This window comes from Pseudomonas sp. GM48 (assembly GCF_000282335.1).
In the GTDB taxonomy this organism is placed as follows: Bacteria; Pseudomonadota; Gammaproteobacteria; order Pseudomonadales; family Pseudomonadaceae; genus Aquipseudomonas.
On record NZ_AKJM01000121.1, the window covers coordinates 1 to 56,929 of the forward strand.

The following is a 56,929-nucleotide window of genomic DNA, read 5'->3' on the forward strand; positions in this document are numbered from 1 at the left end:
CGAACGCAGCCTCGCGGGCTCGGCAGCTGCTACAGATCGCATTACCGTTTAACTGACTGGCATTAGGCCTAATGGCTCCTCATTCCCTTCGAAAATAGTGGCTCCGCTGACCGCGGCCGACGGCTAGGGTGTAAAGACCTCAGCTCTCAGGATTCGCCATGCACCCGTACTTTTCCCTGCAAGGTCGCACCGCCCTGGTGACCGGCGGCACCCGTGGTATCGGCAAAATGATCGCCAAGGCCTACGTCGAGGCGGGTGCCACCGTGTACATCTGCGCCCGCGACGCCGAGGCCTGCCAGCAAACCGCCGACGAACTCGGAGCACTTGGACGCTGCCACGCGATGGCGGCCGATCTCGCCACCGAAGAGGGCGTCCTGCAACTGACCACGCGCCTCGGCGAGCAGATCTCCCATCTGGACATTCTGGTAAACAATGCCGGTACCACCTGGGGCGCGCCGCTGGAGAGCTACCCGATCAAGGGTTGGGAAAAAGTCATGCAGCTCAACGTGACGTCGGTGTTCAACTGTATCCAGCAGTTCCTGCCGCTGCTGCGCAAGGCCGGTTCGGCGCAGAATCCGGCGCGGATCATCAACATTGGTTCGGTGGCCGGGATTTCATCCTTCGGTGAACAGGCGTATGCCTACGGGCCGAGCAAGGCGGCACTGCATCAACTGTCGAGGATTCTGGCGCGCGAACTGGTAAGCCAGCACATCAACGTCAATGTGATCGCCCCCGGGCGCTTTCCGAGCAAAATGACACGGCACATTGGCAATGATGAGCAGGCACTGGCCGAGGATACGGCGCTGATCCCAATGAAGCGCTGGGGTCGCGAGGAAGAGATGGCGGCGCTGGCGATCAGCCTGGCGAGTACCGCTGGAGCTTACATGACCGGGAATATCATTCCGCTGGATGGCGGGTTCAGTCTCTGAAATCGGCGGCGCGGCCTTCGCGAGCAAGCCCGCTCCCACAGGGTTCTGGAGCGCACACAAAATTTTTGTCCATCACAAAACCTGTGGGAGCGTGGCTTGCCCGCGATGACGGACTGACAGGCGCCACCGGGCTAGAGGTCGCGTGGGTTATCATGCCTGCCTTCATTCCGCCTCGACCGTAAACCATGACCTACAGCGTTTCCCCCATCGGCTTCGTGCGCTCCTGCTTCAAGGAGAAGTTCGCCATTCCGCGCCAACCGCAACTCGCCCCGGCCGCCCGCGGCGTGCTGGAACTGGTGGCGCCGTTCGATCAAGGGGATGCCGTGCAAGGTCTGGAGCAGGTCAGCCACGTGTGGCTGCTGTTCCTGTTCCACCAGGCTCTGGAGGAAAAGCCGCGCCTGAAGGTCCGCCCTCCTCGTCTCGGCGGCAATAAATCCATGGGCGTGTTTGCCACCCGCGCCACCCACCGCCCCAATGGCATTGGGCAATCAGTGGTGAAACTGGACAGGGTCGAAGCCAACCGCCTGTGGATCTCGGGCATCGATCTGCTGGATGGCACGCCGATTCTCGATATCAAACCCTACGTGCCCTACGCCGACATCATCGATACCGCCGCCAACAGCATCGCCAGCGCCGCGCCGCTGCTGATTCCCGTGCAGTGGACGGATGCAGCGCTGCAACAGGCTCACGAGCATGCCCAGCGCCTTGAAGAGCCCTTGGTTGAGTTGATCGAGCAATGCCTGGCACAGGATCCACGCCCGGCCTACCAAACGCCGGCACCTGAGCGGGAATACGGTGCGCAGTTCTGGGATCTGGATGTGCGTTGGCATTACCCGACACCGGAGCTGATCCGCGTCCTGGAAGTCATTCCCGCGAAAACCTGAACGCCGAAAATGCAAAAAGCCCGCGCTGCCTTCACAGGCAACGCGGGCTTTGGCTTTATGTGGGAGCGGGCTTGCTCGCGAAAGCGATTTACAACTCAACGATGATGTTGAATGCCAATCCGTCTTCGCGAGCAAGCCCGCTCCCACAGGGTTCCGCTTACTTCTCGACGAATGCACGCTCGATCAGGTAATCACCCGGCTCGCGCATCCGCGGCGAAACCTTCAGGCCGAAGCTATTCAGCACTTCGCTGGTTTCGTCGAGCATGCTCGGACTGCCGCACAGCATGGCGCGATCGTCCTGCGGGTTGATCGGTGGCAGACCGATGTCGCTGAACAGCTTGCCGCTGCGCATCAGGTCGGTCAGGCGACCTTCGTTCTCGAACGGCTCGCGGGTCACGGTCGGGTAGTAGATCAACTTGTCACGCAGCGCTTCGCCGAAGAATTCGTTCTGCGGCAGGTGCTCGGTGATGAACTCGCGGTAAGCGACTTCGTTGACGTAACGTACGCCGTGGCACAGGATCACTTTTTCGAAACGCTCGTAGGTTTCCGGGTCCTGGATGACGCTCATGAATGGCGCCAGACCGGTACCGGTGCTCAGCAGGTACAAATGTTTGCCAGGCTTCAAGTCATCCAGTACCAGCGTGCCGGTAGGCTTCTTGCTGATGATGATCTCGTCGCCTTCCTTCAGATGCTGCAACTGCGAAGTCAGCGGACCATCAGGCACCTTGATGCTGAAGAACTCGAGATGCTCTTCCCAGTTCGGGCTGGCAATCGAGTAAGCGCGCATAAGCGGGCGGCCGTTGGGCTGTTGCAGGCCGATCATCACGAACTGACCGTTCTCGAAGCGCAGGCCCGGGTCGCGGGTGCACTTGAAGCTGAACAGAGTGTCGTTCCAGTGGTGAACACTGAGGACACGCTCGTGGTTCATGTTGCTCATGTACGTGGGACTCCTGGAGATTTGTCTGCGCGTGTTCGGTGTGCTCTGCAAGAAAGCCAGCTCTGCGCAATTGCATCGCATTCTAAAGGCAGAGACAATATCTGTTAAATGGATTATTAAGATAAGGGTTATCGGTTATATCGATATGCGATTTACTCTCCGTCAACTTCAAGTATTCGTCGCCGTCGCCCAGCAGGAAAGCGTGTCCCGTGCTGCGGGCCTGCTCAACCTCTCGCAATCGGCGGCGAGCACCTCGATCACCGAGCTGGAGCGCCAGTGCAGCTGCCAGTTGTTCGACCGTGCCGGCAAACGGTTGAGCCTGAACGCCCTCGGCAAACAACTGTTGCCGCAAGCCGTCGCGCTGCTGGACCAGGCCAAGGAAATCGAAGACCTGCTCAATGGCAAGTCCGGTTTCGGCTCGCTGGCCGTGGGCGCGACCCTGACCATCGGCAATTACCTGGCCACCCTGCTTATCGGCAGCTTCATGCAGCGCCATCCGGAAAGCCAGGTGAAGCTGCACGTGCAGAACACTGCCAATATCGTGCAACAAGTGGCCCACTATGAAATTGATCTGGGTCTGATCGAAGGTGACTGCAGTCACCCGGACATCGAAGTACAAAGCTGGGTCGAGGACGAATTGGTGGTGTTTTGCGCCCCCCAGCATCCGCTGGCCAAGCGCGGCACGGCCTCCATGGACGAGTTGAGCCACGAAGCCTGGATCTTGCGCGAACAGGGATCCGGCACGCGGTTGACCTTCGATCAAGCCATGCGCCATCACCGCACTTCTTTAAATATCCGCCTGGAGCTTGAGCACACCGAAGCGATCAAACGCGCAGTGGAGTCAGGTTTGGGGATTGGCTGTATTTCCAGGCTGGCATTGCGCGACGCATTCCGCCGCGGCAGCCTGGTGCCTGTCGAGACGCCGGATCTGGATCTGGCGCGACAGTTTTACTTCATCTGGCATAAACAGAAATATCAGACATCGGCGATGCGCGAGTTTCTCGATCTGTGCCGCGCCTTCACCGCCGGGGTTCAGCGCAGCGACGAGATCGTGCTGCCGACGATCGCTTAGAGCAGAATCACCGCCCACACCAGGGCAATCATGCTCAATGCCACGAGCTGGGCGGCACTGCCCATGTCCTTGGCATTCTTTGACAGCGGGTGCCGTTCAAGGGAAATGCGGTCGATGGCCGCTTCCACGGCCGAGTTGAGCAACTCGACAATTAGCGCCAACAGGCAGACCGCGATCAACAACGCCCGTTCGACCCGGCTGACATTCAGGAAGAACGACAAAGGAATCAGGATGACGTTGAGCAATACCAGTTGCCGAAAGGCTGCTTCTCCGGTGAAGGCTGCGCGCAGGCCGTCCAGCGAATAACCGGAAGCATTGAGAATTCGTTTCAGGCCGGTCTGGCCTTTGAAAGGTGACATAGAGTGGGCAACTGACAAAAAAGAAGTGGGAAAGCTAGTTCAACCAAAGTCAAAAAAGCGTGAAGTTGCCAGCCATTAATGGCTGGAAATTGACTCAAGTTGTTGCAAGAGCAGCGCAGCCTGGGTCCGGGTCCGCACATTCAGTTTACGGAAAATCGCGGTCACGTGCGCCTTGATAGTCGCCTCGGAAACACTCAACTCGTAGGCGATCTGCTTGTTCAGCAAACCTTCGCAGACCATGGTCAGCACCCGGAATTGCTGCGGCGTCAGACTGGCGAGGCCTTCGCTGGCCGCCTTGGCCTCCGCTGAGACGCTGACCGCTTCGAACGCCTGCGGTGGCCAGAACACATCACCATCAAGGACCGCCCGCACGGCTTTCTGGATCACGCTCAAGTCGCTGGATTTGGGAATGAAGCCACTGGCGCCGAATTCACGAGACTTGACCATGATGGTCGACTCTTCCTGGGCCGAGACCATGACCACCGGAATCTGCGGGTACTGACCGCGTAGCAGGACCAGCCCGGAAAAACCATAGGCCCCCGGCATGTTCAGGTCCAACAGTACCAAATCCCAATCGGACTTTTCCGTCAGGCGCACTTCCAGTTCGGCGATGCTCGCCACTTCCACCAGGCGCACATCCGGGCCAAGGCCGAGGGTCAGCGCTTGATGCAAGGCACTACGAAAAAGTGGGTGGTCATCGGCAATCAGGATTTCGTATGTGGCCATTTTTCAAATGATCCTGTTTTTCATGGAGCGCCCGATGCATTCGGACCTCGCCAAAGCAACTCAAGGCACAGCCACGGAGCTGCACTGACAAGGCACGCTCAACGCAAAACCGCGTTGCAAACTCTGGCTGCACCCTGATCGGCGCCAAGCATGCCCAGCGAAGCCAGGGTGGTCAAGCAGCATGGCCAGGACACTTTATTGCAGCATGCGCAACAATCAGTCCATCAACGGACTTGCCGACTGAACATAGGGCATTAACTCGGCATGCGCCGGGGTCGAAACGTTCATTTCCAGCTGATGTTTGGCATCGAGGTAATGCTGGCTGAACACATCGAAATAGGCGTCCAGCGCCGATGCAGCGGCCACATCGCCTGCAAGATCGAGGCACAGCGCGGCAACCTCCGCCGTACACAGATGTTCGCTGCGGGTTGATCGGCGCAAGCGGTAACGGGAGAGCTTCTCGGGCAACAGACTGAGGATCGGCAGTCGGTCGAAATAGGGGCTCTTGCGAAAGATCTTCCGCGCTTCGGTCCAGGTCGCATCCAACAGAATGAACAACGGGCGCCTGGTGCCATCGACGTCCACGCTGTTTGTCACACGCTCAGGCTCGACGTACTCACCTGGAAACACCAGGTACGGCTGCCATTGCGGGTCGGACAACAGCGCCAGCAACTGCGGATCGACCTCGGTACGGGACCAGATGAAGGCATGATTGTCAGGCACCACATCGGCGATCAGCCAACCGGTGTTGCTCGGCTTGAAGACTTCCTTGTTGGTCATGATCAGGCACACGCCAGAGCGGGTTTCGACCTGCGGACGCCATGCGCACAGGCAGTGGCTCTCGATCACGCGGCAATCACGGCAACGCGGGGCGCGCCAGCCACGGGCCTGAATCGGCTTGATGCCCTCCTCCTCACGCTGGTCGCGCAGGCGGGCTACAGCATTCAATGCAAATTGCGCGCAGGCACGGCTCATCGCGGGCAACGCCGACAAAAAACGGAAATCGACACGAAAAACACTCGACAGGGTAAAAAGTGCCAGCAGTTTACCAGACCGCCCGGCGCAAGCCTGTACCGTCCAGCCCGCCTCCCCTATAATTCGCCGCCACTGAACGCACAGTCACGTGACGGGTCCAACCCCCATCACTGAACCAGGAGAGTTTCATGCTGCGCCTTATCGTTCCTACCGCGGCCATTTTGCTGGCGTCGTCCTTCAACGCCCAGGCTGCGTCCTTGAAAGACACGGAACTGAACAAAATGCTGCAAAACGTTGCCACCCAGAGCAGCGTCGGCACTCCACGAGCGATCAACGAAGACATACTCGATCAAGGCTACACCGTTGAAGGCAAACAGTTGATCAACCATCTGAGCGTGCAGAGCAGCCACGCCGACAAGATGCGTGCAGACCCGAAAGCCGTGTACTTTCAGTTGGGAGCGTCTGTCTGCAGAAACGAAGGCTTTCGCAAGCTGATGGCCAAGGGCGCGATCATGCGCTACGACTTCACCGAGGTGAAGACCAACCGCCCGGTCGGCTCCGCAAGCTTCCAGGAATCGGATTGCCTGCAACCGGCCAAGAAGAAAAAGTAATCACCGGGAATTGGCGCGCCGCTGTTCATCTTCGGCGCGCAATTCTGCCAACAGCGCCTGCAAGTAATGTGAACGGCGTTCGCCGCCGCGTAAACGCCGGCAGCACTCCTCTTCGAGACTCAAGTGATTGGTCTCGGCTGATGTCTTCAGCAATCGATACAGTTGCGTATCGATCTCCAGAACGACTCTGGCCATGGTTCCCGCCTCCCTGCACCCCACTCATTATTGAGTGATAAATCCTTGAACCCGTTTGTACTGTGCGCCCTGCCGTTGACGCAAAGTTGTCGTGTGACGCCTGTAACTTAGTAAATCAGAGTGCCGCACATACGACGTACGTTCAGACGAGCGGTGAAAGCACCTTGCAAATCGTCAATAAGCGGTTGCCAGGAAAGACTTTGTGGCGCAATGATCAAGTCAGCGCAAATCACTGTGAAGGTCTAGATTTCAGGGTATCAACGTTTACTTTTTCAGGGCTGGAAAGGGGCTGCCCGTCGCTTGTCGTGTTGTGCGAACGTTTCTTTCATCCAAGGGAAAAACAGAGCCTGTTTGGATGATCCGATGCCTTTCGGATCAAGTAGATCGCCCAGGCACGGGCCTGGGCAGACAGCGACACATGATGTGTCGTGGCACCGACGCAAGTTCTCGGGCCGAGGGTTCTGTGCAGAAGGAGAAGTTGAATGCCTTACCAACCGAATGACCTCCTGAGCCGTCATTTTGAAGAGAGCGGCCATGACCTCATCAGCAAGGTCGAAGAACAACTCAAGCTGATTTCACCCAACAGCCCGAACATCCCGATCTACCGCGACATGATCCTGACCGTGCTGCGCATGGCCCAGGAAGACCACAATCGCTGGAATGCCAAAATCACCCTGCAAGCCTTGCGTGAGCTGGAGCAGGCTTTCCGCGTGCTCGAACAATTCAAGGGGCGACGTAAAGTCACGGTGTTCGGCTCGGCCCGCACCCCCATGGAACATCCGCTCTACAGCATGGCCCGGGAGCTCGGCGCCGCGCTGGCGCGCTCGGATATGATGGTCATTACCGGCGCCGGTGGCGGCATCATGGCCGCGGCTCATGAAGGAGCAGGCCTGACGCACAGCCTGGGGTTCAATATCACCCTGCCCTTCGAACAGCATGCCAACCCCACGGTCGACGGCACGACCAACCTGCTGCCGTTCCATTTTTTCTTCACCCGCAAGCTGTTCTTCGTCAAGGAAGCCGACGCCCTGGTGCTGTGCCCGGGCGGCTTCGGTACGCTGGATGAAGCGCTGGAAGTGCTGACGCTAATCCAGACCGGCAAGAGCCCATTGGTGCCAGTGGTGCTACTGGATGCACCGGGCGGCAAATTCTGGCAAGGCGCGCTGGACTTCATTCATCAGCAACTGGAGGAAAACGGTTACATCCTGCCCACTGACATGAAGCTGGTGAGACTGGTCTACAGCGTCGAAGAAGCGGTGGAGCACATTAACCAGTTCTACAGCAACTTCCACTCCAGTCGCTGGCTCAAGCATCAGTTCCTGATTCGCATGAATCACACACTCAACGACCGGGCACTCGAGCATATGCAGGAGGCTTTCGCCGACCTGTGTCTGAGCGATCATTTCCATCAGCACGCTCACACTGGCGAGGCACATGACGAAGCCGAATTCAGCCACCTGGTGCGGCTGGTCTTCAACTTCAACGCCCGCAACCATGGCCGCCTACGCGAACTTGTGGACTACATCAACCTGCCGGAAAACTGGACACCATCAAAACCCCAGGTACAGCAGCGTACGCGGGAGTCGTCAAAGGTTACGTGAGGCATAAAAAAACGGCCCGCTAGAAATAGCGGGCCGTTTCAGTTCAGTCGTCCATCCCTCGACCGCTGAACAGGCGGTTGATCATTTCCATGGAGTATCCCCGATACGCCAGGAACCGGCCTTGTTTGGCTCGCTCCCGGGCATCCGCCGGCAATTGCCCGGAGAACTTGCGCCGCCAGGTGTCGGCCAGTTGCTCCTGCCAGTCGATACCGCTCTCGCGCAGGGCGAGTTCAATATCGGTGCGCTGCAGGCCGCGCTGGCTCAACTCTTCACGAATGCGTAAAGGGCCATAACCGGAACGGGCACGGTAGGAAATAAAACTTTCGAGGTAACGGGTTTCGGACAACAACCCCTCTTCCGTCAACCGGTCGAGTGCTGTTTCGATCATTTCAGGGAGGGCGCCGCGCTGACGCAGTTTACGCGTCAGCTCGACTCGACCGTGCTCGCGTCGTGCGAGCAGGTCCATTGCGGTTCGCCGCACCGCGACGAGTGTATCGAGTACGGCGGTCATCGCTTCGATCAGATATCAGCGTCAACCAGGTCGTCTTCGGTCTCTTTGACCGCAGAAGCTTTGGCGTCTGCTACGGATGCCGGGGACAGGAGCTTGTCACGCAGTTGCTTCTCCAGCTTTGCCGCGACTTCCGGGTTGTCCGCCAGGAACTTGGCCGAGTTGGCCTTGCCCTGACCGATCTTGGTGCCTTCATAGGCATACCAGGCACCGGACTTCTCAACGAAACCGTGCAGAACACCCAGGTCGATCATCTCACCGTTGAGGTAGATGCCCTTGCCGTAAAGAATCTGGAACTCGGCCTGACGGAACGGCGAAGCCACCTTGTTCTTCACAACCTTGACGCGGGTTTCGCTACCGACGACTTCATCACCTTCCTTCACCGCGCCAGTACGACGGATGTCCAGACGAACCGATGCGTAGAACTTCAGTGCGTTACCACCGGTGGTGGTTTCCGGGCTGCCGAACATCACGCCGATCTTCATGCGGATCTGGTTGATGAAGATCACCAGGCAGTTGGCGTTCTTGATGTTACCGGTGATTTTACGCAGCGCCTGGGACATCAGGCGGGCTTGCAGGCCCACGTGCATGTCACCCATTTCGCCTTCGATTTCAGCCTTTGGCACCAGGGCGGCTACGGAGTCGACGATGATCACGTCAACCGCGTTGGAACGCACCAGCATGTCGGTGATTTCCAGGGCCTGCTCGCCGGTGTCCGGCTGGGAAACCAGCAGGTCGTCGACGTTGACGCCCAGCTTGCCGGCGTACTCAGGATCGAGGGCGTGCTCGGCGTCGACGAATGCGCAGGTCGCGCCGGCTTTTTGAGCCTGGGCGATCACGGACAAGGTCAGCGTGGTTTTACCGGAAGATTCAGGACCGTAGATTTCAACAATACGGCCTTTTGGCAGGCCGCCGATGCCGAGAGCGATGTCCAGACCCAGAGAGCCAGTGGAAATGGCCGGGATCGCCTGACGGTCCTGATCGCCCATACGCATTACGGCACCCTTGCCGAATTGACGTTCGATCTGACCCAGGGCCGCAGCCAAGGCTTTCTTCTTGTTGTCGTCCATTAAAGTCCTCACGTAATCAATAAGGCCTGACGGCCAACACCTGTATAAGTAGCCAGTATTATTCCACAGCGTTTCCGGATCGCCTACCCCTGATTTGAGATTTCTGCCGCGGCATACCGCAGCAGCCCCTCTAGCGCGGCCTTCACCGTTTGTCGGCGGACCTCGTCGCGGTCACCAGCGAAGTGTTGCAACTCGCTGAACACTCGCTCGCCCACGCCCCAGGCCAGCCAAACCGTCCCCACTGGCTTGCTCGGCGAACCACCGTCCGGCCCGGCTACACCACTGACCGCCACGGAAAAATACGCGCGACTTTTCTCTTGCGCCCCCTTGGCCATCGCTTCGACCACCTCGCGACTGACCGCCCCCACCGTGGTGAACAACTCCACAGGAACATCCAGTTGCAGGTTCTTCTGCAGATTGGAATAGGTGACGTAACCGGCCTCGAACCACGCCGAGCTGCCCGGAATACGGGTGATCGCCTCGGCGATCCCGCCTCCGGTGCAGGACTCGGCCGTGGAAACGTGGGCATTGAGAATCTGCAATTGCCTGCCAAGGTCAGCGGCGAGCTGGGTAATTACTTTCACGGTCATCTCCTGATGGGGCGGGATGGGTTAACCGTACACCAGCAGACTGCACTTGCAAGCGACAGGACCGATCAAAATGTAAAGAACCAGAGGCTCTGGAAAAGGCCTGCCAGGGGATTCAATCTTCCACGTCACCGGATGGACCTTGACCGACACCCATGCGCCTGGCCGCCCAACGTTCATACAACCCTAAAGCTACGTCTGTCCCGGCCATCGCCGTTAAACAGCCCCCCGCACAAGCGGCCCAAATGGAAACATTGGCGGCGTGCAGCAGCATGATGACCGAGGCGCCGCAGATCATGCTGGAGCCAGACCGCAAGCTCAGGCGCCGGATAAGGGACCAGCCACGAACGCCCTCCTTATCGGCACGCCACATTTCACCGGTAACGCCACCGAGTATTGGCAGGATGATGACCAGCCAAAGAGGCATGTCCAGCAACGCATATTGCTCAGCGGTCATTTCACGCCTCCTTGAGTGAACGGTCACACCGTGTTCTTGAATAGACAGGCAACAAGATTATGCATTGATGCATATTAAGTCAATGCGTTAACGCATACACAAAGACAGCTCGATGCTTTCGACACACGAAAAAAAAACCCGCTCGGGAAGCGGGTTTTGAATGAACACCGGGGTGTTAGCGGGCGTACATGCCCCACCAGAAGACATGTCCGAGGATAACTATCGGCTCCTCCTGGATCTCCTGAAAGGTGTAGTCCTCGTCCGGATGTTCGTCGCGGTTGAAGCTGCGCAGGCGAATCCCGGTTGGCAGGCGATACAGCTGCTTCACCCGCAATTGGCCGTTGTGATTGATTGCATAAAGGTCGCCGTCAACGATATCGCCAATACCGCACTTGCCGGCATTGACCCCGACCGTGGCGCCGTCGCGCAGTACCGGCAACATACTGTTGCCCCGCACTGTCACGCATTTGGCCTGGTCGAACTGCACGCCGTTATGTCGCAGGCTACGCTTGCCGAAGCGCAGGCTAGAGCGCTCGCTTTCCTCGATGACGAATCTTCCCGATCCTGCGGCCAATTCAACCTCGCGAAGAAAGGGGACCGACACCTCGTCGTCATCGACAGGGGTATCGTCGTCCCACAGGCTTATATCCTTGAGTTCCGAATGCACGGGAGCGCGCCCGGCATTAGCGGCAGGCGCGACGTCCGCGCGGCCACGCAACTGGTCGGTGCTCACGGAGAAATACTCGGCGATCTTCGAAATATGCTTATCCGAAGGATCGACGATTTTCCCGCTGAGAATGCGCGAGAGCGTGGATTGAGGCACGCCGGTGCGACGGTGAAGCTCCGTAGGGGAGATCCCGTGCTGATCGAGCAATGCTCTTAAGACAGTAGATACGTTGCGTTTTTGCATAATGCGCATAGTGCTTGTTCTTTTCGAAGAAGACAAATGCATAACTGCATAATCGATGCATAACATGATTTTTGCATCGTAAAAGATGTCACCCGGCCGTGGTGCCTGCGTCGGATAGACCGCCCATGGTAACCTTGCGCCCATCGCGGAAAAGCCCGGCTGTTGCCCCGCTTTTGCCCCACCTCTTTCAACGAGCTTCCTGACAATCCGATGAATAAAGCCGTCTCCGACCTGTCCTCCCACACCCCGATGATGCAGCAGTACTGGCGCCTGAAAAACCAGCACCCGGACCAGTTGATGTTCTACCGCATGGGCGACTTCTACGAGATCTTCTATGAGGACGCGAAGAAGGCCGCCAAGTTGCTGGACATCACCCTGACGGCCCGCGGGCAGTCGGCTGGCCAGGCGATTCCGATGTGCGGGATTCCTTACCATGCCGCCGAAGGTTACCTGGCAAAACTGGTGAAGCTTGGCGAGTCGGTGGTGATCTGCGAGCAGGTCGGCGACCCGGCCACCAGCAAAGGGCCGGTGGAGCGGCAGGTCGTGCGCATCATCACGCCGGGGACGGTGAGTGACGAAGCGCTGCTCGATGAGCGCCGCGACAACCTGATCGCCGCCGTCCTGGGCGATGAGCGCCTGTTCGGCCTGGCGGTGCTGGACATCACCAGTGGCAACTTCAGCGTGCTGGAAATCAAGAGTTGGGAAAACCTGCTGGCGGAACTGGAGCGGGTCAACCCCGTGGAGCTGCTGATCCCGGATGACTGGCCCAAGGACTTGCCGGCGGAAAAACGCCGCGGTGTGCGTCGCCGTGCGCCGTGGGATTTCGAGCGCGATTCGGCGCTCAAAAGCCTGTGCCAGCAATTCTCGACCCAGGACCTCAAAGGCTTTGGCTGCGAAAACCTGACCCTGGCCATCGGCGCCGCCGGTTGCCTGCTGGCCTACGCCAAGGAAACCCAGCGCACCGCCCTGCCCCATTTGCGCAGCTTGCGCCATGAACGCCTGGACGACACCGTGGTGCTCGATGGCGCCAGCCGTCGCAACCTGGAGCTCGACACCAACCTGGCCGGCGGCCGCGACAACACTCTGCAATCGGTGGTGGACCGTTGCCAGACCGCCATGGGCAGCCGCCTGCTGACCCGCTGGCTGAATCGCCCGTTACGCGACTTGACGGTGCTGTTGGCGCGTCAAACCTCGATCACTTGCCTGCTCGACGGTTACCGCTTCGAAAGACTGCAACCGCAGCTCAAGGAAATCGGTGACATCGAGCGGATTCTTGCGCGGATCGGCCTGCGCAATGCCCGCCCACGCGACCTCGCCCGTTTGCGTGACGCCCTCGGCGCACTGCCCGAGCTGCAAGTGGCAATGACGGAGCTCGAAGCCCCGCACCTCCAGCAACTTGCCAGCATCACCAGTACCTACCCGGAACTGGCGGCCCTCCTGGAAAAAGCCATCATCGACAACCCGCCCGCGGTCATTCGTGACGGCGGTGTGCTGAAAACCGGCTACGACAGCGAACTCGACGAACTGCAATCACTCAGCGAAAACGCCGGGCAATTCCTGATCGACCTCGAAGCACGGGAAAAGGCCCGCACCGGTCTGTCCCACCTGAAGGTCGGCTACAACCGCATCCACGGTTACTTCATCGAGCTGCCAAGCAAGCAAGCGGAGTCGGCACCGGCCGACTATATTCGCCGCCAGACGCTCAAAGGCGCCGAGCGTTTCATTACGCCGGAACTCAAGGCGTTCGAAGACAAGGCATTGTCGGCCAAGAGCCGTGCCCTGGCCCGCGAGAAAATGCTTTACGAAGCGCTGCTCGAAGACCTGATCGCCCAGTTGCCACCGTTGCAAGACACCGCCGGCGCCCTGGCCGAACTGGACGTCTTGAGCAACCTGGCCGAGCGTGCACTGAACCTTGACCTGAACTGCCCGCGCTTCGTCAGCGAACCGTGCATGCGCATCAGCCAGGGCCGCCACCCGGTGGTCGAACAAGTGCTGACCACGCCGTTCGTGGCCAACGACCTGAGCCTGGACGACAACACGCGCATGCTGGTGATCACCGGCCCGAACATGGGCGGTAAATCCACCTACATGCGCCAGACCGCTTTGATTGTGCTCCTGGCGCACATCGGCAGCTTCGTGCCAGCGGCCAGTTGCGAATTGTCGCTGGTCGATCGCATCTTCACCCGGATCGGCTCCAGCGATGACCTGGCCGGCGGGCGCTCGACCTTCATGGTGGAAATGAGCGAAACCGCGAACATTCTGCACAACGCCACCGAGCGCAGCCTGGTACTGATGGATGAAGTCGGGCGCGGCACCAGCACCTTCGACGGCCTGTCCCTGGCATGGGCGGCGGCCGAACGCCTGGCACATCTGCGTGCCTACACGCTGTTCGCCACCCACTACTTTGAACTGACCGTCCTGCCGGAAGCCCAGCCGCTGGTAGCCAACGTGCACCTCAATGCCACCGAGCACAATGAACGTATCGTGTTCCTGCACCACGTGTTGCCTGGGCCGGCCAGCCAGAGTTACGGCCTGGCCGTTGCACAACTGGCGGGCGTACCGAGCGAAGTCATCACGCGTGCTCGCGAGCATTTGAGCCGCCTGGAAGACACTGCCTTGCCCCATGAGTCGCCAGCACCTGCCAAAGGTAAACCGGCTGCTCCACAGCAAAGCGACATGTTTGCCAGTCTGCCGCACCCGGTGCTGGATGACCTGGCCAAGCTCGACCTGGACGACATGACGCCACGCCGTGCTCTCGAAATGCTCTATACACTAAAGACACGGATCTAACGCAGCGGCTTGCAAGCTGTTAGAATCTCGCGCGGTTTGGGATGCTGCTGGCTAATAGCCTGGCCAGCAGACTATCGCTCCCGAACCTGGCGACCCCTACGAGAAGGGGCGCAGCAAGCCGCGCCTGAGGAGAAAATTAGAAATGACCTTCGTCGTCACCGACAACTGCATCAAGTGCAAGTACACCGACTGCGTAGAAGTCTGTCCGGTGGACTGCTTTTACGAAGGCCCGAATTTCCTGGTGATTCACCCGGATGAGTGCATCGACTGCGCGCTGTGCGAGCCTGAATGCCCTGCTGTGGCTATCTTCTCTGAAGATGAGGTTCCGGCCGGCATGGAAAACTTCATCGAGCTGAACGCAGAGCTGGCCGATATCTGGCCAAACATCACCGAACGCAAGGATCCGCTGCCAGATTCCGCCGAGTGGGATGGCAAGAAAGACAAGATCGAACACCTCGAACGCTGATTACCCCCGCGTTCCCTAAAAAGGCCCCACAAGGGCCTTTTTGCTTTTCTGCAGGCAAAAAAAGGGGGCGGTTTGACCCGCCCACACTTTTTCCCTATTCCCTATATTCCTTTTCATCGTCCTGATGAATCGCGTCCCGCGATATCCATTTCCCTCATCCTTGAAGGATGTGTCTGTCCGTCGACACAACCTGAATACTAGAGTTTTCCTCTCCGGGATCAATCGCCCATTGGCGCGAAATCTAACTGTCACACATCATCAATAATAAAAAATAGTCTTATAAATCATAAATATAGGTTCATGCAGCGTTCAACATAGACGACTGCCAGGGTGTAAAAATAACGAACACTTACGTAAGAGTCAGCCGAGGCTTACAGCACGAAACCAAAATCCCGAGCTAACGCGAAATGGACCTGCCAGCCCCCCCCCTTGTGGGAGCGGGCTTGCTCGCGAAGAGGCCATCACATTCAGCATCAATGTTGCCGGTTAGACCGCCTTCGCGAGCAAGCCCGCTCCCACACTGGATCGGAGTACATCCTTTGAATTGCAACAAAAAAAAACCCCGAGCCAGTCGGGGTTTCTTATGCCATCGCAGTGAGTGCCTTATTGGAACAGTGACTCGCTCGACAGACCATTTTTTTCGAGGATCTCGCGCAGCCGCTTCAAGCCTTCCACCTGAATCTGTCTGACCCGCTCCCGGGTCAGGCCGATTTCCAGGCCTACGTCTTCAAGGGTGCTGCTTTCATGACCGCGCAGGCCGAAGCGGCGTACAACCACTTCGCGTTGCTTGTCGGTCAATTCCGAGAGCCATTGATCGATGCTCTGGGACAGGTCGTCGTCCTGCAACAGCTCGCACGGATCGGTTGGGCGGTCGTCAGTCAGGGTATCCAGCAGGGTTTTATCCGAATCCGGACCCAGCGAGACGTCGACCGAAGAAACCCGTTCGTTAAGGCCGAGCATACGCTTGACCTCTCCTACCGGTTTTTCCAGCAGGTTGGCGATTTCTTCGGGAGAGGGTTCATGGTCGAGTTTTTGCGTCAGCTCCCGCGCGGCCCGCAGGTACACATTCAGCTCCTTGACCACATGGATCGGCAACCGGATGGTCCGGGTCTGATTCATGATTGCGCGTTCGATGGTCTGACGAATCCACCAGGTCGCGTAGGTCGAAAAGCGGAAACCGCGTTCCGGATCGAACTTCTCCACCGCCCGGATCAAGCCGAGGTTGCCCTCTTCGATCAGGTCCAGCAGCGACAGCCCGCGATTGACGTAGCGTCGGGCGATTTTCACCACCAGCCGCAGGTTGCTTTCAATCATGCGCTTGCGCCCGGCCGGATCGCCACTTTGCGACAGGCGCGCAAAATGAACTTCTTCTTCGGGTGAAAGGAGGGGAGAGAAACCAATTTCATTGAGATACAGCTGCGTGGCATCAAGTGCCCGCGTGTAGTCAATGTACTTGTGCTGTTTCAACGATGCGGAGTGTTTGGATTTGGCACGAACGGAAGGTGGAGCCGCCCCTTCATCATTCGACATCGAATCCGTATCGATGCTGCTCTCCATCAGGAGAACCTCATCGTCGATGTCAAACTCCGGCACTTCTTTACTGAGAGCCATTGTTATAGTCCTTTGGTGAGTTCGACCTCAAGCTCAAGCGGCGCCTTTATCCCTGGCAACGCTGGAGCCTGTCCCCTCTACGCGACGGAACAGGCTGGTAAGCGATCAACGACGTGGCAGGAATTGCAGCGGATCTACAGGTTTACCTTGGCGGCGAATCTCAAAATGCAGTTTCACCCGGTCTGTACCCGTTGACCCCATTTCGGCAATTGACTGTCCAACCTTGACCTGCTGCCCCTCCCGAACCAACAGCCTGCGGTTATGTCCGTAGGCACTTACGTAGGTTTCGCTGTGTTTGATGATTACCAATTCGCCGTAGCCCCTTAAGCCACTCCCGGCATATACCACCGTCCCATCAGACGCAGCTAAAACAGGCTGTCCCAAATCTCCGGCGATATCAATTCCTTTATTCAAACTACCGTTTGAAGAGAATTTCCCGATCAGAATGCCATTAGATGGCCATCCCCAGCCGGTCGGGGCTGGCCCGGGAGGGGGCAAGGGAGCGGGTGCCGGCTTGTTGGCGACGGACGGTACAACCGTCGTTGTGCTAGTGGTCGAACCGTTTACCGGACGACGGATGACCGTTGTTTTACTCGACGACGAAGGTGTTGAACTGGATGAACTGACCACCGCCGTCGACGTTGAATCGGTACGACCATCAAAGCGAATCGTCTGACCCGGATGGATGGTGTAAGGCGCGGCAATGTTGTTACGTGCCGCCAGCGCCTTGTAGTCCCAGCCGTAACGGAAGGCGATGGAGAACAGGGTGTCCTTGGGACGAACGACGTATTGTCCCGTGGTCACGGCCGGACGCTGGGCCGCAGCATTGTTGCGGTCCAGGACACGTACATCGCTGGATTTGTTGCTGGAACAACCGACCAGCAAGGTGCTCAAGACAAGGCCAGTCACCAGGCGCTGAAAGCTCGTTTTACTCATACGCTGCGCAATGACTGTGAGACTCACCCGCCGCTCCCTCTGTGGTGGCTGAAATGTGAAATACCGGAGTCCGGCATGAACTGTCGCAAGTATAACGGGCCGTGCACGCTTTACCTTTAATGCGGCGAATCGGTGTCGCGCACACGTTTGCTGTCTGACGATGAATCCCGATCAACTGAACGATGCCGCTGTAAGACAAAGGCAATCGAAGAGAATTCAGCGTGCCAAAACAAATGCTCAGGCCAGTGGCCCATTGAGCAATGGCACGAAGCGCACAGCCCCCAGAACATGCCTGGAAAAACCCTGTTCCTCGCGGATGATCAGCATCAATTGCTGGACTTCGCCGGCCCCGACCGGGATCACCATTCGCCCTCCCGGTGCCAACTGATCAAGCAATGCCTGGGGCACATCGGTCGCCCCTGCAGTGACGATAATCCCGTTGTACGGCGCCAGTGCCGGCCAGCCCTCCCAGCCATCGCCCCAGCGGAACACCACGTTGCGCAGGTTCAGTTCGACCAGGCGTTCCTTTGCCCGATCCTGCAGAACCTTGATGCGCTCGACCGAGAACACGCGCTCGACCAGTTGCGACAGGACCGCCGTCTGATAGCCCGACCCGGTGCCGATCTCCAGCACCTTGTCGAGGGGACCGGCCTCCAGCAGCAGCTCGCTCATGCGCGCCACCATATAAGGCTGGGAGATGGTCTGGTTGTTACCGATCGGCAGCGCCGTGTCTTCATAGGCACGGTGCGCCAGTGCTTCGTCGACGAACAGGTGACGCGGGGTCCGGCGAATGACCTCCAGCACCCTGGCGTTGGAGATGCCTTCTTCATACAAACGCTGGATAAGCCGCTCCCGGGTTCGCTGGGAGGTCATGCCGATGCCACGACGCAGCATATCGTCTTGTTCGCGACTCATTAGCGCAACCCCTCCAGCCAACCGTCCAGACTTCTGAAGGCATCATTGAACGTGCGATCCAGTTGCAGCGGCGTGATCGAAACATAACCCTGCATCACCGCATGGAAATCGGTCCCCGGGCCACCGTCTTCGGCATCCCCGGCCGCCGCGATCCAGTAACCGGACTTGCCCCGCGGATCCACCACTTTCATCGGTGCCGCGGCACGCGCGCGATGGCCCAGACGAGTCAACTGGATACCGCGGATACGGTCCAGCGGCAAATTGGGAATGTTCACGTTCAGTACCGTACGCGGTGGCAGATTCAGGTCAGCATGGGCTTCAACCAGTTTGCGCGCGAAATAGGCAGCTGTGGGAAGGTTCTCTACCTGGCGTGAGACCAGCGAGAAGGCAAACGAAGGGTGTTTCAGGAAACGCCCCTCAAGGGCCGCCGCCACCGTACCGGAATACAGCACATCGTCCCCCAGGTTTGCACCCAGGTTGATACCGGAAACCACCATATCCGCTTCGCGCTCCAGCAGGCCGTTGAGGCCCAGGTGCACGCAATCGGTTGGCGTGCCATTGAGGCTGATAAAGCCGTTGGCCAGGGTTTGCGGGTGCAACGGACGATCGAGCGTCAGCGAACTGCTGGCGCCGCTTTTGTCCTGGTCCGGGGCGATAACCACGCATTCGGTGTAATCCGCCAGCGCAGCATAAAGCGCGGCGAGACCGGGTGCGGTTACCCCATCGTCGTTAGAAATCAGAATACGCATGGGCTGTCCGTCTGCCCCACCGGCACCAGATCAACAAGCTCGCGCACCAATACGGTGGCGAAGCATCCGGCCGGCAGGACGAATTCCAGTTGCAGAATGTCAGGCTCGGGATAATGCCACGTCAACCCGCCAATGGGCAGCCGCAGGATGCGACGTTCGTGGCTCATACCGGCGTTGATCAACCAATCACGCAAATCCGCTTCGCGTGCGGCGATGGCCTGCTCCAGTTCATGGACAGCGCCCGTGGCCGGCGAGTCACCTTCGCCCCACTGCGGACCGGTCGGGTGCAGATCGAGAATCGCCAGGCGCGGGTCGCTGCACTCGGCCTCACCTGCCGGGAAAAAGCTGCGGCTGTCGGTGAACGCCAGCAGATCGCCTACCTGGGCGCGTTGCCAGGTGCCATCGGCGACACGCGCGGCCAACACCTGATTGAACAGAAAACTGCGCGCCGTGGAGAGCAGCCGTGAGCGCACGTTGCGCTGCTCCGGCAAGGCCTTGCGCGCGGCCCAGGCGCGAGCATCGACCACATTGCCGCCGTCATGGCCGAAACGCTGAGCGCCAAAATAATTGGGGATGCCTTGTTTGGCGATCAGTTGCAAACGCTCTTCAAGCGCAGACTTGTCGCCGGCGAATTGCGTCAGGCGCAACGTAAAACCGTTTGCCGAATGCGCACCGCGTTGCAGTTTGCGCTTGTGGCGGGCGGTCTTGAGGATCTTCAGCGTATCGTTTTCCGCGGCTGACAGATCAGGGTCGGCCTTGCCCGGCAATTGCACGCTGAACCACTGGCGAGTCAGCGCCTGACGGTCCTTGAGTCCGGCATAACTGACGGTGCGCAATGGCACGCCCGCAGCCTTGGCAATCCGCCTCGCAGCTTCTTCCGTATTCAGGCCGCGCTTTTCCACCCAGATCCACAGGTGTTCGCCTTCGCCACTGAGGGGAATGTCGAGGACTTCGTCGACCTGGAAATCTTCCGCGATCGCTTTCAGTACCGCCGTGCCGAGGGCCTCACCGTAAGCCCGCGGGCCGAGCAATTGCAGTTCGTTCATGCGCGCAACAACAAGGCAACGGAATGCACGGCAATGCCTTCTTCGCGACCGACAAAGCCGAGCTTTTCGGTGGTGGTAGCTTTCACGTTCACTTGATCCAACTCTACTTGAAGATCCGCAGCAATCAGCGCACGCATCGATTCGATATGCGGGGCCATTTTCGGCGCCTGGGCGACGATGGTGTTATCGACATTGCCGACTTTCCAGCCTTTGGCATGGACCAGTGCGACGACGTGACGCAATAGCGCACGGCTGTCGGCGCCCTTGAATTGCGGGTCGGTATCCGGGAAATGCTTGCCGATGTCGCCCAGCGCCGCAGCGCCGAGCAAGGCATCGCTCAAGGCGTGCAGGAGGACGTCACCGTCAGAGTGCGCGAGCAACCCGAAGCTGTGTGCAATGCGCACGCCGCCCAGAGTGATGAAATCGCCTTCAGCGAAACGGTGCACATCATAGCCGTGGCCAATACGCATAAAAAAACGCCCCGATTTTTGTCAGGGCGTGATTCTACCTGCATTAGCCAACCAGAGCATGCGCGTGATGCCGCAAGTGCTCATCGATGAAACTGGCGATGAAGAAATAGCTGTGGTCATAGCCCGGCTGCAGGCGCAACGTCAGCGGGTGACCGGCCAGTTTGGCCGCCTGTTGCAAGGCTTCCGGCTTGAGCTGGTTAGCGAGGAAATCATCGCGATCGCCTTGGTCGACCAGCAGCGGCAGCTTTTCATCAGCCTCGGCAATCAATGCACAGGCATCCCATTCGCGCCATTTCGAACGGTCTTCTCCCAGGTAGCGGGAAAAGGCTTTCTGCCCCCACGGGCAATCCATCGGATTGTTGATTGGCGAGAACGCCGACACCGACAGATAACGCCCCGGATTGCGCAAAGCGCAGACCAGCGCGCCGTGGCCACCCATGGAATGGCCGCTGATGCCGCGTCTGTCCGACGCAGGGAAATGGGCTTCGACCAATGCCGGCAATTCCTGCACGACATAGTCATGCATCCGATAGTGTCGCGACCACGGTTCCTGAGTGGCATTCAGGTAAAAACCGGCGCCGAGGCCGAAGTCCCAGGCGCCATCCGGATCGCCCGGCACGTCGGGACCGCGAGGACTGGTGTCCGGCGCGACGATGATCAGCCCCAACTCGGCAGCCATGCGCATGGCGCCGGCCTTCTGCATGAAGTTCTCGTCGGTGCAGGTCAGGCCGGACAACCAGTACAACACCGGCAGCTTGCCGCCCTGCTCCGCCTGTGGCGGCAGGTAGACGGCGAACACCATGTCGCAACCTAGCACTTCCGAGCGATGGCGATAGCGTTTGTGCCAACCACCGAAGCTTTTCTGGCAAGAGATGTTTTCCAGGCTCATGTCAGACCTCAGAAATGAATGACGGAACGGATGCTTTTTCCTTCATGCATCAGGTCAAACGCCTTGTTGATATCTTCCAGGCCCATGGTGTGGGTGATGAAGGTATCCAGCGGAATCTCGCCAGTCTCGGCCATTTCCACATAGCTCGGCAACTCGGTGCGGCCACGCACGCCACCGAACGCCGAACCGCGCCAGACGCGGCCGGTGACCAGCTGGAACGGACGGGTGGAGATTTCCTGACCAGCACCGGCAACACCGATGATCACCGACTCACCCCAACCCTTGTGGCAGCACTCCAGCGCGGCACGCATCAGTTGCACGTTGCCGATGCACTCAAAGGAAAAATCGACGCCGCCATCGGTCATGTCGACGATGACTTCCTGGATCGGGCGATCGAAGTCTTTCGGGTTCACGCAGTCGGTTGCACCCAGTTGCTTGGCGATCTCGAATTTCGCCGGGTTGATGTCGATGGCGATGATCCGCGCAGCCTTGGCTTTCACGGCGCCGATGACAGCGGACAAACCAATGCCGCCGAGGCCGAAAATGGCTACGGTGTCACCCGGTTTCACCTTGGCGGTATTGAGTACCGCTCCGATGCCGGTGGTGACGCCGCAGCCCAGCAGGCAGACTTTTTCCAGTGGCGCTTGCTTGGCGATTTTCGCCACGGAGATTTCCGGAAGCACGGTGTACTCGGAAAACGTGGAAGTACCCATGTAGTGGAAAATCGGCTGACCCTTGTAGGAAAAACGCGTGGTGCCGTCCGGCATCAGACCTTTGCCCTGGGTCGCGCGAATTGCCTGGCAGAGGTTGGTTTTGCCTGACAGACAGAATTTGCACTGGCGGCATTCCGGGGTGTACAGCGGGATCACATGATCGCCCACCGCGACGGACGTCACGCCCTCGCCGATGGCTTCCACGATCGCACCACCTTCATGGCCGAGGATCGACGGAAAGATGCCTTCCGGATCTGCGCCGGACAGTGTGTAGGCATCGGTATGGCAAACACCGGAGGCCACCACACGCAGCAACACTTCACCCGCCTTCGGCATGGCGACATCGACTTCAACGATTTCAAGAGGCTTCTTGGCCTCAAAGGCAACGGCAGCGCGCGACTTGATCATGGTGAATCTCCAGTGAATAAAAACGAGACAGGGAGTGTAATACATGGCTCAACGATGAATAATCGAGGCAAATGCAAAATATTATTGCTGTACAGGGATAATCATTCATGTCCGAAAATCGCTGGGAAGGGATCGACGAGTTTGTCGCCGTTGCCGAGTGCAACCAGTTCACCGCGGCTGCGGAACGCTTGGGGGTTTCTTCCTCCCATATCAGTCGACAAATCGTACGCCTCGAAGAGCGCCTGCAAACCCGTTTGCTCTATCGCAGCACCCGCCGGGTCACGCTGACCGAAGCCGGGCAAACCTTCCTGCAACATTGTCAGCGCTTGCAGGATGGGCGGGAAGAAGCATTGCGAGCGGTCGGCGACCTGACCAGCGAACCCAAAGGCATGCTGCGCATGACCTGCGCCGTGGCATATGGCGAGCGCTTCATCGTGCCGCTGGTGACGCGTTTCATGGGGCTGTATCCGCAATTGCGCATCGATATCGAATTGACCAACCGGCAACTCGACCTGGTACACGACGGCCTCGATCTGGCGATCCGCCTCGGGCGTCTGCAGGACTCACGACTGGTCGCCACCCGCCTCGCACCGCGGCGTATGTTTCTCTGCGCATCACCTGCTTACCTTGAGCGCTACGGTCGGCCGCACAGTCTTTCGGAACTCAGTCGTCACAACTGCCTGATCGGCAGCTCGGACCTCTGGCAACTGGAGCAGAACGGGCGGGAATTTTCGCAAAGGGTGCAGGGAAACTGGCGCTGCAACAGTGGGCAAGCGGTGCTGGATGCCGCGCTACAAGGCGTAGGGTTGTGTCAGTTGCCGGACTATTACGTGCTGGAACATTTGAAGAGCGGCGCGTTGATTTCGTTGCTGGAGGCGCATCAACCGCCGAATACGGCAGTTTGGGCGCTGTATCCACAGCAACGGCATTTGTCGCCGAAAGTGCGCAAGCTGGTGGATTACTTGAAGGAGGGGTTGGCTGAAAGGCCGGAGTATCGGGGTTAGAACCACCAGTGTTTCCCAGTGACAGATTGGCTGACTGAAACGGCGCTTTCGCGAGCAAGCCCGCTCCCACAGGGGAACAGTCTTGCTCACAAAAACACCGGTCTAATGTGGGAGCGGGCTTGCTCGCGAAAGGCGCGACGCGGTCTCAAAGTTGATTGCCGCACAACTTAGTGACGATTGGCCCAACGCTGCCTCAACCATTCAAGGTCTTCGGGACGCGTAACCTTGAGGTTATCGGACCGCCCTTCGATCAGCCGCGGTGCCGAACCGGCCCACTCCATGGCCGAGGCTTCATCAGTAATTACAGCGTCGGCCACCAGACTGTCCGCCAGTGCGCGATGCAACGCCCCAAGGCGGAACATCTGCGGCGTGTAGGCTTGCCAGATCACACTGCGATCCACGGTTTCAACCACACGACCCTGCTTGTCGGCCCGCTTGAGCGTGTCCCGTGCCGGCACCGCCAGCAGCCCGCCCACCGGATCGTCAGCCAGCTCGGCCAGCAGCTTGTCCAGATCGTCGCGACTAAGGTTCGGCCTCGCGGCATCGTGGACCAATACCCAATCCTCATCATCGGCACCCTGCGCGTGCAAATGCAGCAAGGCATTGAGTACCGACCCGGAGCGCTCGGCGCCGCCCTCGACCCGGACAATACGCGGATCAGCAGCACACGCCAGGTTCGGCCAATAAGGATCGTCAACAGCAACACTGACCACCAGGCCCTTCAGGCCAGGATGATCAAGGAAACAGCCAAGGCTGTGTTCGAGAATAGTGCGCCCGCCCAGTTGCAAGTATTGCTTGGGACGGTCCGCGGCCATACGGGCACCGACGCCCGCGGCAGGAATCACGGCCCAGAAGGCCGGTAACGTCTGGTTCATTGCGCCAACTGGTAAAGGGTTTCACCGTCCTTGACCATGCCCAGCTCGTGGCGAGCCCGCTCTTCAACGGTCTCCATGCCCTTTTTCAACTCACTGACTTCGGCGTCCATTACCCGGTTGCGCTCCAGCAATGCCTGGTTCTCAGCTTGCTGATCCGCAATCTGCTGCGTCAACTCGGCCACTTGCGCCAGACTGCCATTTCCCACCCACAGGCGGTACTGCAGGCCAGCCAGCAACAAAAGCAGAATGAGGAACAACCAATTGGGACTGCGCATCGAATATCAGGTATCCAGTGAAAAAAGACAGCCATGCCAAACGTGAAGCTTCTGATAGCACGAAGCCTGGAAGAACCAGGCTTGTGCTTATAAGGCATCAGATTAGTGGCAAAAACGTCGCTGTAGCGATTTTTCCGACACAATCCGGTGTCTTTTTTACCACGTACTTACTCAGCCGCGGAATTCGCTGCGACCGTTGTACTTGGCTTTGCCATTCAACTGCTCTTCGATACGCAGCAGTTGGTTGTACTTGGAAACGCGGTCGGAACGGCACAGGGAGCCGGTCTTGATCTGGCCAGCCGAGGTGCCCACGGCCAGGTCGGCAATGGTCGAATCTTCGGTTTCGCCGGAGCGGTGCGAGATTACGGCAGTGTAACCGGCAGCCTTGGCCATCTGGATGGCCTCCAGGGTTTCGGTCAGGGTGCCGATCTGGTTGAACTTGATCAGAATCGAGTTGGCGATCTTTTTGTCGATGCCTTCTTTCAGGATCTTGGTGTTGGTTACGAACAGGTCGTCGCCTACCAGTTGGGTCTTCTCGCCGATCTTGTCGGTGAGGATTTTCCAGCCAGCCCAGTCGGACTCGTCCAGGCCATCTTCGATGGAGATGATCGGGTAACGCTCGGTCAGGCCTTTGAGGTAGTCAGCGAAACCTTCGGCGGTGAACACCTGGCCTTCGCCGGACAGGTTGTACTTGCCGTCTTCGTAGAATTCGCTCGCCGCGCAGTCCAGGGCCAGGGTCACGTCAGTGCCCAGCTTGTAACCGGCGTTGGCCACGGCTTCGGAGATCACTTTCAAAGCGTCTTCGTTGGAAGCCAGGTTCGGCGCGAAACCACCTTCGTCACCGACGGCAGTGCTCAGGCCACGGGCCTTCAGCACGGCTTTGAGGTGGTGGAAAATCTCGGTGCCCATGCGCAGACCTTCCGAGAAAGACTTGGCGCCAACCGGCTGAACCATGAATTCCTGGATGTCGACGTTGTTATCGGCGTGCTCGCCGCCGTTGATGATGTTCATCATCGGAACCGGCATCGAGTAGACACCCGGGGTGCCGTTCAGGTTGGCGATGTGAGCGTACAGCGGCAGGTCCTGGTCCTGTGCTGCGGCCTTGGCTGCAGCCAGGGAAACGGCGAGGATCGCGTTGGCGCCCAGGGAACCTTTGTTTTCAGTACCGTCGAGCTTGATCATTGCCAGATCGAGCGCTTTCTGGTCGCTTGGGTCCATGCCTTTCAACAGGTCTTTGATCGGACCGTTGATGTTGGCTACGGCCTTCAGAACGCCCTTGCCCAGGTAACGGCTCTTGTCGCCATCACGCAGCTCGAGCGCTTCACGCGAGCCAGTGGAAGCACCGGACGGCGCGCAGGCACTGCCGATGATGCCGTTGTCCAGAAGCACGTCCGCTTCCACGGTGGGATTGCCACGGGAGTCGAGAACTTCACGACCTTTGATGTCGACGATTTTAGCCATTGTTGTAAACACTCCAAAGTTGACGAAAACGACGCAGCTGTAGGAAATCTTTGATCGTCGGCAAGCGAGATGCAGCGGGCAGTCTTGCAGACGACAAGGCTCAGGCCCGAGGGTCTGAGCGTTAAATCGTGCGGTACTTTACCGGAGAATTGAGGATTACGCGGTTTCTACCGTCGGAAAACTCTTCACCAGTTCGTCCAAAGCTTTGAGCTGGGCCAGGAATGGCTCCAGTTTGTCCAGACGCAAGGCGCAAGGACCGTCACATTTTGCGTTGTCCGGATCCGGGTGGGCTTCCAGGAACAGGCCGGCCAGCGACTGGCTCATGCCGGCCTTCGCCAGGTCGGTGACCTGTGCGCGACGACCGCCAGCGGAATCGGAACGACCGCCAGGCATTTGCAGCGCGTGGGTCACGTCGAAGAACACCGGGTACTCGAACTGCTTCATGATGCCGAAGCCGAGCATGTCGACGACCAGGTTGTTGTAGCCGAAACTCGAACCACGCTCGCAGAGGATCAACTGATCGTTACCCGCTTCCACGCACTTGTTCAGGATGTGCTTCATTTCCTGAGGGGCGAGGAACTGGGCTTTCTTGATGTTGATCACTGCGCCCGTTTTGGCCATCGCGACCACGAGGTCGGTCTGGCGCGACAGGAAGGCCGGCAACTGGATGATGTCGCAGACTTCAGCGACAACCGCAGCCTGGTCAGGCTCGTGGACGTCGGTGATGACCGGTACGCCGAAGGCTTGCTTGATGTCCTGGAAGATGCGCATGCCTTCTTCCAGGCCAGGACCACGATAGGAGGTCACAGAAGACCGGTTGGCCTTGTCGAAACTGGCCTTGAACACATAAGGGATACCGAGCTTTTCGGTGACCTTCACATACTCTTCGCAAACCTGCATGGCCATGTCACGGCTTTCCAGCACGTTCATGCCGCCGAACAGCACCATGGGTTTGTCGTTGGCAATCTCGATGTCGCCGACGCGGATGATCTTCTGTGCCATCGGGGTTACGCCTTCTTCTGGTGTTGAGCCAACGCTGCCTTGACGAAACCGCTGAACAGCGGGTGACCGTCACGCGGCGTCGAGGTGAACTCAGGGTGGAACTGGCAAGCGACGAACCATGGGTGATCCGGAGCTTCAACCACTTCAACCAGTGCGCCATCACCGGAACGACCGGAGATTTTCAAACCGGCCTCCATGATTTGCGGCAGCAGGTTGTTGTTCACTTCGTAGCGATGACGATGACGCTCGACAATCACGTCCTTGCCGTAGCAACCGTGAACCAGGGAACCCGGCTCCAGCAGGCAATCCTGCGCGCCCAGACGCATGGTGCCGCCCAGATCGGAGGTTTCGGTACGGATTTCGACCGCGCCGGTGGCATCTTCCCACTCGGTGATCAGACCCACGACCGGGTGACCGCTTGCACGATCGAACTCGGTGGAGTTGGCGTCTTTCCAGCCCATGACATTACGAGCGAACTCGATAACGGCCACTTGCATGCCCAGGCAGATACCCAGGTACGGAACCTTGTTTTCGCGAGCGTATTGCACGGCAGTGATCTTGCCTTCAACGCCACGCAGACCGAAGCCGCCAGGCACCAGGATCGCGTCGACGCCTTCCAGCAGCGCGGTGCCCTGGTTCTCGATGTCTTCGGAATCGATGTAGCGCAGGTTGACCTTGGTACGGTTGCTGATACCGGCGTGACTCATCGCTTCGATCAGCGACTTGTAGGCGTCCAGCAGCTCCATGTACTTGCCGACCATGGCGATGGTGACTTCGTGCTCAGGGTTGAGCTTAGCGTCGACCACGGCTTCCCACTCGGACAGATCCGCACCGCCGCATTGCAGGCCGAAACGCTCGACGACGAAATCGTCGAGGCCCTGGGAATGCAGGATGCCCGGGATCTTGTAGATGGTATCGGCGTCTTCCAGCGCGATCACCGCACGTTCTTCAACGTTGGTGAACTGCGCGATCTTGCGACGCGACGACACATCGATCGGGTGGTCGGAGCGGCAGACCAGCACATCTGGTTGCAGGCCGATGGAACGCAGTTCCTTGACCGAGTGCTGGGTTGGCTTGGTTTTGGTTTCGCCGGCAGTGGCGATGTACGGCACCAGTGTCAGGTGCATCAGCATCGCGCGCTTGGCGCCGACTTCGAAACGCAGTTGGCGGATCGCCTCGAGGAACGGTTGCGACTCGATGTCACCCACGGTGCCGCCGATCTCGACCATGGCCACGTCAGCGTCGCCAGCACCCTTGATGATGCGGCGCTTGATTTCGTCGGTGATGTGCGGGATCACCTGGATGGTTGCCCCCAGGTAGTCACCACGGCGCTCTTTGCGCAGGACGTGTTCGTAGACACGGCCGGTGGTGAAGTTGTTGTTCTGGGTCATGGTCGTGCGGATGAACCGCTCGTAGTGGCCCAGGTCCAGGTCGGTCTCGGCGCCGTCGTGGGTGACGAACACTTCACCGTGCTGGAACGGGCTCATGGTGCCCGGGTCGACGTTGATGTACGGGTCCAGCTTCAGCATGGTGACCTTAAGTCCCCGCGCCTCCAGGATGGCCGCCAATGATGCCGATGCAATGCCTTTCCCCAATGAAGAAACAACACCGCCCGTGACGAATATGTAGCGCGTCATGAAAAACCCTAGAAGTCTGCGTTAAAGCGGTCCGAGCCGCCGGGGAAAGCGAAGGAAGGCCGAAGCCCCCGATCACCTGCATTAATCACAGTGCACCTTTCAAAAAAACCGCCGCGTTGGGACAGACCGGGAAATGAATCACCGGTTCGTTGCTCGCTACACATTTTTTGGAATCGCCCAGCAAAGACTGCTTGGTAATCGGCAACTCCTGCAATTCAGGCGAATCCACAGAAGTTGTATCAAGAAGGGAGCGTAGTCTACCGGAAAGCCCCTTTCAGCTCAAACCTTGATCTTCGTTCAGTGGCTGCCAATGCAAATGCCAGTTGCCGCTCGTACTACCGTCGAGTCCTTTAAGGTTCGCCACTGCCAGCAATTGGTCGCCTTTGTAGAGCAGCGGCAATCTGCCGCGTACGAAGGACGGTACACCACTTTCATTGAGCAAACGTTTCAAGTCCCGATGGCCGCGGCCCGGCAAAGCCATGACCTCTCCCCCCTCACGATAGCGGATATGCAGCGGGCCATCGGGGATTTGCCCGGTGAGCGAAAGCACGCCGTTGTCCGGGATAACCAGTGGTGAAGCCGGGTTCTGCCATGCCCCGGCGACGGGCAAAGGTTGCAACCAACGGCCGGACAGCCACCAGATCCGCCCGCCCGCCCGGTGCAGTTCGCCATCGGCCAGCCGCCATACCGGGCAGGCATCGCCGGTGGCGTCGCGCAAATCCGCCCAACCCGACCAATGGTCAGTGTCGGGCAGACGGGTCAGCGGTTCGAGCCAATGACTCAAGGCATTGCGCTGCCGGGCATCAGACAGTTGCGCAAGCGGCGCCAGTTCAAGGGAGCGCAATCCCAGCCAGTCGAACTCACTGACAGAACTGGCCTCACGTAAATCCATTTCGGCCAGCTCTTCGAGCAACCCCTGCGCTTCAGCCAAATGCGCCGCGCTGCGAGCCATGGTCGCCACCGCTTGTGGCCAGCGCTGAACCAGCACGGGCAAGACTTGATGGCGCAGGTAATTGCGCGAGTACTGCCGATCCTGGTTCGAGGGATCTTCGATCCAGCTCAAACCATGCGCACTGGCATAGACCTCGAGCTCAGCCCGCGTGACATCAAGCAGTGGCCGCAGCAGATGCCCCTTGCCCAACGAGCGCTGACGCGGCATCCCGGACAATCCACGCACGCCCGCTCCGCGCAACAACCGAAACAGCAGGGTTTCCGCCTGATCGTCGCGGTGCTGGGCCGTCAGCAGCACGTCACCGGACCCAGTCACTTCGGCGAACGTGTGATAACGCGCGTCCCGCGCCGCACGCTCCAGACTGGCACCGGGCTGCACCTGCACCCGAACGATCTGCAACGGGACGCCCAGCGCAGCGCACACAGAACGACAATGTTCCGGCCACGCATCGGCCACAGCTTGAAGGCCGTGATGAACATGGATGGCACTCAGCGCCGGCAGGGATTCGGTTTTTGCGAGGTGTGCGAGCAGATGCAGCAGGACGGTGGAGTCCAGGCCGCCGGAGAAGGCGATGCGCCAGGTCGCAGCATTGCGCCACGGTTTCAGATTCAGCAAAAGCCTGGAAGGCAAGTCAATCGCGGGCCGATCCATATCTTTCCCTTTGCACAAATCAAATGTGGGAGCGGGCTTGCTCGCGAAGGCGGCTGAACATTCAACACATCAGTTGACTGTTATACCGCTTTCGCGAGCAAGCCCGCTCCCACATTCAAGCCGAGGTCAGATCAGAGACCGTAGCTCATCAGACGCTCATAACGACGGGCCAGCAGCGCGTCGTTATCGAACTTCTTCAGCATCGCCAGTTGCGAGCTCAGCTCGGCGCGGATCGATGCAGCTGCAGCAGCCGGATCACGGTGCGCGCCACCCAATGGCTCGCCAATCACCTTGTCCACGATGCCCAGGCCTTTGAGGCGCTCGGCGGTGATGCCCATCGCTTCTGCGGCATCCGGTGCTTTCTCGGCGGTTTTCCACAGAATCGAAGCGCAACCTTCCGGCGAGATCACCGCGTAGGTCGAGTACTGCAGCATGTTCAACTGGTCGCAGACACCGATCGCCAGTGCACCACCGGAACCACCCTCACCGATTACAGTGGCGATGATTGGGGTTTTCAGGCGGGCCATGACACGCAGGTTCCAGGCAATCGCTTCGCTCTGGTTACGCTCTTCGGCGTCGATGCCAGGGTAAGCGCCCGGGGTGTCGATGAAGGTCAGGATCGGCATTTTGAAACGTTCGGCCATTTCCATCAGGCGGCATGCCTTGCGGTAGCCTTCCGGACGCGGCATGCCGAAGTTGCGGCGAACCTTCTCGCGCACTTCACGGCCCTTCTGGTGACCGATGATCATCACCGGCTGGTCGTCCAGACGGGCAATACCGCCAACGATCGCAGCGTCGTCGGAGAAGTGACGGTCACCGTGCAGTTCGTCGAACTCGGTGAAGATGTGTTCGATGTAGTCCAGGGTATACGGACGTTTCGGGTGACGTGCCAGACGTGCGATCTGCCAGCTGGTCAGCTTGCCGAAAATGTCTTCGGTCAGCGTTTTGCTCTTGTCCTGCAGGCGGGAGATCTCATCGCCGATATTCAGCGAATTGTCATTACCGACCAAGCGCAACTCTTCGATCTTGGCTTGCAGGTCGGCGATCGGCTGTTCGAAATCTAGAAAATTCGGGTTCATAGGCGTCCGTCTTGGGTCGACGTCCAAGGGATCTTGGGCCGGCCGGTTGTCTATTCGCGCCCTACCTTAAGGGAGAGGCGCGTTGAGGTCGAGATTAAAAATTCAGGTTGCGGGCAGGCGTTCTGATATCACCTGCCGGTCAACGGTATTGGAGGAAGACGTTGTCTCGCCCGAACTGGTCACGCAGGGCTTGAATCAAGGCATCCGCCGGATCGATTCGCCAGCCTTCGCCGAACTGCAACAGGGCCTTTGCATCAGGGCTGGTGTAGTCCATGGTGATCGGGCACGCACCGCGGTGACGCTTCAACAGCTCACCCAGCCAGCGTAGCTGATCGCCCTTGAGGTCCTTGGCATGCAACTTCAGGCGCAGGCTTTCGGCCAGGTTGGTGCGCGCATCTTCCATGCTCATCACCCGCTTGACCCGCAACTTCAGGCCACCGGAGAAGTCGTCATTGCTGACCTCGCCTTCGACCACCACCATCGCGTCGGTCTGCAACAACGACTGCGCAGCATGGAACGCCTCGGAAAACAGCGAGGCTTCGATCCGTCCAGAGCGGTCGTCGAGGGTAATGAACCCCATCTTGTCGCCCTTTTTGTTCTTCATCACCCGCAAGGCGATGATCATGCCCGCGACGGTCTGGGTATCTCGCGCCGGTTTCAGATCAATGATGCGCTGGCGAGCGAAACGACGGATTTCACCCTCGTATTCGTCAATCGGATGACCGGTCAGGTACAGGCCGAGGGTATCTTTTTCCCCTTTCAGGCGCTCCTTGAGGGTCAGCTCCTTGGCCTTGCGGTGATTGGCGTAGACGTCGGCGTCTTCTTCGACAAACAGACCGCCAAACAGGTCGGAGTGACCACTGTCCTGGGTGCGCGCGGTTTGTTCGGCCGCCTTGATCGCTTCTTCCATGGCCGTCAGCAGCACCGCGCGATTGCGGTCGATGTTGGCCTGGTAGGCTTTCTGTTCATCGTGGAAGTACGGCCCGAGGCGATCCAGGGCACCGCTGCGGATCAAACCGTCGAGGGTGCGCTTGTTGATGCGCTTGAGGTCGACCCGGGCGCAGAAATCGAACAGATCCTTGAACGGACCGGCCAGACGCGCCTCGGTGATTGCTTCGACCGGCCCCTCACCCACGCCCTTGATGGCCCCCAGGCCGTAGATGATCCGGCCTTCGTCGTTCACCGTGAACTTGAATTCGGAGGTGTTTACGTCCGGCGCGTCGAGACGCAGCTTCATGGTCCGCACTTCTTCGATCAAGGTCACGACCTTGTCGGTGTTGTGCATATCCGCCGAGAGTACCGCGGCCATGAACGGCGCCGGGTAGTGCGCCTTCAGCCACGCGGTCTGGTACGACACCAGGCCATAGGCGGCGGAGTGGGATTTGTTGAAGCCGTAACCGGCGAACTTTTCCACCAGGTCGAAGATGTTACCGGCGAGGTCGGCATCGATATTGTTGGTGGCGCAACCCTCAATGAAACCGCCACGCTGCTTGGCCATTTCTTCGGGTTTTTTCTTACCCATGGCTCGACGCAGCATGTCCGCGCCACCGAGGGTGTAACCGGCCATGACCTGGGCAATCTGCATCACCTGTTCCTGGTACAGGATGATGCCGTAAGTCGGTGCCAATACGGGTTTGAGGCCTTCGTACTGGTAGTCCGAGTGCGGATAGGCCAGCTCGGCGCGACCGTGCTTGCGGTTGATGAAGTCGTCCACCATGCCCGATTGCAGCGGGCCCGGACGGAACAGTGCCACCAGTGCGATCAAGTCTTCCAGGCAGTCGGGCTTGAGCTTTTTGATCAGCTCTTTCATGCCCCGGGATTCAAGCTGGAACACTGCCGTGGTTTCGGCTTTTTGCAGCAGGGTATAGGTCGGTTTGTCATCCAGCGGGATGAACGCGATATCCAGCGGTGGTTCGTTGACCTTGGCACGGTCGCGGTTGATGGTTTTCAGCGCCCAGTCGATGATCGTCAGGGTCCGCAGGCCGAGGAAGTCGAACTTCACCAGACCGGCCGCTTCGACGTCGTCCTTGTCGAACTGGGTTACCAGACCATCACCGGCCTCGTCGCAGTAAATCGGCGAAAAGTCGGTCAGCTTGGTCGGCGCGATAACCACACCACCGGCGTGCTTGCCGACGTTACGCACAACACCTTCGAGCTTGCGGGCCATCTCCCAGATTTCCGCGGCTTCTTCATCGACCTTGATGAAGTCACGGAGGATTTCTTCCTGCTCGTAGGCCTTCTCCAGGGTCATGCCCACTTCGAACGGAATCATCTTCGACAGACGATCCGCCAGGCCATAGGACTTGCCCTGCACCCGCGCCACGTCACGGACCACAGCCTTGGCGGCCATGGAACCGAAAGTGATGATCTGGCTTACCGCGTTGCGGCCGTATTTCTCGGCCACGTAGTCGATCACCCGGTCACGACCGTCCATGCAGAAGTCGACGTCGAAGTCGGGCATCGATACCCGTTCCGGGTTAAGGAAACGTTCGAACAGCAGGTCGTATTCCAGCGGATCAAGGTCGGTGATCTTCTGCACATAGGCCACCAGCGACCCGGCACCCGACCCACGGCCAGGGCCCACCGGTACGCCGTTGTTCTTGGCCCACTGGATAAAGTCCATCACGATCAGGAAGTAACCGGGGAAGCCCATCTGGATGATGATATCCAGCTCGAAGTTCAGCCGGTCGACATAGACCTGACGCTTGGCCTCGTAGTCTTCGGTGGTGTCCTTGGGCAGCAGAACAGCAAGGCGCTCTTCCAGGCCATCGAAGGAGACTTTGCGGAAGTACTCGTCGATGGTCATGCCATCGGGGATCGGGAAGTTGGGCAGGAAGTGCGTACCCAGCTTCACTTCGATGTTGCAGCGCTTGGCGATCTCGACGGTGTTTTCCAGCGCTTCGGGAATGTCGCTGAACAGCTCGGCCATTTCCTCGGCGCTTTTGAGGTACTGCTGATCGCTGTAATTCTTCGAACGCCGCGGATCGTCGAGGGCACGGCCCTCACCGATGCAAACGCGGGTTTCGTGGGCGGCGAAGTCTTCCTGCTTGATGAAGCGCACATCGTTGGTCGCCACCAGCGGCGCACCGAGTTTCTCGGCCAGGGCCACGGCGCCGTGCAGTTGTTCTTCATCGTTGGGGCGGTTGGTACGCTGGATCTCCAGATAGAAACGATCCGGAAACACTTCCATCCATTCGCGGGCCAGGGTTTCCGCTTCCGCCGGGTTGCCGCTAAGCATGGCCTGGCCGATCTCGCCTTCTTTGGCCGCCGACAACATGATCAAGCCTGCGTTGGCTTCGGCCACCCATTCACGCTCGATGATGATCGCGCCATTGCGCTGACCCTCGATAAAGCCGCGGGAAATCAGTTCGGTGAGGTTGCGATAGCCTTCAGCATTCATCACCAACAGGCTGATCCGGCTCAGCGGGTTGTCCGGATCCTTGTTCGACAGCCACAGGTCGGCGCCGCAGATCGGTTTGATCCCGGCACCCATGGCGTTTTTATAGAATTTGACCAGGGAACACATGTTGTTCTGGTCGGTGACCGCTACGGCAGGCATGTTCATGCCGACCAGGGTCTTGACCAGCGGTTTGATCCGCACCAGACCGTCGACCAGGGAGTATTCAGTGTGCAGGCGTAGGTGAACGAATGAAGCCGGCATAGTGATCCTGTCTGAGAACGTAAAGACAACAAGGCCCGGATTGTACCGGGCCTTGGTAAAAAAAATCAGCCTTGCGACTAACTCTCGATGAGACTTTCCCGCGCCTCGTAAGCCAGACGCACCGGGGCAAACGAACGCCGATGAATTGGGGTCGGCCCAAGCCGTGCCAGCGCTTCCAGATGAACGGGTGTCGGGTAGCCTTTATGCCCGCCAATGCCGTAACCCGGGTAGATCAATTCGAACGCAGCCATTTCGCGATCGCGGCTGACCTTGGCCAGAATCGATGCGGCGGCGATGGCTGGAACCTTGCTATCGCCCTTGACCACAGCTTCGGAGCGCATCGGCAGTTTCGGGCAACGGTTACCGTCAATCATCGCCAGTTTCGGCTGGATGTGCAGCCCGGCGACCGCACGCTGCATGGCCAACATGGTGGCGTGCAGGATATTCAGTTCGTCGATTTCTTCGACTTCGGCGCGAGCGATGCACCAGCTCAGGGCTTTTTCGCAGATTTCGTCGTAGAGCTTTTCGCGACGGGCTTCGGTGAGTTTCTTCGAGTCGTTCAGGCCGAGGATCGGGCGGTTCGGATCAAGGATCACCGCCGCTGTCACCACCGCGCCACAGAGCGGGCCGCGACCGACTTCATCGACGCCGGCAACCAACTCTTCGACTTCAGCGACCAAGGTGAAATCCAGCCCCATCTGCATGTTCGTTTTACTCATTTGACTTGGCCGATCAGGTTCAGCACTGCGTCCGCAGCCTGGTTGGAGGCATCCAGACGCAGGGTCCGGTGAATCTCGTCAAAGCCACGGGTCTGCTCTTCCCCGCCTTCGATCAACGGTGACAATGTCTGGGCCAGCGCTTCGACCGTGGCATCGTCCTGCAACAACTCGGGCACCAACAGACGCTGGGCCAACAAGTTCGGCAACGAAATGTAGGGGCTTTTCACCATGCGCTTGAGAATCCAGAACGTCAGCGGTGCCAGACGGTAGGCAACCACCATCGGCCGCTTGTACAGCAACGCTTCAAGCGTTGCGGTGCCGGAGGCAATCAACACCGCATCGCACGCTGCCAGGGCCAGATGCGACTGTCCATCGAGCAGGGTCAATGGCAGATCGCGACCAGCCAACAGTTCTTCAAGCTGTGCGCGACGTTGCGCACTGGCGCAAGGCATGACAAACCGCACACCCGGGCGTAACGCCCGCAGGCGCTGGGCAGTATCGAGAAACAACGCACCGAGCCGGCCAACTTCACCGCCACGGCTGCCAGGCATCAACGCTACCAGCGGCCCGTCAGGCAAACCGAGTTCGGCCCGCGCAGCAGCGCGATCGGCTTCGAGTGGAATGGCATCGGCCAGGGTATGACCGACGAACCGCACCGGCACACCTTTTTCTTCATAAAATCTGGCTTCGAACGGGAACAGCGTGAGCATCAGGTCGCAGCCTTCGCGAATCTTCAGCACGCGTTTCTGCCGCCAGGCCCAGACCGACGGGCTGACGTAATGCACGGTCTTGATACCGGCCTGACGCAGTTTGAGTTCGATATTGAGGTTGAAGTCCGGCGCATCGATACCGATGAAGACATCAGGCTTGGCGGCGATCAGGTCAGCGACCAGTTTTTTGCGCCGCGCCAGCAACTCGCGCAGGCGGCCCAGGACTTCCACCAGCCCCATGACGGACAGACGCTCCATCGGGAAATACGAGGTCAGGCCTTCAGCCTGCATCAATGGACCGCCAACACCTATGAATTCGACGGCCGGGTGACGAGCCTTGAGCGCGCGCATGAGACCCGCGCCCAGAATGTCACCGGAAGCCTCTCCCGCTACCAGCGCAATACGCAGATTGGCCATGATTAGCGGGTGATGCCGCGAGTCGAAGACTGGATGGAGTCACGGAACACCGCCACTTCCGGATACTGAGCCGACGGCTCGGCCAGTTCGGCGAGCGCCTGCTCCACAGTCAGGCCCTGGCGGTAAACCACCTTGTAGGCACGACGCAGCGCGTGGATCGCATCTTCGCTGAAGCCCCGACGGCGCATGCCCTCGAAGTTCATGCTGCGGGCTTCGGCGGGGTTACCGAACACCGTGACATACGCAGGAACATCCTTGCCGATTGCCGTACCCATGCCTGAAAAACTGTGGGCGCCAATGTGGCAATACTGGTGAACCAGGGTAAAACCGGAGAGGATCGCCCAGTCTTCCACATGCACATGGCCCGCCAGTGCGGTGTTGTTCACCAGGATGCAGTGGTTGCCGATAACGCTGTCGTGGCCGATGTGGGCATAAGCCATGATCAGATTGTGATCGCCCAGGGTCGTTTCCGAACGGTCCTGGATGGTGCCACGGTGAATCGTCACGCCTTCACGGATGACGTTGTGATCACCGATCACCAGGCGGGTTTCTTCGCCTTTGTACTTCAGGTCAGGTGTGTCTTCACCCACCGAGGAAAACTGGTAGATGCGATTGTGCTTACCGATTCGGGTCGGGCCCTTGAGAATCACGTGCGGCCCGATGACTGTCCCCTCGCCGATTTCCACACCTGCGCCGACGATCGACCACGGGCCGACCTCGACGCCGTCAGCCAGAATGGCTGTCGGATCGATGATTGCACGAGGGTCAATCAAACTCATAGTTTGCGTTCCGCACAGATGATCTCAGCCGAGCAGACAGGCTTGCCATCGACCGAAGCCTGGCACTCGAACTTCCAGATCTGACGCTTGCAGCTGATGAATTTGGCTTCAAGGATCAGTTGATCGCCCGGCAATACCGGCTGGCGGAAGCGCAGTTTGTCGGAACCGACGAAGTAATAGAGGGTGCCGTCAGCCGGTTTCACGTCGAGCATTTTGAAACCAAGGATCCCGGCAGCCTGAGCCATTGCCTCGATGATCAATACGCCTGGCATGATTGGATGCGCAGGGAAGTGACCATTGAAGAACGGTTCGTTGATGCTGACATTCTTGTAGGCGCGAATGCGCTTGCCTTCAACATCCAGCTCCACTACCCGGTCCACCAGCAGGAACGGGTAACGGTGAGGCAGGTATTCGCGAATCTCGTTGATGTCCATCATTTCGGGGGGAAGCCTATGTAAAGATTGGGAGCGCGCGACTGATACACGCTCCGCTAGCAAATCAAGGAGGCAGTCTAGCGGCTGTGCACACTTGATATGGAAATGGTATCAGCCATCTGATGAAGCATTACTGTCAGGGGTCACTTCCCCTGCCTGCTTTTCCAGCTGTCGCAGACGTCGCGCGATGTCATCGAGCTGACGGATGCGAGCCGCGCTTTTGCGCCATTCGGCTGCTGGCTGCATTGCCGTACCGGAAGAATAGGAACCCTTTTCGGTAATCGAGTGGGTCACCATGGTCATCCCGGTGATGAAAACGTTGTCGCAAATTTCGATATGTCCCACCAGCCCTACACCGCCGGCGAGCATGCAATGCTTGCCGATTTTGGTGCTGCCGGAGATCCCGACACAGGCGGCCATGGCGGTGTGATCACCGACCTGAACGTTGTGGGCGATCTGGATCTGGTTGTCGAGCTTCACACCATTACCGAGAACGGTATCGGCCAATGCGCCGCGGTCAATAGCGGTATTCACGCCAATCTCCACATCGTCACCGACCAACACACCACCGATCTGGGCAATTTTCTGCCAGACACCTTTCTCATTGGCAAAACCGAAACCTTCGCCGCCGAGCACGGCACCTGACTGAATGACCACACGCTTGCCGATGCGCACGTCGTGGTACAGCGTGACCCGCGGGGCCAGCCAACCGCCTTCGCCGATTTCGCAACGGGCACCGATGAAGCAATGCGCACCGATGGTCACACCGGCAGCAATACGTGCCGCGCTTTCGATCACCGCAAAAGCACCAATACTCGCAGCCGGGTCAACCACCGCGTCCTCGGCCACAACGGCTGTCGGGTGAATACCGGCAGCCGCTTTCGGCTTTGGATCGAACAGGTGGGAAACACGCGCGTAGGCCAGATACGGATCAGGCACCACCAGCGCATTACCGGCAAAACCTTCGGCATCAGCAGCCTTCAGCAACAGGGCTGCAGCCTGACTGCCTGCCAGGTACTTACGGTATTGGGGGTTTGCGAGAAAGCTCAACTGAGCTGGGCCAGCCTCCTGCAAGGTGGCTAGCCCAGTAATTGCTTTCTCGGGATCGCCACGTAGCGTGGCGCCGAGGAACTCGGCCAACTGGCCGAGCTTAATGGTCACGGTCATGGATTACTTCAGCTGATTCATGCGCTCGATAACCTGGCGAGTGATGTCGTACTGAGGCTTGACATCAATCACTGCGCCACGCTCGAAGACCAGGTCAAAAGCACCTTTCTTGATGACTTCTTCCACAGCGCTGTCCAGTTTCGGCTTGAGCTGCTTCAGCATTTCGCGGTCGGCAACGGCTTTGGCTTCGTTCAGCTCCTTGGACTGGAACTGGAAGTCACGTGCCTTTTGCTTGAATTCAAGCTCCAGACGCTCGCGCTCGCCCTGCTGCATTTTGTCGCCACCGGCCATCAGACGGTCCTGAATGCCCTTGGCGCTGCTTTCCAGCGTCTTGAGCTTGGTCAGCTGAGGACCGAACTTCTTCTCGGCATCCACGGCGTATTTCTTGGCCGCGTCGGACTCCAGCAAAGCCATCTGATAGTTCAGAACAGCAATTTTCATGTCGGCAAATGCCGGACCAGCGACCAGTACGCTGGCCAGGAGAACCAATTGAGTCAACTTACGCACGATGCACTCCTACAAAATTCATTGTCGTTATCTTGGGTCAGACGCTTAGAACGTCTGGCCGAGGGAAAATTGGAACACTTGAGTCTCAGCGTTATCCGGTTTCTTGACTGGCATGGCCAACGCGAAACTCAGAGGACCCAGTGCGGTGACCCAGGTCACACCCACACCGACAGAACTGGCCATGTTGCTCAAGCTGATATCGTCGCACTTGGTGTTGGACTTCGTGCCATCGGCGTTTGTGGTGTCCGAGCACGAAGAATTGAACACGTTACCCACATCCCAGAATACCGAAGTACGCAGGGAACGCTGGTCCTTGACGAACGGCAGAGGGAACAATACTTCAGCACCACCCTGAATCAGGACGTTACCACCAAACGGCAGTGGATCCTGGTCCGGGTCGAATTGAGTGCCAGGGTTCTTGCCGGTACTTGGCGTACTGCGAGGACCCAGAGTGCTGTCCTTGAAGCCACGTACCGAGTTGAAACCACCAGCATAGTAGTTTTCATAGAAAGGCAAGCCGTCGGTCGAACCGTAACCATCGCCATAACCCAGCTCGGTGTGCAGGCGCATGGTGTAGTTCTCGGACAATGGCTGGAACAGCTGGCCACGGTAGTCGAGCTTGAAGAACGACAGGTCGCTGCCTGGAATCGTGGATTCCAGCACCAGGCTCTGGGAATGACCACGGGTGGCGAGTACGCCCTTGTTCAGGGTGGACTCGGACCAGCCGGCCGAAGCCTTGAAGTTCAGGTACTGATCGCCTTCCTTGTTAACGAAGTCGAAAATCTCGTCAACGGTGTAAATGCCGGTCTTGATCTTGTCCTGTTGCGCGTTCAGGCCGAAGGTCAGACGCGATGTTTCGCTGATCGGGTAACCGACGCTCACGCCTGCACCCAGGCTGTCGACGGCATAGCTCGCTACATCGACGTCGAGGTCATTGTAGTCGGTGGTGCGGTAGAAGGCGTTGTAACCCAGGCTCACGCCATCAGCAGTCCAGTAGGGGTCGACAAAACCGAAGTTGTAACGCGTCTGGTACTGACTTTTGGTCAAACCGATACTGACCTTGTTACCGGTACCCAGGAAGTTGTTCTGGGTGATCGAACCACCGAGGATCAGGCCAGCACTCTGGGCGAAACCGACGCTGGCGGTAATCGAACCGGAGGCTTGTTCTTCAACGCTGTAGTTGACGTCCACCTGGTCATCGACACCCGGCACGGCCGGGGTCTCAACGTTGACTTCCTTGAAGAAGCCCAGACGTTCCAGACGGGTCTTGGATTGGTCGATCAGGTAGGTCGAAGCCCAGCCGCCTTCCATCTGACGCATTTCACGACGCAGCACTTCGTCTTCGGACTTGGTGTTGCCACGGAAGTTGATACGGTTCACGTAAGCACGCTTGCCCGGATCGACCGCGAACAGGATGTCTACGGTGTGATCTTCATCGTGCGGTTGAGGCACGCCGTTGACGTTGGCGAAGGTATAACCTTCGTTACCCAGACGACGGGTGATCAGCTCGGAGGTCGTGGTCATCAGCTTGCGCGAGAACACCTGGCCTTTTTGCACCAGCAGCAGGGACTTGACCTGGTCTTCAGGGACTTTCAGGTCACCGCTGAGCTTGACGTCACGAACGGTGTACTTCTCGCCTTCGTTGACGTTTACAGTGATGTAGACGTGTTTCTTGTCCGGCGTGATGGATACCTGGGTCGAAGCGATATCCATGTTGATATAGCCACGGTCCAGGTAGTAGGAACGTAGACGCTCCAGGTCACCGGACAGTTTTTCACGGGCGTACTTGTCGTCGTTCTTGAAGAACGACAACCAGTTGGTGGTCTTGAGTTCGAACAGGTCGATCAGGTCTTCATCGGGAAAGACCGTGTTGCCCACCACGTTGATGTGCTGGATCGCCGCAACGGTGCCTTCGTTGATATTGACCTTCAGGCCGACACGGTTACGCGGCTGCGGTACCACTTCGGTATCGACGGTAGCCGAGTAGCGACCCTGGGCGACGTACTGGCGCTGCAGTTCGTTACGCACGCCTTCAAGGGTGGCACGCTGGAAGATCTCGCCTTCGGCCAGACCGGATTGCTTGAGGCCTTTCATCAGGTCTTCGGTAGAGATCGCCTTGTTGCCTTCGATCTCGATACTGGCAACCGACGGGCGCTCGACTACAGTAATGACCAGGACGTTGCCATCGCGGCCCAGCTGGATATCTTGAAAGAAACCGGTTTTGAACAACGCACGAGTGGATTCCACCAGGCGACGATCATCCGCCTGTTCACCGACGTTCAACGGCAAAGCACCAAAGACGCTACCCGCGGAGACCCGCTGGAGGCCATTGACGCGAATATCAGAGATAGTGAAGGACTCGGCGTGAACTTCGGCGATCATCAATACGGTGAGAACCGCAGTTAGCAGCAGACGTTTCATGAAGTCCTTTCTTATTCCAACTGGCAATAAACAAACTGCCGCAAAATGCGGCAGATTCGCAATTCAGCGACGTTACAGACGACCCAGATCATTAACCAGAGCAAGCAACATCACTCCGATCACCAAACTGATGCCGATCTGTATCCCCCAACCTTGCACCCGATCCGACAAGGGGCGACCACGCGCCCACTCGATCAGATAAAACAACAAATGCCCCCCATCCAGCACAGGAATGGGCAGCAAATTCAGAACCCCCAGGCTAATACTCAGATAAGCAAGGAAATTCAGGAAATCAGCAACACCCGACTGGGCCGAAGCGCCCGCCACTTTAGCAATGGTTATCGGTCCACTCAAGTTTTTTACCGAGAGCTCACCGAACAACATTTTCTTCAGTGAATCGAGGGTCAGCACGCTCATGGTCCAGGTACGTCGAGCCCCCTCGCCAATCGCTGCCAATGGGCCGTAACTGACTTCGCGGATCATCTCCGGCGGCCAATCGACAGCCTTCACCCCTGCCCCCAGGTAGCCGCTGGGTGACTTGCTCTCGCCGCGAGCGGCCAGCGTTACCGGGACGTCGATTTGAGCACCGTCACGCTCAACCCGCAGCATGATTTTGGTATCAGGATGCATACGCACGGTGTCGACTACCTGCTGCCAGTCATCCAGCGTACGACCATCGAGCGCCAGCAAACGATCACCGGTCTTCAGGCCGGCAGCCTGAGCCGGCCCCTTTGGATCGAGTTCGGCCAGAACCGGCGGTAATGCCGGGCGCCAGGGACGAATGCCCAACGAATGGATAGGGTCGGGCTCGTTGGCCCCTTTGAGCCATTTGTCCAGCACCAGCTCACGAGGAGAATCGGTCGTGGAACCTTGCTCGCGCACTATTACCTGCAATGAGCCGCTTTCGCCCAGGCGACGAACCAATTGCAGGTTCACCGCCGCCCAGCCGGAAGTCACTTCACCATCAATGGCTACGATTTCCTGGCCAGGGCTCAATCCCGCCTTGGCCGCAATACTGCCGGACTCGACAGCTCCGATGACCGGACGCACCTGCTCGCTGCCGAGCATTGCCAATCCCCAGAAGAACACCAATGCCAGCAAGAAGTTGGCTATCGGCCCCGCGGCTACGATGGCAATGCGCTGACGAACGGATTTGCGATTGAAGGTGTGGTGGAGCTGATCGAGGGGGACTTCACCCTCGCGCTCGTCGAGCATTTTGACGTAGCCGCCCAACGGGATCGCGGCGACAACGAATTCGGTGCCTTGCTTGTCGTGCCAGCGCAGCAAAGGCATGCCGAAGCCTACGGAGAAACGCAGCACTTTGACCCCACAGCGACGCGCGACCCAAAAGTGGCCGAACTCGTGGAAGGTGACCAGCACACCCAAAGCGACCAGGGTGCCGACAATCATATAGAGCGCGCTCATCTACTTTCTCCGCAATCCTATCCGCTGCTGCCTGGGTCAACTATCCGCAGCATTTACCGCCCATGACGACTCAACCACTGTCCGGCCAGCAATCGCGCCTTCGCGTCTGCCGTGAACACTGCATCGAGATCATCCACTGCCACCACGGGCTCCAGATTCAGTACTTCTTCGATGATACTCGCGATTTCCGGGTAACGAACCCGTTCGTCGAGAAATGCCGCCACCGCCACTTCGTTCGCCGCATTGAGCATCGCCGGCGCGCTATTACCCGCCTCGGCCGCCTGACGAGCCAGACGCAGGCACGGGAAACGCTCTTCATCGGGCGCCTGGAAATCCAGGCGCGCAATGGTAAACAGATCCAGTGGCGCCACACCCGAATCGATTCGCTCAGGCCAGGCCAGGGCATTGGCGATGGGGGTGCGCATGTCTGGATTGCCCAGCTGCGCCAGGACAGAACCATCGATATAGTCGACCAGCGAATGAATCACGCTTTGCGGGTGAATCACCACCTCGACCTGGGATGGCTTGGCATCGAACAGCCAGCAGGCTTCGATCAACTCAAGCCCCTTGTTCATCATGCTCGCCGAATCAACGGAGATTTTTCGCCCCATGGACCAATTCGGGTGAGCACACGCCTGGTCAGGTGAAACATGCGCCAGTTCAGCCATCGGCGTCTGTCGGAACGGCCCACCGGAAGCCGTCAGTAAAATCCGACGCACACCGACCGCCTCAAGGCCACGGGCATAATCCAGCGGCATGCACTGAAAAATCGCGTTGTGTTCGCTATCGATCGGCAGCAACACCGAACCGCTCTTGCGCACCGCCTGCATAAACAACGCACCGGACATGACCAGCGCTTCTTTGTTGGCCAGGAGGATTTTCTTGCCGGTCTCGACCGCTGCCAGTGTCGGGCGCAGTCCCGCCGCACCGACGATGGCCGCCATGACCGTGTCGACTTCCGGATCGGAGGCAACCCGACACAAACCTTCCTCACCCACCAGAACGCGGGTCGAAAGACCCGCCGCGCGCAAATCATCCTGCAGGGTGCGGGCAGCAGCGACCTCAGGCACTACAGCAAATCGCGGGACATGACGTACGCATAGCGCCAGTAATTGACTCAAGCGAGTGAAGCCACTCAAGGCAAAAACCTGATAACGATCAGGGTGGCGAGCGATGACGTCGAGCGTACTCAGGCCAATCGAGCCGGTCGCACCCAGAACGGTAATCTGTTGCGGGCGGCTCATGGGGCTGCCATCCACAACAGAACGGCAAACACCGGTATCGCTGCCGTCAGGCTGTCGATACGATCCAGCACGCCACCGTGACCCGGAAGCAGATTGCTGCTGTCCTTGATGCCGGACTGGCGCTTGAACATGCTTTCAGTGAGGTCGCCCACCACCGAGATAAACACGATGAGCGCAGCGCCGATCAGCCCCTTGAGCAACTCGGCCACCGTCCAGTCGCGCACCAGAGCAACGAGCGTGGTAATGACCAGGCTCAGCGCCAGACCACCGTACACGCCTTCCCAGCTTTTGCCCGGACTGACCTGCGGTGCGAGCTTGCGCTTACCGAAAGCGCGACCGGAGAAGTAGGCGCCAATATCGGCCCCCCAGACCAACACCATCACCGCCATGATCAGCAAGTTACCCAGCGGGTACTGTTTGATCTGCACCAGGCCTTGCCAGGCCGGAAGGAGAATCAACAGGCCGATCACCAACTTGGTCGCTGCATTGGACCAATGCTCGCTCGAATGCGGATAGGTCAGCACCAGATACGTCGCCACCGCCCACCACAGTACCGAAGCGCCCAATACCCAAGGCGCGAGGCCGGGCAGGATGTACATGACGAACAGCATCAAAGCGACCACAGCGGCATAGCCCACGCGGAACGTTTGACCGGCGAAACCCGCCAGACGCGCCCATTCCCAGGCACCAAGGGTGACCACCAGCCCGATGAACAGTGCAAAACCGGAACCTTCAAGCAGGAAAAACCCGCCCAAGGCAATCGGCAGCAAGATCAGTGCGGTGATGATTCGTTGTTTAAGCATTAAACCCGGGCTCCAGCCTCGACCTGCTCGCTCGTTTTACCGAAGCGGCGCTGGCGGGAAGCGAAATCGGCCAGCGCATTGCGCATGGCATCGTGTTTGAAGTCCGGCCAGAACAGGTCGGAAAAATACAACTCGGCATAGGCCAGCTGCCAGAGCAGGAAGTTGCTGATGCGGTGCTCGCCACCGGTGCGGATACACAGGTCCGGCAGCGGCAGGTCACCCGTGACCAGGCAGGTCTGCAGCAGATCAGGCGTAATGTCTTCCGGACGCAAGTGTCCGGCCTGAACCTCTCGCGCCAATCGTTGCGCAGCTTGCGCGATATCCCACTGACCACCGTAATTGGCGGCGATCTGCAGGACAAAACGATTGGCACCCACTGTCATGGCTTCAGCTTCACGCATTGCAGCCTGCAGCTCGGGATGAAAACGCGAGCGGTCACCAATGATGCGCAGGCTGATGTTGTTGTCGTTGAGGCGCTTGGCCTCACGACGCAGCGCCCTGAAGAACAGATCCATCAAGGCGCTGACCTCATCGGCCGGACGCTGCCAGTTCTCGCTGGAAAAGGCGAACAGGGTCAGCACTTCGACCTTGGCCTCAGCACAAACCTCAATGACCGCACGTACCGCATCCACGCCCGCTTTATGCCCGGCGACACCCGGCATAAAGCGTTTTTTCGCCCAGCGATTGTTACCATCCATGATGATCGCGACATGGCGCGGCACCGCGGACGGTGCAGTCTGCTTTGTCTTATCCATGAAAACGCGACCCTTATACGGCCATCAGGTCTTTTTCTTTCTCCGCCAACTTAGCGTCGATTTCAGCTACGAACTTCTTGGTCAGATCGTCGATCTCGCCAGTGGCGCGACGCTCTTCGTCTTCGCTGATTTCCTTTTCCTTGACCAGATCCTTCAGCGAGCTGTTCGCATCGCGACGGATGTTGCGTACGGCAACACGGGCATCTTCAGCCACATCGCGAGCCTGCTTGGTGAAACCGCGGCGGGTTTCTTCGGTCAGGGCCGGCATGCTGATGAGCAGCAGCTCGCCAAGGTTGGTCGGGTTCAGGTTCAGACCTGCGCTACCGATCGCCTTGTCGACGGCACCCAGCATGTTGCGCTCGAAAGCAACGACTTGCAGGGTACGGGCGTCTTTGACGGTGATGTTGGCCACTTGCTTGATCGGAGTGTCCGCACCGTAGTACGGCACCATCACGCCTTCCAGAATGCTTGGGTGCGCCTGACCGGTACGGATACGGCCGAAGTTGTGCGCCAGCGATTCCACGGACTTCTGCATGCGCTCTTTAGCGTCTTTCTTGATTTCGTTGATCATTGTTGGCCTTCCTCGATCAGGGTCCCTTCAGCGCCACCATGCACGATGTTCAGCAGGGCGCCGGGCTTGTTCATGTTAAATACGCGTAGCGGCATCTTGTGGTCGCGACACAGGCAAATGGCCGTCAGATCCATCACGCCCAGCTTGCGATCCAGCACTTCATCGTAGGTCAGATGATCGAACTTCTCGGCATGCGGGTCTTTGAACGGGTCAGCGGTGTAGACGCCATCGACCTTGGTCGCCTTGAGCACGACATCGGCATCGATTTCGATTGCACGCAGGCAGGCAGCCGAATCCGTCGTAAAGAACGGGTTGCCGGTACCGGCCGCGAAAATCACCACGTCCTTGGAGTTCAAGTGGCGCATGGCCTTGCGACGATCATAGTGATCGGTCACGCCAACCATGGAAATAGCGGACATCACGATGGCCGAGATGTTGGCACGCTCAAGGGCGTCGCGCATGGCCAGGGCGTTCATCACAGTGGCCAGCATGCCCATGTGGTCGCCGGTGACCCGGTCCATGCCAGCCTTGCTCAGCGCTTCACCGCGGAACAGGTTGCCACCACCGATAACCAGACCGACCTGAACACCGATGCCGACCAGTTGGCCAACTTCCAATGCCATGCGATCCAGAACTTTCGGGTCGATCCCGAACTCTTCCGAGCCCATCAGGGCCTCGCCGCTAAGCTTGAGTAGAATGCGTTTATAGCGAGCCTGATAACCACTGCCCTGCTGAGCCATTGCGAATCTCTCCTGCGGCGTATTTTAAAAATTCTTTGCGAGCTGTTTACAGCTGGCGTTCACTCTAGCCTGGCGCTGCTTCAGCACCATCGGAACATGGCTTTGTAAGCCAGTTCCAAAAGGAAACCAATTAAAAATTGGTGCCCCATCTGAAAAGAGGCTGCGCGCGTGAGCGGGCAGCCTCTTCTGGGCGACAGTTAAGAAACCGTCTTACTGCTTGGCGGCAGCCAGTTGTGCGGCAACTTCTTCAGCGAAGTTGTCCACTGGCTTCTCGATGCCTTCGCCGACTTTGAAGTAGGTGAAGGAAACGATTTCAGCGCCGGCTTTCTTGGCCAAGGCACCTACGGTGACTTCCGGATTCATGACGAAAGCTTGCTCGACCAGGCTGGCTTCAGCCAGGAACTTGGTGATACGGCCGGCGATCATCTTCTCGACGATTTCAGCTGGCTTGCCTTTCATCTTGTCTTCGTTCAGGGTCAGGAAAACGCCCTTCTCGCGCTCGATGGCTTCTGGCGAAACCTGCGATGGCAGCAGGAACTCAGGGTTGCTGGCCGCCACGTGCATGGCGATCTCTTTGGCCAGCTGAACATCACCGCCCTTGAGAACAACAGCAACACCGATCTTGTTACCGTGCAGGTAGGTGCCGACAACGTCACCCTCAACGCGCACCAGGCGACGGATGTTGACGTTCTCGCCAACTTTGGCCACCAGGGCTTCACGAGCAGCTTCCTGAGCGGCGATCAGCGGAGCTGCGTCGGTCAGTTTTTCGGCGAAGGCTTTTTCTACGCTGGCAGCAACGAAGTTCTTGAAGTCGTCTTGCAGGGCCAGGAAGTCGGTCTGCGAGTTAACTTCCAGCAGCACGGCTGCCTTGTCGTCAGCCTTGATGGCGATTGCGCCTTCAGCGGCAACGTTGCCGGCTTTCTTGGCAGCCTTGATGGCGCCCGAAGCACGCATGTCATCAATGGCTTTCTCGATGTCGCCGCCAGCCTTGGTCAAGGCCTTTTTGCAGTCCATCATGCCTTCGCCAGTACGCTCGCGCAGTTCTTTGACCAACGCTGCAGTAATCTCTGCCATTTCAAAATCCTCTTGGATAGGTTTTCAACCATTCCACCCGATCGAACGGGCGATCAATTCTTCCCGAACCACCCTTGTTAGCTGCCGCACGTTACAGATAGAGCAGTGGGCGCCGACAAATGGTTTTCGAGGTGGCAAAAAGGGGGCCAAGCCCCCTTTTTGCTTACTGAGTCAACGCCAAGGCGTCAATTACTCAGCTGCTGCTACCGGAGCTTCTTCAACGAATACTTCGGTGCCGCCGGCAACATTGTTGCGACCACGGATCACAGCGTCAGCCATCGAACCCATGTACAGCTGGATAGCGCGGATTGCGTCATCGTTGCCTGGGATGATGTAGTCAACGCCTTCCGGGCTGCTGTTGGTATCGACTACGCCGATAACCGGGATGCCCAGCTTGTTGGCTTCGGTGATCGCGATGCGCTCGTGATCAACGTCGATAACGAACAGAGCGTCTGGCAGACCGCCCATGTCCTTGATACCACCCAGGGAACGATCCAGCTTTTCCAGGTCACGAGTGCGCATCAGCGCTTCTTTCTTGGTCAGCTTGGCGAAAGTACCGTCTTCGGCTTGAACTTCAAGGTCACGCAGACGCTTGATGGAAGCACGGATGGTTTTGAAGTTGGTCAGCATGCCGCCCAACCAGCGGTGATCGACGTACGGCGAACCGCAACGTGCTGCTTCTTCAGCAACGATCTTGCCAGCGGAACGCTTGGTGCCGACGAACAGAATCTTGTTTTTGCCCTGGGCCAGACGCTCTACGAAAGTCAGAGCTTCGTTGAACATTGGCAGGGTTTTTTCAAGGTTGATGATGTGGATCTTGTTACGCGCACCGAAAATGTATTTACCCATTTTCGGGTTCCAGTAACGGGTCTGGTGACCGAAGTGCACACCGGCCTTCAGCATATCGCGCATGTTGACTTGGGACATGATAGTTCCTTAATAAGTCGGGTTTGGCCTCCACGTATCCCAATGACCAACCAGCAGCATCAGCTGAAGGCACCCAGGTCATCGTGTCGACACGTGTGTGGATTTAGGCTTTTCGGGACATCCCCGGAAAGCGGCGCATTTTATATCACAAGGCAGGGCAAAACGGAACCCGGATTCTGAAATCCTGGCGAGCGCTTTGCTCCGTCCCTTGGAATCCGCCAAGAATGCACCATTCTATAGAGAGAAGCGATGCACACAGGCGCAGATTTGCCCTGATCGTCTGGTAGAATCGCATTTTTCAGGGCCGCGAAGAACGATCGCGCAATGCCCTTTCCGTTCAGAAAGCGCCATCGAGCGCAGAGAGAGCCTGTATGACCGTCACCCTCAAAACGCCCGAGGATATCGCCAAAATGCGTATCGCCGGCAAACTGGCCGCCGATGTGCTGGAAATGATTGCAGAATACGTCAAGCCGGGCGTTACCACCGATCAACTGAACCAGATCTGCCACGACTACATCGTCAACGAGCAGAAAGCCATTCCTGCCCCGCTCAACTACAAGGGCTATCCAAAGTCGATCTGCACGTCGATCAACCATGTGGTCTGTCACGGCATCCCGAACGACAAGCCACTGAAAGATGGCGATACCCTGAACATCGACGTGACCGTCATCAAGGACGGTTACCACGGCGACACCAGCCGGATGTTCCATGTCGGCACCGTACCGGTCTGGGCCGAGCGCCTGTCCCAGGTGACCCAGGAATGCATGTACAAGGCGATTGAAATCGTCAAACCCGGCTGCCGCCTGGGCGACATCGGCGAAATCATCCAGAAGCACGCTGAAAAGAACGGATTCTCGGTGGTTCGTGAATTCTGCGGCCACGGTATCGGCAAGGTGTTCCATGAAGAGCCGCAGATTCTGCACTACGGCCGCGCAGGCACCGGCATGGAGCTCAAGGCTGGCATGACCTTCACCATCGAGCCGATGATCAACCAGGGCAAGGCCGACACCAAGGTACTGGGCGATGGCTGGACCGCGATCACCAAGGACCGCAAGCTCTCGGCACAGTGGGAGCACACCCTGCTGGTGACCGAAACCGGTTACGAGATCTTCACCCTGCGCAGCGATGACACCATCCCTCGCGTTTCGGCCTGATCCCTCGCACCTCGCCTATAGAAAGGAAAGCCAATCGATGCCGCAGGTGGATCCCGAACTCTTCGACCGCGGTCAGTTCCAGGCTGAACTGGCCCTGAAGGCAAGCCCCATCGCGGCCTTCAAGAAGGCGATCCGCCAGGCCCGCGAGGTGCTCGACGCGCGCTTTCGCAACGGCCGGGACATTCGCCGGCTGATCGAGGATCGCGCCTGGTTCGTCGATAACATCCTGCAAAAGGCCTGGGACCAGTTCAACTTGAGTTCCGAAGCCGATATCGCGCTGGTCGCGGTCGGTGGCTACGGCCGCGGTGAACTGCACCCTTATTCCGATATCGATTTGCTGATCCTGCTGGACAGCGCCGACCACGAAGTTTTCCGCGATTCCATCGAGCGTTTTCTGACGCTGTTGTGGGACATCGGCCTGGAGGTTGGTCAGAGCGTTCGCTCGGTCGACGAGTGCGCCGTCGAGGCCCGTGCCGACCTGACGGTCGTCACCAACCTGATGGAAAGCCGCACCATCGCCGGCCCCGAGCATTTGCGCCAGCGCATGCTGGATGTCACCAGCACCGCGCACATGTGGCCGAGCAAGGACTTCTTCCTGGCCAAGCGCGCCGAACAAAAGGCCCGCCACCACAAGTACAACGACACCGAATACAACCTGGAACCCAACGTCAAAGGCTCACCCGGTGGCCTGCGGGATATCCAGACGATTCTGTGGGTGGCCCGGCGCGAGTACGGCACCCTGAACCTGCGGGCACTGGCGGGCGAAGGATTCCTGGTCGAGAGCGAAAACGCCCTGCTCGCCTCTTCCCAGGAATTCCTGTGGAAGGTTCGTTATGCCCTGCACATGCTGGCTGGCCGCGCCGAAGACCGCCTGCTGTTCGATCACCAGCGTACCATTGCCGGGCTGCTGGGCTTCAAAGGCGACGACGCCAAGCAAGCCATCGAAAATTTCATGCAGCAGTATTACCGGGTAGTGATGAGTATTGCCCAGCTCAGCGACCTGATCATCCAGCACTTCGAGGAAGTCATCCTCGCGCCGGAAGACGAAGCACCGCCGCAGCCGATCAACTCACGCTTCCAGTTGCATGATGGCTACATCGAAGCACGCAACGACAACGTCTTTCGCCGCACCCCTTTCGCCATGCTCGAAATTTTCGTGCTGATGGCCCAGCAGCCGGAAATCAAAGGCGTGCGCGCCGATACCATTCGTCTGCTACGGGAAAACCGTCACCTGATCGACGACGACTTTCGCAACGATATTCGCAACACCAGCCTGTTTATCGAATTGTTCAAATGCAAGATCGGTATCCACCGCAACCTGCGGCGAATGAACCGTTACGGCATCCTGGGGCGCTATCTGCCCGAATTCGGCCTTATCGTCGGGCAGATGCAGCATGACCTGTTCCACATCTATACGGTCGACGCGCACACCCTGAACCTGATCAAGCACCTGCGTAAATTGCAGTACACCCAGGTGTCGGAAAAATTCCCGCTGGCCAGCAAGCTCATGGGCAAGTTGCCCAAACCCGAGCTGATTTACATGGCCGGCCTGTACCACGACATCGGCAAAGGCCGGCATGGCGACCACTCGGACATCGGCGCAGTCGACGCCGAGGCGTTTTGCCAGCGCCATCAGTTGCCCGTGTGGGACAGCCGCCTGATCGTATGGCTGGTGCAAAATCACCTGGTGATGTCGACCACCGCCCAGCGCAAGGACTTGTCCGACCCGCAGGTGATCCACGATTTCGCCCAGATCGTCGGCGACGAAACCCGTCTCGACTACCTCTACGTGCTGACCGTCGCCGACATCAACGCCACCAATCCGACCCTGTGGAACTCCTGGCGCGCCAGCCTGCTGCGTCAGCTCTACACCGAGACCAAGCGCGCCTTGCGTCGAGGCCTGGAAAACCCGGTGGATCGCGAAGAGCAGATCCGCCAGACCCAGAGCGCCGCCCTGGATATCCTGGTGCGTGGCGGCACCGACCCTGACGACGTCGAGCAGCTGTGGGCGCAGTTGGGTGATGACTATTTCCTGCGTCACACCGCCGGCGACGTCGCCTGGCACAGCGACGCAATCCTCCAGCAACCGGCCGATGGCGGGCCACTGGTGCTGATCAAGGAAACCACCCAGCGCGAGTTCGAAGGTGGTACGCAGATCTTCATCTACGCCCCGGACCAGCACGACTTCTTTGCCGTGACCGTGGCGGCGATGGACCAGCTCAACCTGAACATTCACGACGCCCGGATCATCACCTCCAGCAGCCAGTTCACCCTCGACACCTATATCGTGCTCGACGCCGACGGCGACTCGATTGGCGACAACCCGGCACGGACCAAGCAAATCCGCGACGGCCTGACCGAAGCCCTGCGCAACCCGGACGACTACCCGACCATCATCCAGCGCCGGGTGCCGCGCCAGCTCAAGCATTTCGCCTTTGCGCCGCAGGTGACGATCCACAACGACGCCCAGCGCCAGGTGACGGTGCTCGAACTCACCGCTCCCGACCGCCCGGGCCTGCTGGCGCGGATCGGAACCATTTTCCTGGAGTTCGATCTGTCGCTGCAAAACGCCAAGATCGCCACCCTCGGCGAGCGCGTGGAAGACGTGTTCTTCATCACCGACGCCAACAACCACCCTCTGTCCGATCCGCTTCTGTGCAGCCGGTTACAGGATGCAATCGTCGAGCAGTTGAGCGTCAATCAGGAACCCGATATCAAACTGTCGCGCATCAGTATCTGACTTAACAACGGCCCGCCTTTTGTAGGAGCGAGCTTGCTCGCGATGAACTCAAATACGCCGCGTTATTCTGGCAAGAACGCGTTATCGTTGACGACCATCGCGAGCAAGCTCGCTCCTACAGGGACCAGTGCCGCTCCAACACCGAACGAGATTTATCGATGAACAACGCTCTGTCACAGCTCCAGCCCTACCCCTTCGAAAAGCTCCGCGCCCTGCTCGGCAGCGTGACGCCGAACCCGGACAAGCGCCCGATCGCATTGTCCATCGGCGAGCCGAAGCACCGTTCGCCAAGCTTCGTCGCCGAAGCCCTGGCCAGCAATCTGGAAAAAATGGCGGTGTACCCGACCACCCTCGGCATCCCGGAGCTGCGTGAAGCCATTGCCGCCTGGTGCGAGCGTCGATTCGGCGTGCCCAACGGCTGGATCGACCCGGCGCGCAACGTGCTGCCGGTCAATGGCACCCGCGAAGCGCTGTTCGCCTTCACCCAGACCGTGGTCAACCGTGGCGACGACGCATTGGTGGTCAGCCCGAACCCGTTCTACCAGATCTACGAAGGCGCCGCGTTCCTCGCCGGCGCCAAGCCGCACTATCTGCCATGCCTGGATGAAAACGGCTTCAACCCGGATTTCGACGCTGTTTCGCCGGATATCTGGCAGCGCTGCCAGATCCTGTTCCTGTGCTCGCCAGGCAACCCGACCGGTGCACTGATCCCGGTCGAAACCTTGAAGAAACTGATCACTCTGGCTGACGAATACGACTTTGTGATTGCCGCGGACGAGTGCTACAGCGAACTGTACTTCGACGAACAAACCCCGCCACCCGGCCTGCTCAGCGCTTGCACGGAACTGGGGCGCAAGGACTTCAAGCGTTGCGTGGTGTTCCACAGCCTGTCCAAGCGTTCTAACTTGCCAGGCCTGCGTTCGGGCTTTGTCGCGGGTGACGCAGACATTCTCAAAGGCTTCTTGCTCTATCGCACTTACCACGGCTGCGCGATGCCGGTTCAGACGCAACTGGCCAGCGTTGCCGCGTGGAACGACGAAGTGCATGTGCGTGCCAACCGTGCGCTGTACCGCGAGAAGTTCGATGCAGTACTGGAAATCCTCAGTCCGGTAATGGATGTGCAACGTCCTGATGGCAGTTTCTACCTGTGGCCGAATGTTGAAGGTGACGACGCGGCGTTTTGCCGTGATCTGTTTGCCCAAGAACATGTAACTGTAGTGCCAGGTTCTTATCTGTCCCGTGAAGTAGATGGCGTTAATCCGGGAGCCGGGCGTGTACGCATGGCATTGGTCGCGCCTTTGGCCGAATGCGTAGAGGCGGCTGAGCGAATTCGCAACTTCATAACAACACGCGGCAACTAACAGCTATCATGCCTGCACCGCGCAATGCGGTGCAGGCAAACTTAGACAACAACGCAAACACCTCGATTATTAACTCTGCATTAACTATTGAACGTAACAACCTGCACAACCAAACCCATAGACAACCTCACTTCACTTAAATACTTTCAGGGCTCACCCACAACCAATCAAATACAACAACATGAATCAATACAACTACTGCAAGCCCCTTACACCCGCCGACCCGCTCGCGTCTTATTATGCTGCAATTAACGAGCGACCCGATAACAAAGCAAACAGCAGCGGCGGTCGAAACAAACGTAGCGTTGGGGAGCACACCAAATATTGGCGCCCCGGAAGAACATTAAAAATCCTCGTTTACCGTTATAACGAGCAGTCATTTGAAGTCGTAAAAAATGGCGCAAACAAATGGCTTCCTTACATCAATCTAAACTTCGAATTCATTGAAATTGACGAAGAAGACATCTATGACTCCGATGACTTTCTAGGCGATATCCGGGTCAACTTTCAACCCTTATTAAAGAATGGCGGTAGCTCACAACTGGGTACCGACGCAATGACCGGCAGTCCGCATACTCCATCGATGGTATTGGGAACTGACTTTGCCTCACCCAATTACGAGTATGTGGTCATCCATGAATTTGGACATGCACTGGGTTTGAACCATGAACATCAACATCCAGAAGCCGCGATACCTTGGGACCGAGAAAAAACCTATGCACACATGGAAATCGCTTCAAATCTGTCCCGTGCAGATGTTGACGCCAACGTCTTTCCACTTGAGCGTACTACCAATCGAACCTACACACCCTACGACCGGCACTCAGTGATGCATTATCAAGTCCTCAACGAACTCACTGTGGGCGACTGGCATCAACCCAAGAACTTGCACATCAGCGAGGGAGACATCTCCGCCATACGCGCGATTTATCCATAATCATCGCAGTACACGTTGGCTACGGTCACTTCACCACTCCCAACTTCGCCTCGCTCAAATCCAGCTCCCCCAACACCTCACGCAACACGTCATCGCCGATCTGGTGATGACGGCTGAGACTGTATAACTCCAGGCGCTGCGCCCGCAGCGCCTTCACCCGCAGCCACCGCTCCAGCAAGTCCATCTGAAAGGCCAGTGCCTGCGCCTCAGTGGAATCGTTGAACACCTCCAACTGATGGCGATACTCGGACATGATTCGCACCTTGAGTTCGGCGGCCGTCGGAAAACAACAGCAGCGGCAGGAACAGAAACAGTTCGGGATCGAGGGCCATATGCAAACCCAGCGTCGGCCAGGCGAGCAAAGCCCCAGCCGCGATTTGCACCAGCGGCAACGGCAGCTGTACCACCCGTCCGACCAGGCGTGAGACGCCAACCAGCATCAACAGAATCAGGACGGTGTACGCGGTTTGCATAAAGCTTGGTTCACGGACAATCGACAGCATTGAAGTGCCATATTAGCCGCTTAGACTTGGCCTGACCGTTGCTCCAATGTCGCACGCCGGCACACCACAATCCCTGTGGGAGCGGGCTTGCTCGCGAATAGAGAGTGTCAGTCGACATTGATTGACCAGA

General features: G+C 58.5%; 53 protein-coding genes and 2 pseudogenes. 12 read left to right on the top strand and 43 right to left on the bottom strand.

The window, feature by feature from the left end:
* The first annotated feature begins 158 nt into the window (after positions 1 to 158).
* Both PMI28_RS06735 and tsaA read left to right on the top strand, forming a co-directional pair.
* Positions 159 to 929: an SDR family oxidoreductase gene (locus tag PMI28_RS06735; protein ID WP_007990193.1), complete on the top strand. Its 771-nt coding sequence runs from the start codon at positions 159 to 161 to the stop codon at positions 927 to 929.
* A gap of 185 nt (positions 930 to 1,114) precedes the next feature.
* The gene (gene tsaA, locus PMI28_RS06730) at positions 1,115 to 1,813 is read left to right on the top strand and encodes a tRNA (N6-threonylcarbamoyladenosine(37)-N6)-methyltransferase TrmO (protein WP_007990195.1); all 699 of its coding nucleotides are present in this window, start codon (positions 1,115 to 1,117) and stop codon (positions 1,811 to 1,813) included.
* Positions 1,814 to 1,970: 157 nt separating this feature from the next.
* Here the strand turns inward: tsaA and fpr are convergent, their stop codons facing one another.
* Entirely contained in the window at positions 1,971 to 2,750 is a 780-nt protein-coding gene (fpr, locus tag PMI28_RS06725; protein ID WP_003443014.1) for a ferredoxin-NADP reductase, read from the bottom strand.
* A 145-nt stretch (positions 2,751 to 2,895) separates the two neighbouring features.
* Between fpr and PMI28_RS06720 the strand changes: the two genes are divergently transcribed.
* Complete coding sequence (locus PMI28_RS06720; protein WP_033063546.1) at positions 2,896 to 3,822, top strand: LysR family transcriptional regulator; 927 nt, start codon at positions 2,896 to 2,898, stop codon at positions 3,820 to 3,822.
* Here the strand turns inward: PMI28_RS06720 and PMI28_RS06715 are convergent.
* From PMI28_RS06715 to PMI28_RS06705, 3 genes are all read right to left on the bottom strand, one after another.
* Entirely contained in the window at positions 3,819 to 4,181 is a 363-nt protein-coding gene (locus PMI28_RS06715) for a diacylglycerol kinase (protein WP_007990199.1), read from the bottom strand. The two genes, PMI28_RS06720 and PMI28_RS06715, sit on opposite strands and share 4 nt — an antisense overlap.
* A gap of 75 nt (positions 4,182 to 4,256) precedes the next feature.
* On the bottom strand, positions 4,257 to 4,907 hold the full coding sequence (gene erdR / locus PMI28_RS06710; protein WP_007990201.1) for a response regulator transcription factor ErdR: 651 nt from the start codon (positions 4,905 to 4,907) through the stop codon (positions 4,257 to 4,259).
* Positions 4,908 to 5,123: 216 nt separating this feature from the next.
* A complete protein-coding gene (locus PMI28_RS06705; protein ID WP_007990202.1) occupies positions 5,124 to 5,882 on the bottom strand; it encodes a tRNA-uridine aminocarboxypropyltransferase in 759 nt (252 codons plus the stop codon).
* A gap of 188 nt (positions 5,883 to 6,070) precedes the next feature.
* Here PMI28_RS06705 and PMI28_RS06700 point away from each other — a divergent pair, with 188 nt between their 5' ends.
* A complete protein-coding gene (locus PMI28_RS06700) occupies positions 6,071 to 6,493 on the top strand; it encodes a quorum-sensing-regulated virulence factor family protein (protein ID WP_007990204.1) in 423 nt (140 codons plus the stop codon).
* On the opposite strand, the gene PMI28_RS06695 is transcribed toward PMI28_RS06700, so the two are convergent.
* Complete coding sequence (locus tag PMI28_RS06695) at positions 6,494 to 6,688, bottom strand: hypothetical protein (RefSeq protein WP_007990206.1); 195 nt, start codon at positions 6,686 to 6,688, stop codon at positions 6,494 to 6,496.
* 482 nt (positions 6,689 to 7,170) lie between these two features.
* On the opposite strand from PMI28_RS06695, the gene PMI28_RS06690 reads away from it, so the two are divergent.
* Positions 7,171 to 8,289, top strand: a complete 1,119-nt coding sequence (locus tag PMI28_RS06690) for a TIGR00730 family Rossman fold protein (protein ID WP_007990208.1) — start codon at positions 7,171 to 7,173, stop codon at positions 8,287 to 8,289.
* 43 nt (positions 8,290 to 8,332) lie between these two features.
* Here the strand turns inward: PMI28_RS06690 and recX are convergent, their stop codons facing one another.
* From recX to PMI28_RS06665, 5 genes are all read right to left on the bottom strand, one after another.
* A complete protein-coding gene (gene recX / locus PMI28_RS06685; RefSeq protein WP_007990210.1) occupies positions 8,333 to 8,800 on the bottom strand; it encodes a recombination regulator RecX in 468 nt (155 codons plus the stop codon).
* Positions 8,801 to 8,808: 8 nt separating this feature from the next.
* Complete coding sequence (gene recA / locus PMI28_RS06680; protein WP_007971148.1) at positions 8,809 to 9,867, bottom strand: recombinase RecA; 1,059 nt, start codon at positions 9,865 to 9,867, stop codon at positions 8,809 to 8,811.
* An 83-nt stretch (positions 9,868 to 9,950) separates the two neighbouring features.
* Positions 9,951 to 10,451, bottom strand: coding sequence for a CinA family protein (locus PMI28_RS06675; RefSeq protein ID WP_007990213.1), 501 nt, complete (start codon positions 10,449 to 10,451; stop codon positions 9,951 to 9,953).
* 118 nt (positions 10,452 to 10,569) lie between these two features.
* Positions 10,570 to 10,911 carry a phage holin family protein gene (locus PMI28_RS06670; RefSeq protein ID WP_007990216.1) on the bottom strand — a complete coding sequence of 114 codons (342 nt, stop codon included), beginning with the start codon at positions 10,909 to 10,911 and terminating at the stop codon, positions 10,570 to 10,572.
* Between the two features lie 175 nt (positions 10,912 to 11,086).
* Entirely contained in the window at positions 11,087 to 11,821 is a 735-nt protein-coding gene (locus PMI28_RS06665; protein ID WP_033063548.1) for a LexA family transcriptional regulator, read from the bottom strand.
* Between the two features lie 210 nt (positions 11,822 to 12,031).
* On the opposite strand from PMI28_RS06665, the gene mutS reads away from it, so the two are divergent.
* Both mutS and fdxA read left to right on the top strand, forming a co-directional pair.
* On the top strand, positions 12,032 to 14,611 hold the full coding sequence (gene mutS, locus PMI28_RS06660; RefSeq protein WP_007990221.1) for a DNA mismatch repair protein MutS: 2,580 nt from the start codon (positions 12,032 to 12,034) through the stop codon (positions 14,609 to 14,611).
* A gap of 142 nt (positions 14,612 to 14,753) precedes the next feature.
* Positions 14,754 to 15,077 (top strand): ferredoxin FdxA, encoded by a 324-nt coding sequence (gene fdxA, locus PMI28_RS06655; RefSeq protein ID WP_007990223.1) that lies wholly within the window; start codon positions 14,754 to 14,756, stop codon positions 15,075 to 15,077.
* A gap of 603 nt (positions 15,078 to 15,680) precedes the next feature.
* Here the strand turns inward: fdxA and rpoS are convergent.
* The 8 genes from rpoS to PMI28_RS06615 form a co-directional block, all read right to left on the bottom strand.
* Positions 15,681 to 16,688, bottom strand: coding sequence for an RNA polymerase sigma factor RpoS (gene rpoS, locus PMI28_RS06650; RefSeq protein ID WP_007990225.1), 1,008 nt, complete (start codon positions 16,686 to 16,688; stop codon positions 15,681 to 15,683).
* Between the two features lie 105 nt (positions 16,689 to 16,793).
* Positions 16,794 to 17,651: a peptidoglycan DD-metalloendopeptidase family protein gene (locus tag PMI28_RS29930; RefSeq protein WP_007990227.1), complete on the bottom strand. Its 858-nt coding sequence runs from the start codon at positions 17,649 to 17,651 to the stop codon at positions 16,794 to 16,796.
* A 210-nt stretch (positions 17,652 to 17,861) separates the two neighbouring features.
* Complete coding sequence (locus tag PMI28_RS06640) at positions 17,862 to 18,497, bottom strand: protein-L-isoaspartate(D-aspartate) O-methyltransferase (protein ID WP_177318984.1); 636 nt, start codon at positions 18,495 to 18,497, stop codon at positions 17,862 to 17,864.
* 41 nt (positions 18,498 to 18,538) lie between these two features.
* Complete coding sequence (gene surE / locus PMI28_RS06635) at positions 18,539 to 19,288, bottom strand: 5'/3'-nucleotidase SurE (RefSeq protein ID WP_007990231.1); 750 nt, start codon at positions 19,286 to 19,288, stop codon at positions 18,539 to 18,541.
* Positions 19,276 to 20,334, bottom strand: coding sequence for a tRNA pseudouridine(13) synthase TruD (gene truD, locus PMI28_RS06630; RefSeq protein ID WP_007990233.1), 1,059 nt, complete (start codon positions 20,332 to 20,334; stop codon positions 19,276 to 19,278). The genes surE and truD overlap by 13 nt, the downstream gene beginning before the upstream one ends.
* Complete coding sequence (ispF, locus tag PMI28_RS06625) at positions 20,331 to 20,804, bottom strand: 2-C-methyl-D-erythritol 2,4-cyclodiphosphate synthase (RefSeq protein ID WP_007970721.1); 474 nt, start codon at positions 20,802 to 20,804, stop codon at positions 20,331 to 20,333. Before ispF ends, truD begins: the two co-directional genes overlap by 4 nt.
* Before the next feature lie 43 nt (positions 20,805 to 20,847).
* Positions 20,848 to 21,693: an S-formylglutathione hydrolase gene (gene fghA, locus PMI28_RS06620; protein WP_007990235.1), complete on the bottom strand. Its 846-nt coding sequence runs from the start codon at positions 21,691 to 21,693 to the stop codon at positions 20,848 to 20,850.
* An 8-nt stretch (positions 21,694 to 21,701) separates the two neighbouring features.
* Positions 21,702 to 22,814: an S-(hydroxymethyl)glutathione dehydrogenase/class III alcohol dehydrogenase gene (locus PMI28_RS06615; RefSeq protein WP_007990237.1), complete on the bottom strand. Its 1,113-nt coding sequence runs from the start codon at positions 22,812 to 22,814 to the stop codon at positions 21,702 to 21,704.
* A 107-nt stretch (positions 22,815 to 22,921) separates the two neighbouring features.
* On the opposite strand from PMI28_RS06615, the gene PMI28_RS06610 reads away from it, so the two are divergent.
* A complete protein-coding gene (locus PMI28_RS06610; RefSeq protein ID WP_007990239.1) occupies positions 22,922 to 23,818 on the top strand; it encodes a LysR substrate-binding domain-containing protein in 897 nt (298 codons plus the stop codon).
* 167 nt (positions 23,819 to 23,985) lie between these two features.
* Here PMI28_RS06610 and ispD read toward each other — a convergent pair whose 3' ends face one another.
* The 23 genes from ispD to rpsB form a co-directional block, all read right to left on the bottom strand.
* Positions 23,986 to 24,693, bottom strand: a complete 708-nt coding sequence (gene ispD / locus PMI28_RS06605) for a 2-C-methyl-D-erythritol 4-phosphate cytidylyltransferase (RefSeq protein WP_007990242.1) — start codon at positions 24,691 to 24,693, stop codon at positions 23,986 to 23,988.
* Positions 24,690 to 24,968, bottom strand: coding sequence for a cell division protein FtsB (ftsB, locus tag PMI28_RS06600; protein WP_007970710.1), 279 nt, complete (start codon positions 24,966 to 24,968; stop codon positions 24,690 to 24,692). The genes ispD and ftsB overlap by 4 nt, the downstream gene beginning before the upstream one ends.
* Positions 24,969 to 25,139: 171 nt before the next feature.
* Positions 25,140 to 26,429, bottom strand: a complete 1,290-nt coding sequence (gene eno / locus PMI28_RS06595) for a phosphopyruvate hydratase (RefSeq protein WP_007990244.1) — start codon at positions 26,427 to 26,429, stop codon at positions 25,140 to 25,142.
* 156 nt (positions 26,430 to 26,585) lie between these two features.
* On the bottom strand, positions 26,586 to 27,431 hold the full coding sequence (kdsA, locus tag PMI28_RS06590) for a 3-deoxy-8-phosphooctulonate synthase (protein ID WP_007970708.1): 846 nt from the start codon (positions 27,429 to 27,431) through the stop codon (positions 26,586 to 26,588).
* 5 nt (positions 27,432 to 27,436) lie between these two features.
* Positions 27,437 to 29,068, bottom strand: a complete 1,632-nt coding sequence (locus PMI28_RS06585) for a CTP synthase (protein WP_007990246.1) — start codon at positions 29,066 to 29,068, stop codon at positions 27,437 to 27,439.
* A 274-nt stretch (positions 29,069 to 29,342) separates the two neighbouring features.
* The gene (gene tilS / locus PMI28_RS06580; RefSeq protein ID WP_007990248.1) at positions 29,343 to 30,671 is read right to left on the bottom strand and encodes a tRNA lysidine(34) synthetase TilS; all 1,329 of its coding nucleotides are present in this window, start codon (positions 30,669 to 30,671) and stop codon (positions 29,343 to 29,345) included.
* A gap of 131 nt (positions 30,672 to 30,802) precedes the next feature.
* Positions 30,803 to 31,750 carry an acetyl-CoA carboxylase carboxyltransferase subunit alpha gene (locus PMI28_RS06575; protein ID WP_007990250.1) on the bottom strand — a complete coding sequence of 316 codons (948 nt, stop codon included), beginning with the start codon at positions 31,748 to 31,750 and terminating at the stop codon, positions 30,803 to 30,805.
* A 139-nt stretch (positions 31,751 to 31,889) separates the two neighbouring features.
* Positions 31,890 to 35,411 carry a DNA polymerase III subunit alpha gene (dnaE, locus tag PMI28_RS06570; protein ID WP_007990252.1) on the bottom strand — a complete coding sequence of 1,174 codons (3,522 nt, stop codon included), beginning with the start codon at positions 35,409 to 35,411 and terminating at the stop codon, positions 31,890 to 31,892.
* Between the two features lie 77 nt (positions 35,412 to 35,488).
* A complete protein-coding gene (gene rnhB, locus PMI28_RS06565; protein ID WP_007978371.1) occupies positions 35,489 to 36,115 on the bottom strand; it encodes a ribonuclease HII in 627 nt (208 codons plus the stop codon).
* 11 nt (positions 36,116 to 36,126) lie between these two features.
* Positions 36,127 to 37,257, bottom strand: coding sequence for a lipid-A-disaccharide synthase (lpxB, locus tag PMI28_RS06560; protein ID WP_007990255.1), 1,131 nt, complete (start codon positions 37,255 to 37,257; stop codon positions 36,127 to 36,129).
* A gap of 2 nt (positions 37,258 to 37,259) precedes the next feature.
* A complete protein-coding gene (gene lpxA, locus PMI28_RS06555; RefSeq protein WP_007978373.1) occupies positions 37,260 to 38,036 on the bottom strand; it encodes an acyl-ACP--UDP-N-acetylglucosamine O-acyltransferase in 777 nt (258 codons plus the stop codon).
* Entirely contained in the window at positions 38,033 to 38,473 is a 441-nt protein-coding gene (gene fabZ, locus PMI28_RS06550; protein WP_007978374.1) for a 3-hydroxyacyl-ACP dehydratase FabZ, read from the bottom strand. Before fabZ ends, lpxA begins: the two co-directional genes overlap by 4 nt.
* 108 nt (positions 38,474 to 38,581) lie before the next feature.
* The gene (gene lpxD / locus PMI28_RS06545) at positions 38,582 to 39,637 is read right to left on the bottom strand and encodes a UDP-3-O-(3-hydroxymyristoyl)glucosamine N-acyltransferase (RefSeq protein ID WP_007990258.1); all 1,056 of its coding nucleotides are present in this window, start codon (positions 39,635 to 39,637) and stop codon (positions 38,582 to 38,584) included.
* Between the two features lie 3 nt (positions 39,638 to 39,640).
* On the bottom strand, positions 39,641 to 40,144 hold the full coding sequence (locus PMI28_RS06540) for an OmpH family outer membrane protein (RefSeq protein WP_007990260.1): 504 nt from the start codon (positions 40,142 to 40,144) through the stop codon (positions 39,641 to 39,643).
* 45 nt (positions 40,145 to 40,189) lie between these two features.
* The gene (gene bamA, locus PMI28_RS06535) at positions 40,190 to 42,565 is read right to left on the bottom strand and encodes an outer membrane protein assembly factor BamA (protein ID WP_007990263.1); all 2,376 of its coding nucleotides are present in this window, start codon (positions 42,563 to 42,565) and stop codon (positions 40,190 to 40,192) included.
* 72 nt (positions 42,566 to 42,637) lie between these two features.
* Complete coding sequence (gene rseP / locus PMI28_RS06530) at positions 42,638 to 43,990, bottom strand: sigma E protease regulator RseP (RefSeq protein WP_007990266.1); 1,353 nt, start codon at positions 43,988 to 43,990, stop codon at positions 42,638 to 42,640.
* Between the two features lie 53 nt (positions 43,991 to 44,043).
* Complete coding sequence (gene ispC, locus PMI28_RS06525; protein ID WP_007990268.1) at positions 44,044 to 45,234, bottom strand: 1-deoxy-D-xylulose-5-phosphate reductoisomerase; 1,191 nt, start codon at positions 45,232 to 45,234, stop codon at positions 44,044 to 44,046.
* Positions 45,231 to 46,037, bottom strand: coding sequence for a phosphatidate cytidylyltransferase (locus PMI28_RS06520; RefSeq protein WP_007990270.1), 807 nt, complete (start codon positions 46,035 to 46,037; stop codon positions 45,231 to 45,233). The genes ispC and PMI28_RS06520 overlap by 4 nt, the downstream gene beginning before the upstream one ends.
* The gene (gene uppS, locus PMI28_RS06515; RefSeq protein WP_007990272.1) at positions 46,037 to 46,792 is read right to left on the bottom strand and encodes a polyprenyl diphosphate synthase; all 756 of its coding nucleotides are present in this window, start codon (positions 46,790 to 46,792) and stop codon (positions 46,037 to 46,039) included. The genes PMI28_RS06520 and uppS overlap by 1 nt, the downstream gene beginning before the upstream one ends.
* 13 nt (positions 46,793 to 46,805) lie before the next feature.
* Positions 46,806 to 47,363 carry a ribosome recycling factor gene (gene frr, locus PMI28_RS06510; protein ID WP_007940501.1) on the bottom strand — a complete coding sequence of 186 codons (558 nt, stop codon included), beginning with the start codon at positions 47,361 to 47,363 and terminating at the stop codon, positions 46,806 to 46,808.
* Positions 47,360 to 48,103, bottom strand: a complete 744-nt coding sequence (pyrH, locus tag PMI28_RS06505; RefSeq protein WP_003222124.1) for a UMP kinase — start codon at positions 48,101 to 48,103, stop codon at positions 47,360 to 47,362. Before pyrH ends, frr begins: the two co-directional genes overlap by 4 nt.
* Positions 48,104 to 48,313: 210 nt before the next feature.
* Positions 48,314 to 49,177 carry a translation elongation factor Ts gene (tsf, locus tag PMI28_RS06500; protein WP_007990274.1) on the bottom strand — a complete coding sequence of 288 codons (864 nt, stop codon included), beginning with the start codon at positions 49,175 to 49,177 and terminating at the stop codon, positions 48,314 to 48,316.
* 189 nt (positions 49,178 to 49,366) lie between these two features.
* The gene (gene rpsB / locus PMI28_RS06495; RefSeq protein ID WP_007978390.1) at positions 49,367 to 50,104 is read right to left on the bottom strand and encodes a 30S ribosomal protein S2; all 738 of its coding nucleotides are present in this window, start codon (positions 50,102 to 50,104) and stop codon (positions 49,367 to 49,369) included.
* Positions 50,105 to 50,475: 371 nt separating this feature from the next.
* On the opposite strand from rpsB, the gene map reads away from it, so the two are divergent.
* The 4 genes from map (at position 50,476) to PMI28_RS06475 (ending at position 56,296) form a co-directional block, all read left to right on the top strand.
* Positions 50,476 to 51,258, top strand: coding sequence for a type I methionyl aminopeptidase (gene map / locus PMI28_RS06490; RefSeq protein WP_007990276.1), 783 nt, complete (start codon positions 50,476 to 50,478; stop codon positions 51,256 to 51,258).
* 37 nt (positions 51,259 to 51,295) lie between these two features.
* Entirely contained in the window at positions 51,296 to 53,998 is a 2,703-nt protein-coding gene (locus PMI28_RS06485) for a [protein-PII] uridylyltransferase (RefSeq protein WP_007990279.1), read from the top strand.
* A gap of 158 nt (positions 53,999 to 54,156) precedes the next feature.
* Entirely contained in the window at positions 54,157 to 55,359 is a 1,203-nt protein-coding gene (gene dapC / locus PMI28_RS06480) for a succinyldiaminopimelate transaminase (RefSeq protein WP_007990281.1), read from the top strand.
* 181 nt (positions 55,360 to 55,540) lie between these two features.
* Positions 55,541 to 56,296 (top strand): M12 family metallopeptidase, encoded by a 756-nt coding sequence (locus PMI28_RS06475; protein ID WP_007990284.1) that lies wholly within the window; start codon positions 55,541 to 55,543, stop codon positions 56,294 to 56,296.
* A gap of 25 nt (positions 56,297 to 56,321) precedes the next feature.
* Here the strand turns inward: PMI28_RS06475 and PMI28_RS31670 are convergent.
* Together PMI28_RS31670 and PMI28_RS31675 are read right to left on the bottom strand one after the other, a co-directional pair.
* A pseudogene (locus PMI28_RS31670) lies at positions 56,322 to 56,573 on the bottom strand (Na+/H+ antiporter); the annotation flags it as partial.
* Positions 56,566 to 56,769: pseudogene (locus PMI28_RS31675) on the bottom strand (Na+/H+ antiporter); the annotation flags it as partial. The pseudogenes PMI28_RS31675 and PMI28_RS31670, both read right to left, overlap by 8 nt.
* Between the last annotated feature and the right edge of the window lie 160 nt (positions 56,770 to 56,929).

Bases quoted from the DNA above. Each gene is read 5' to 3' on its own strand.
- PMI28_RS06735 (WP_007990193.1), top strand. From the start codon at position 159: ATGCACCCGTACTTTTCCCTGCAAGGTCGCACCGCCCTGGTGACCGGC.
- tsaA (WP_007990195.1), top strand. From the start codon at position 1,115: ATGACCTACAGCGTTTCCCCCATCGGCTTCGTGCGCTCCTGCTTCAAG.
- fpr (WP_003443014.1), bottom strand. From the start codon at position 2,750: ATGAGCAACATGAACCACGAGCGTGTCCTCAGTGTTCACCACTGGAAC.
- PMI28_RS06720 (WP_033063546.1), top strand. From the start codon at position 2,896: ATGCGATTTACTCTCCGTCAACTTCAAGTATTCGTCGCCGTCGCCCAG.
- PMI28_RS06715 (WP_007990199.1), bottom strand. From the start codon at position 4,181: ATGTCACCTTTCAAAGGCCAGACCGGCCTGAAACGAATTCTCAATGCT.
- erdR (WP_007990201.1), bottom strand. From the start codon at position 4,907: ATGGCCACATACGAAATCCTGATTGCCGATGACCACCCACTTTTTCGT.
- PMI28_RS06705 (WP_007990202.1), bottom strand. From the start codon at position 5,882: ATGAGCCGTGCCTGCGCGCAATTTGCATTGAATGCTGTAGCCCGCCTG.
- PMI28_RS06700 (WP_007990204.1), top strand. From the start codon at position 6,071: ATGCTGCGCCTTATCGTTCCTACCGCGGCCATTTTGCTGGCGTCGTCC.
- PMI28_RS06695 (WP_007990206.1), bottom strand. From the start codon at position 6,688: ATGGCCAGAGTCGTTCTGGAGATCGATACGCAACTGTATCGATTGCTG.
- PMI28_RS06690 (WP_007990208.1), top strand. From the start codon at position 7,171: ATGCCTTACCAACCGAATGACCTCCTGAGCCGTCATTTTGAAGAGAGC.
- recX (WP_007990210.1), bottom strand. From the start codon at position 8,800: ATGACCGCCGTACTCGATACACTCGTCGCGGTGCGGCGAACCGCAATG.
- recA (WP_007971148.1), bottom strand. From the start codon at position 9,867: ATGGACGACAACAAGAAGAAAGCCTTGGCTGCGGCCCTGGGTCAGATC.
- PMI28_RS06670 (WP_007990216.1), bottom strand. From the start codon at position 10,911: ATGACCGCTGAGCAATATGCGTTGCTGGACATGCCTCTTTGGCTGGTC.
- PMI28_RS06665 (WP_033063548.1), bottom strand. From the start codon at position 11,821: ATGCAAAAACGCAACGTATCTACTGTCTTAAGAGCATTGCTCGATCAG.
- mutS (WP_007990221.1), top strand. From the start codon at position 12,032: ATGAATAAAGCCGTCTCCGACCTGTCCTCCCACACCCCGATGATGCAG.
- fdxA (WP_007990223.1), top strand. From the start codon at position 14,754: ATGACCTTCGTCGTCACCGACAACTGCATCAAGTGCAAGTACACCGAC.
- rpoS (WP_007990225.1), bottom strand. From the start codon at position 16,688: ATGGCTCTCAGTAAAGAAGTGCCGGAGTTTGACATCGACGATGAGGTT.
- PMI28_RS06640 (WP_177318984.1), bottom strand. From the start codon at position 18,497: ATGACCTCCCAGCGAACCCGGGAGCGGCTTATCCAGCGTTTGTATGAA.
- surE (WP_007990231.1), bottom strand. From the start codon at position 19,288: ATGCGTATTCTGATTTCTAACGACGATGGGGTAACCGCACCCGGTCTC.
- truD (WP_007990233.1), bottom strand. From the start codon at position 20,334: ATGAACGAACTGCAATTGCTCGGCCCGCGGGCTTACGGTGAGGCCCTC.
- ispF (WP_007970721.1), bottom strand. From the start codon at position 20,804: ATGCGTATTGGCCACGGCTATGATGTGCACCGTTTCGCTGAAGGCGAT.
- fghA (WP_007990235.1), bottom strand. From the start codon at position 21,693: ATGAGCCTGGAAAACATCTCTTGCCAGAAAAGCTTCGGTGGTTGGCAC.
- PMI28_RS06615 (WP_007990237.1), bottom strand. From the start codon at position 22,814: ATGATCAAGTCGCGCGCTGCCGTTGCCTTTGAGGCCAAGAAGCCTCTT.
- PMI28_RS06610 (WP_007990239.1), top strand. From the start codon at position 22,922: ATGTCCGAAAATCGCTGGGAAGGGATCGACGAGTTTGTCGCCGTTGCC.
- ispD (WP_007990242.1), bottom strand. From the start codon at position 24,693: ATGAACCAGACGTTACCGGCCTTCTGGGCCGTGATTCCTGCCGCGGGC.
- ftsB (WP_007970710.1), bottom strand. From the start codon at position 24,968: ATGCGCAGTCCCAATTGGTTGTTCCTCATTCTGCTTTTGTTGCTGGCT.
- eno (WP_007990244.1), bottom strand. From the start codon at position 26,429: ATGGCTAAAATCGTCGACATCAAAGGTCGTGAAGTTCTCGACTCCCGT.
- kdsA (WP_007970708.1), bottom strand. From the start codon at position 27,431: ATGGCACAGAAGATCATCCGCGTCGGCGACATCGAGATTGCCAACGAC.
- PMI28_RS06585 (WP_007990246.1), bottom strand. From the start codon at position 29,068: ATGACGCGCTACATATTCGTCACGGGCGGTGTTGTTTCTTCATTGGGG.
- tilS (WP_007990248.1), bottom strand. From the start codon at position 30,671: ATGGATCGGCCCGCGATTGACTTGCCTTCCAGGCTTTTGCTGAATCTG.
- PMI28_RS06575 (WP_007990250.1), bottom strand. From the start codon at position 31,750: ATGAACCCGAATTTTCTAGATTTCGAACAGCCGATCGCCGACCTGCAA.
- dnaE (WP_007990252.1), bottom strand. From the start codon at position 35,411: ATGCCGGCTTCATTCGTTCACCTACGCCTGCACACTGAATACTCCCTG.
- rnhB (WP_007978371.1), bottom strand. From the start codon at position 36,115: ATGCAGATGGGGCTGGATTTCACCTTGGTCGCTGAAGTCGAAGAGTTG.
- lpxB (WP_007990255.1), bottom strand. From the start codon at position 37,257: ATGGCCAATCTGCGTATTGCGCTGGTAGCGGGAGAGGCTTCCGGTGAC.
- lpxA (WP_007978373.1), bottom strand. From the start codon at position 38,036: ATGAGTTTGATTGACCCTCGTGCAATCATCGATCCGACAGCCATTCTG.
- fabZ (WP_007978374.1), bottom strand. From the start codon at position 38,473: ATGATGGACATCAACGAGATTCGCGAATACCTGCCTCACCGTTACCCG.
- lpxD (WP_007990258.1), bottom strand. From the start codon at position 39,637: ATGACCGTGACCATTAAGCTCGGCCAGTTGGCCGAGTTCCTCGGCGCC.
- bamA (WP_007990263.1), bottom strand. From the start codon at position 42,565: ATGAAACGTCTGCTGCTAACTGCGGTTCTCACCGTATTGATGATCGCC.
- rseP (WP_007990266.1), bottom strand. From the start codon at position 43,990: ATGAGCGCGCTCTATATGATTGTCGGCACCCTGGTCGCTTTGGGTGTG.
- ispC (WP_007990268.1), bottom strand. From the start codon at position 45,234: ATGAGCCGCCCGCAACAGATTACCGTTCTGGGTGCGACCGGCTCGATT.
- PMI28_RS06520 (WP_007990270.1), bottom strand. From the start codon at position 46,037: ATGCTTAAACAACGAATCATCACCGCACTGATCTTGCTGCCGATTGCC.
- uppS (WP_007990272.1), bottom strand. From the start codon at position 46,792: ATGGATAAGACAAAGCAGACTGCACCGTCCGCGGTGCCGCGCCATGTC.
- frr (WP_007940501.1), bottom strand. From the start codon at position 47,363: ATGATCAACGAAATCAAGAAAGACGCTAAAGAGCGCATGCAGAAGTCC.
- pyrH (WP_003222124.1), bottom strand. From the start codon at position 48,103: ATGGCTCAGCAGGGCAGTGGTTATCAGGCTCGCTATAAACGCATTCTA.
- tsf (WP_007990274.1), bottom strand. From the start codon at position 49,177: ATGGCAGAGATTACTGCAGCGTTGGTCAAAGAACTGCGCGAGCGTACT.
- rpsB (WP_007978390.1), bottom strand. From the start codon at position 50,104: ATGTCCCAAGTCAACATGCGCGATATGCTGAAGGCCGGTGTGCACTTC.
- map (WP_007990276.1), top strand. From the start codon at position 50,476: ATGACCGTCACCCTCAAAACGCCCGAGGATATCGCCAAAATGCGTATC.
- PMI28_RS06485 (WP_007990279.1), top strand. From the start codon at position 51,296: ATGCCGCAGGTGGATCCCGAACTCTTCGACCGCGGTCAGTTCCAGGCT.
- dapC (WP_007990281.1), top strand. From the start codon at position 54,157: ATGAACAACGCTCTGTCACAGCTCCAGCCCTACCCCTTCGAAAAGCTC.
- PMI28_RS06475 (WP_007990284.1), top strand. From the start codon at position 55,541: ATGAATCAATACAACTACTGCAAGCCCCTTACACCCGCCGACCCGCTC.